The organism is Kribbella sp. C-35 (assembly GCF_046549195.1).
Taxonomy (GTDB): Bacteria; Actinomycetota; Actinomycetes; order Propionibacteriales; family Kribbellaceae; genus Kribbella.
The window spans coordinates 1,371,853-1,428,000 of record NZ_JAJPWG010000002.1; the positions used below are offsets into that span (position 1 = coordinate 1,371,853).

Sequence of the window (56,148 nt, forward strand, 5' to 3'; positions counted from 1 at the left end):
AGTCACCCGCCGGTCCGACACGCTCTTCCTGGTCACGACGACGTACGGCGCTCTGCTGCGGCTGACCGAGCAGTTCGCGGTCGCGCCCTTCCTAGGGGCGTTGACTGCGCAGCTCGGCGTACCTGTCGCTGTGGGCGCCGGCACCGGCCAGACCGCTCGTGCTGCGGAGGCAAACGCCCTCCTGGCCGTTGAGGACTCGGTAGCGGCCGACGGCAAGGTAGCTGTGTACCTGGACGGCAGCAGCGACCGGGTGGACCTCGAGCCCGGCCCTGCGACGACTGACTCCGCACCTGTCGACGGCACTTCGCCGATCGACCAGCGGGCACTGGAGATCGTCACGTCGATCGCCTCTGCCATGAGCCCGGCTCCGGGCCGGCAGGTGGTCGTGGACGTCGAGAGCGTCGCCGCGATCATGCAGGTCACCCAGCGGACTGGACGCCGAATGCTGAAGGAGCTGGTCGAGGCAGGTCTCGCCTGGCCGCTGCCGCCGGCTCGCTCGACCGCTGGCGGCCGGCCGCGCCAGCAGTTCCGCCTGCTCACCGAGAAGCTCGACTGACCCCTCGACTGCCCCCTCGACTGACCTGGAGAAGCCTGTGCAGACTCGCCGTCACGACCACGCAGACCGCCTGTACGCGCGCGCCCGACAGGTGATCGCTGGCGGTGTCTCCAGCGACGCCCGCCGCGCCGACCGGCCGCTGTTCGTGGACCACGCCCGCGGCGCCGAGCTGTGGGACGTGGACGGCAACAGGTACCTGGACTACGTGCTCGGCCAGGGCCCGAACCTGCTCGGCCACGCCGCACCGCTCGTCGCCGACGCAGTCTCCGACCAGGTACGCCGTGGCGTCGCGTACGCCGCCCAGCACGAGCTGGAGGCACAGGTCGCCGAACGCCTGTGCAGCATGGTGCCCGCGGCGGAACTGGTCCGCTTCAACACGGTCGGCTCGGAGGCGGTGCACGGCGCGATCCGCCTGGCCCGCGGCCATACCGGGCGCCCGAAGATCGTGAAGTTCGAGGGCAACTACCACGGCTGGCTCGACCCGGTCCTCTACAGCGTGCACCCGGACCTCGCGCTGGCCGGCGACGCCCGGCACCCCACCGCGGTCGGCGGTACGGCGGGCCAGCCGCGGCATGACGCGGACGACCTGATCGTCCTGCCCTACAACGATCTGCCGGCCGTCACCTCGTTGATGGAGCGGTGTGGCGACGAGATCGCCGCGGTCATCCTCGAGCCGCTGCTCTGCAACACCGGCTGCATCACACCGGCACCTGGTTACCTCGAAGGGCTCCGGGAGCTGATTCGGCAGCACGGGTCGTTGCTGATCTTCGACGAGATCATCACCGGGTTCCGGGTCGCTCCGGGCGGGGCGGGTGAGCTACTCGGCGTCGTACCCGATCTGGCCGCGTTCGGGAAGGCGATGGCCGGCGGTATGCAGGTGTCGGCGCTGGTCGGCTCGGCCGAGGTGATGGGGACGATCGCGGACGGCAAGGTCGCGCACGCGGGGACGTTCAACTCCCATCCGGTGGGGATGGCGGCCGCCGACGCGGTACTGCGTCATCTCGACGAGCACCGCGACGACGTGTACCCACCGCTGACCGCGACAGGCCAGCGACTGATGGCCGGACTGCGCGCGGCAGCTGCGAAGCACGGGATACCGCTGCTCGTGGACGGGCCCGGTCCGGTGTTCCAGACGTACATCACGGACCAGGCCGCGGTCACCGACTACCGCACGTTCGCCGCCTGCGACCGAGCCGCGATGGCTCGCTTCCACGCGGAGCTGTTCGCGGCCGGGATCAGCATCGTCCCGCGAGGGCTGTGGTTCCTGTCCACCGAGCACACCACGGACCAGGTCGACGAAACTATCGCGGTAGCGGAGTCAGTGCTTTCTTCCCTGTAGGCAATGGACCGAAGGGCTTCCGATCCTGCGGACAGGTCGAGCCGTCGGCCGGAGCCTTCAACTGGGTCAGGTACTTGGTGATCATCGCGTCGGCGCAGGTGCCCTTGCCGATCGTGGTATGCCCGTAGCCCTCGACGGTGACATCCGAGCGTCCGGGTACAGGTCGGCGTACGGACACGTCGCCTGGTACGGGACGTCGTCGGTGTCGCGGATCCCCAGGAACTCACAGTGGATCCCGACCCAAGCGCGGAACCGGCCGAAGTGCGGGGCGCGCCGGTCGGCGGCATCGGCGTGCTCCGCTGAGCCATCTTTGAGAAGCCACCGACCATTCTCGCGGCCCGATCGTGGTCGGTGAGTTCCCAAAGATGGAATCCGCGGGTCGCGCGCCTGGTGCCCGGCTGCTCCCGTCGCGTCCGCCACGAGAAGGAGGCCGGGAACCCGTCTGGTGACGGACCCGGCCTCCTGCTGAAGCGTGCGGTGCTTACGAGTGAAGGGCTTTACGTGTGAAGGGCTCAGGCGCTCTTCTCGCGGCGGTCGCGCTTGGTGCGCTCGATCTGGTCGCGCGGGATCAGCGTGGGGTTCACGTTCTCCAGGACGACCTCGCCGGTGACGACCACCTTCGCGACGTCCTCGCGGCTCGGCACCTCGTACATCACGTTGAGGAGGACCTCTTCCATGATCGCCCGCAGACCACGGGCGCCGGTGCCGCGGAGCAGCGCCTGGTCGGCGATCGCCTCGACCGCGTCCTCGTTGAACTCGAGCTCGACGTTGTCGATCTCGAAGAGCCGCCGGTACTGCTTGACCAGCGCGTTCTTCGGCTCGGACAGGATCTTGATCAGCGCGTCGCGGTCCAGCGGCGAGACGGTCGTGATGACCGGGAGCCGGCCGATGAACTCGGGGATCAGACCGAACTTGAGCAGGTCCTCCGGCATCACGTCGGCGTACCCGCCGAGCTCCTTCGGCTTCTCCGGCTCGCGCACGGTGTTGAAGCCGAGGGACTTCTTGCCGACCCGCTGCTCGACCATGTGGTCCAGGCCGGCGAACGCGCCGCCGACGATGAACAGCACATTCGTCGTGTCGATCTGGATGAATTCCTGGTGCGGGTGCTTGCGGCCGCCCTGCGGCGGGACACTCGCGGTGGTGCCTTCCAGGATCTTCAGCAGCGCCTGCTGGACGCCCTCACCAGAGACGTCGCGGGTGATCGACGGGTTCTCGCTCTTGCGGGCGATCTTGTCGACCTCGTCGATGTAGATGATCCCGGTCTCGGCCTTCTTGACGTCGTAGTCCGCGGCCTGGATCAGCTTCAGCAGGATGTTCTCGACGTCCTCACCGACGTACCCGGCCTCGGTCAGCGCCGTCGCGTCCGCGATCGCGAACGGGACGTTCAGCATCCGGGCGAGCGTCTGCGCGAGGTAGGTCTTGCCGCAGCCCGTCGGGCCGATCAGCAGGATGTTCGACTTGGCCAGCTCGACGGCCTCGTCCTTCGCGTGCCGGCCGGCGCTGGAGGCGCCCTGACCGTCGCGGACCCGCTTGTAGTGGTTGTAGACCGCTACCGCGAGCGCCTTCTTCGCCACGTCCTGTCCGACGACGTACGCGTTGAGGAAGTCGTAGATCTCGCGCGGCTTCGGCAGCTCGGTGAGACCGACCTCGGAGCCCTCGTTCAGCTCCTCCTCGATGATCTCGTTGCAGAGATCGATGCATTCGTCGCAGATGTAGACGCCGGGACCGGCGATGAGCTTCTTGACCTGCTTCTGACTCTTTCCGCAGAACGAGCACTTCAGCAGGTCACCGCCGTCACCAATGCGTGCCACCGGGACAGATCCCTTCTATGCGCAGTCGGACCGATTCCGACGGTACCCCGTCGCGGGCTGAAAAACCGCGCTCGCCACCGGGTTGTGACTACGCCGGTGGCGAACGCGTCTTGCTCTTGACAACCGGTCAGACCGGCCTGACCTGAACTGAACTCGTTCAGACGCCGGCCGGGACCGGGGCCTTGAGGGACTCGAACACCTGGTCGATCAGGCCGTACTCGACGGCCTGCTCGGCGGTCAGGAACTTGTCCCGCTCGATGTCGCGGGACACCTCCTCGATGTCCTTGCCGCTCGCGTCGGCGATCATCTTCTCCAGCAGCGCGCGCAACCGGAGGATCTCGTTGGCCTGGATCTCGATGTCGCTCGACTGGCCGTAGGTGCCCTCGGTGGCCGGCTGGTGGATGATGATCCGGCTGTTCGGCAGTGCGAACCGCTTGCCCGGCGTACCGGCGGCGAGCAGCACCGCGGCCGCCGAGGCGGCCTGGCCGAGGCAGACGGTCGAGACGTCCGGCTTGATGTAGCGGATCGTGTCGTAGATCGCGGTCAGCGCGGTGAACGAGCCGCCCGGGGAGTTGATGTAGATGCTGATGTCGCGGTCGGAGTCCATCGACTGCAGGCAGAGCAGCTGCGCCATCACGGCGTTCGCGATCTCGTCGGAGATCGGCGTACCGAGGAAGATGATCCGGTCCTCGAAGAGCTTCGTGTACGGGTCGATCCGGCGCATGCCGTACGACGTGCGCTCCTCCCACTGCGGGATGAAGTAGTTCATTGGTGCGTCCTTAACTGACGGAGTGGGAGATCAGGAGTTCGGGCTGCCCGAGCTGAGCTGGGCGGCGCTGGTGACCACGTGGTCGATGAAGCCGTACTCCTTCGCCTGGTCGGCGGTGAACCAGCGGTCCCGGTCGGCGTCGTTCTCGACCTGGTCGAGCGCCTGTCCGGTGTGCTCGGAGATCAGCCGGAACAGCAGCGCCTTCAGGTGCAGCGACTGCTCGGCCTGGATCTTGATGTCCGACGCCGTACCGCCCATACCGCCGGACGGCTGGTGCATCATGATCCGCGCGTGCGGCAGCGCGTACCGCTTGTTCTTCGCGCCGGCGCAGAGCAGGAACTGGCCCATCGAGGCGGCCAGGCCCATCCCGACCGTGGCGACGTCGTTGGAGATCCACTGCATGGTGTCGTAGATCGCCATGCCGGAGTCCACCGAGCCACCCGGCGAGTTGATGTACAGCCAGATGTCCGCGTTCGGGTCCTGGGCGTTCAGCAGCAGCATCTGCGCGCAGATCGCATTCGCATTGTCGTCGCGAACCTCGGACCCCAGGAAGATGATCCGGTTCTTCCGCAGCTCGCGGTAGATGTCGTTGTCGTCCCCGCCGGATCCGTTGCCGCCCGCGGCGGTGGGGCTGGCTGCAAATGTCTCGTTCACGAACCCGACACTACTGGTCCGCAGCGACAGACCTAAGGCTGGGCCGGAGGTGTTCGCTCACGGCGCACCGCTCGTCTGCTCTGAGCGAATTCGGGTGCATTCACCAGCCGCACAGGACAACGGATCCGGGCTCGTCGACCGCTGCCTCGTCAGGTACTTCGCGGCGGTCCGGGAGCTCCGGCTCCCGCCGTACCTCAGGCTCCTGCAGCAGCGCGGTCACACCCGCCCCCTCCGCGTTCGACCCACAACACTTCGGAAATCGTTTCACCGGCCACGCTAGGCGAGGTTTCTTACGGTCGCGTCGCAATCGTCCGGCGAAAACGACCACGGCCCGGATCCCCACCTGGGGGTCCGGGCCGTAGTGCGTGCGGGTCAGGCCTTCGCGGGCTCCGGCTCCTCGGCGGCGACCTCGTCGGCAGTCTCGGCCTCCGGGTCGGCGTACGAGCCGTCCGGCTGCAGGGTCTTCAGCTCGACCGTGTTGCCGGAGGCATCGGTGACCTTGGCGTTCTCCACCAGGTACGCGAGCGCCTTGCCGCGGACGACCTCGGACACCAGGCTCGGGACCAGGTTGTTCTCCACCGCGTGCTGCGCGAACTGGTCCGGGCTGACGCCGGAACGCTGCGCGTGCCGGACGATGTGCTCGGTCAGCTCCTGGTCGTTGACGCTCAGCTCCTGCTGCTCGGCCACCAGGTCGAGCACGAACTGCGCCTTGATCGCGTCCTCGGACCGCTTCTTCAGGTCCTCGTCGAACTCGTCCTGGGTCTGCTCCTCGCCCTCGAGGAACTGCTCCATGGTCATCCCGGAGTACCCGAGCTGCTGCTCCAGGTTCTCCTTGCGGGCGGCCAGCTCGTCGGTCAGCAGGCCCTCGGGGACCGGCACGTCGACCAGCGTCAGGATCTTCTCCAGTACGGCGTCGCGCGCCTCACCGGCCTGCTCGAGGCGCTTGCCGCGCTCCAGCCGGGTCTGTACGTCGGCCTTCAGCTCGTCGGCGGTGTCGAACTCGGACGCGGTCTGCGCGAACTCGTCGTCGAACTCCGGGAGCTCCTGCTCCTTGACCGCGGTCACGGTCACCTCGACGTCGACGTCCTCGCCCTTCAGCGCGCCGCCCACGAGCTGGGTGACGAAGGTCTTCTTCTCGCCGGCGCTCAGGCCGATGACCGCCTCGTCCAGGCCGTCGAGCAGCTGACCGCTGCCGACCTGGTACGACAGGCCGGTGGCCTGCGCCTCCTCGACCTTCTCGCCGTCCTTGCTGGCGGACAGGTCGAGAGTGATGAAGTCGTTGTCGCCGACCGCGCGCTCGACCGGGTTCAGCGAACCGAACCGCTGGCGCAGCGACTCGATCTGCTCGTTCACCTCGTCGTCGGAGATCGCGAGGTCCTCGACCTCGGCCTCCAGGCCCTCCAGGTCCGGCAGGGTGATCTCCGGGCGGACCTCGACCTCGGCGGAGAACTGCAGGCTCTCCTTGTCGTTGAACTCGGTCACGTCGACCTCGGGCCGGCCGATCGCCTTGACCTGGTTGTCGCTGACCGCCTGCGAGTAGAGCTTCGGGAGCGCGTCGTTGATCGCCTCCTCGAGCACCGGGCCGCGGCCGACGCGCTGGTCGATGACCTGCGGCGGGATCTTGCCCTTGCGGAAGCCCGGCACCACGATCTGCTGGCCGATGCTCTTGTACGCCGCGTCGAGGCTCGGCTTGAGTTCCTCGAACGGCACCTCGACGATGAGCTTGACCTTGGTCGGGCTCAAGGACTCGACGGTGCTCTTCACGGTGGCGGTTCTCCTTGATTCGGTGACATTCACAGCACGCGCGACAGCCCGCGCTGCAGCGGTGCTACACGGGTTTGTCGGGGCGACAGGACTCGAACCTGCGGTCTCCTGCTCCCAAAGCAGGCGCGCTAGCCACTACGCTACGCCCCGCAGTGACCGGTCGAGTGTAGTCGACCGGAACCAGTGCTCGCGCCACCGGGGCCCACGACATATCGTTTTGAGTCCAACCGGCCCGATGTGGAATCATGTGCGAGCACCCCGCGGGTGTAGCTCAATGGTAGAGCCTCAGTCTTCCAAACTGATTACGCGAGTTCGATTCTCGTCACCCGCTCCAGGCCAAGGGCGAGCCGTGTCCGCACACCGCGGATCGGCTCGCTCTCGTCATTTCCCGGCGCAAGTCGGGTCAGTAGCATCCGGGGCGTGGGCATTGAGTGGAGTGCTGAGGATCGTCGGTGGATGGCGCGGCTGCAGGCGCGGCTGGATGTGCTGATCGAGGAGCGCCTGGCGGAGTATCGGCGTACCAACGTCTACGTCTTCGACATGTTCATCGCCGAAGACGACGATTCGACGGACGGTCCGCCCAACCGGTGGGTTGCGCAGGACCACTACACCGGTGAGGTGATCCAGCGGCTGACAGCTGATGAGCTGGACGCCTTCTACGCCGAGCACGAGGACTGGATCGAGTACACCGGCCTGGTCGACGAACTGAACGACCAGGCAAAAGACGAGTTGTAGGACGTCCTCCCATCGAGTCGTGTCGATTGGCTCCTCTCCCGAAACTCGAGTCGTGGATCGAGGCTGCTTCGACCGCGGTTTCCACCACCAAATCTCACGACTCGGCGGCTGTTAGCGGAGGGTGCCGTTCAGGGCGCCCGCGTCGGTCTGGGCGGCGGCGTGCGGCGGGAGTGGTTCAGGGGAAGGCGGGTGGGCCGCCGCGGAGGGCTCGGCAGGTGGCTTCGGGGTCGTTGACGAAGTTGGGGACCTGGTTGTCGGCGTCGTAGTAGCGGTGGAAGACCGGGGTCTGGGAGCCGGACATCGGCGGGACGATCCAGCTCCAGTCGGCGGGGCAGCCGCGGCCGGCGCGCTCCTCCTTCTCCAGGTGGATGAGGAACCGGCGGGACTCGGTGTGATGGTCGGTGACTGTCACTCCGCTCGTGTTGAACGAGTGCAGGACCGCCCGGTTGATCTCGACCAGGGCCTGGTCCCGCCACAGGGTCGCCTCGTGCGAGGTGTCGAGCCCCATCCGCTCCGCGACCTCCGGGACCAGGTCGTAGCGGTCGCTGTCGCCCAGGTTGCGGGCGCCGATCTCGGTGCCCATGTACCAGCCGTTGAAGGGTGCGGCCGGGTAGGAGACACCGCCGATCACCAGCCGGTTGTTGCTGATCACCGGGACCGCGTGCCACCGCAACTCCAGGTCGGCGAACCATTTCAGGTCAGGGTGCTCGAGCGGAACCTCGTGCACCGCCTGCCCGGGCAGCTGGAACATCCGCGGCCCCTCCTCAACGGTCTCCACGACGAGCGGGAGTACGTCGAAGGCACCTTTCCGCTCAGGCGGTCGCCACCCGCGCTGGATCAGTTTGCTCGTGAAAGCGCGGTACCGGGGATCCCCCAGCGAGCGACCGTCCGGCTGCTCGTACCCGGCGTACCGAATCAATTGCTCGTTCCAGATCCTGGGAGCAGGCCGAGACGGCGTCTCGGGAGCGAAGATGCTGATCATCGGCCGGATCTTGCCGCCGTTGTGCGCCGTACTCAGATGCTCGAAGCAGTGCCTGGCGACGCTACTGGCATCGGACACCGTTCTCAGGTCGCGCACCTGCAGGCTGCGCCAATACAGCCGGCCGATGCATCGTTTGTTGTTGCGCCAGGCGACGCGGGCGCCGAAGACCAGCTCCTCGGCGGTGTGCCAGTAGGTGCCGGTCGTGTCGATCTCACGCAGCACCTCGGTCAGCCGGGGCTCCAGCGGCCCGGCGTGCGGGTCCTCGCCGTAGAAGAGCTCGAGGAACTCCTTCGCCGCGGCCCGCAGCGTCTCGACGTCGAGATCCGGCTCGGACCGGCTCACCGGCGGGTGTCCGGGCACTGGCGGCGGCGCGACTCTCACAGGTTGTCGAGACGCCGTACGGCGGGCGCGTCGGGCCGTGCCCCATCGCGCGCCGGCGACCTGGAGCAGCTGTCCCCCGGCGCTGACCGAGACGACGTGGCGGACGCAGATTCCGACGGCGAGTAGGAGACCGGCCAGGCTGAGCGCGATCGCTACCTCGGTCGGGACGCCGATGGGCGCCCTCCGGCCGAGTTCGAGCGCGCCGAGGGCGGCGCCTGCAACGGCCAGTCCGAGGACTGCGAGTGGCAGAGCCAGGGGCCGGCGGCTTCGTGCTGTCCGCCGGCTTGTCGGGGCTTCCGCGCGGTGATCCTCCGTCCGGGCGGGGTTCGGAAGAGTTCGCACGGGTCAGTCCGAGCCTGGAGACCTCGGACCGCTACCGTTCGCTCCCCCGTGCCCGTTCCCGTTCGCGTGCCCGTTCTGCAGGCGGACCTGCCAGTCGCTCAGGTCGTCGAACCAGGCATCCTTCTGGCGGGGCGCCTGCTCGCCGGCCTGCCCGCTGCTCCCGAGCCGCTCGACCTCGGTCGAGAACGAGTCCACGATCGACTGCATCCGTACCTGGGCGTTCTGGGCGTACGAACGGACCTGCTGCCCGGCCGAGTCCATGGCCTCCTCGACGATCCGGCGCTCGTGGGCGCGCGCCTGGCCGATGCGCTCGCGCGCGTCCCGGCTGACGTCCTGGACCATCTCCTCGGCCACCAGCTGCGCCTGGCTGAACAGCTGGACGATCTGTTCGTTCACGCGCTCGCCGACCTGCTCGTACTCGTCCAGCTCACCCTGCACCCGCTGCACTTCCGCCCGGGCTCGCCGCAGCTCCCCCTGGAGCCGCTCGTTCTCGGCGCGGCACTCACTGACCTCTCTCGCGGTCGCGTGCACCTGGTCGGCGAGCAGGTCGATGTACCCGTACACCTGGTCCGAATCGAGGCCCCGGAGTCTGCGCCGGAACGTTTCGCCCCGGATCGCATCGGGGGTCTGGTAGTGCGGAGAGCCGTGGCGGTGCTTTCCGTTAGTCACTGGTTGTCTCCTGACCTGGTGAGCGCTGGGTCCGCCCGGTGCTCGTCCACGGGCGTGTAGTAGAAGTGCTCGTACTTGATGTGCTCGGGGTCCATGCCGGCGCCGGCCAGTCGCTCCAGCGTGTGCGCGACCATCTGCGGGCCGCCGCACACCATCGCCGTCCGCCCGTACAGGTCCTGCCGGGCGGCGACCATGCCAACCTTTCCGCGCGTTCCGGGGTAGGACGCGTCATCCGACACAACTTCGGTGTAGTCGAACCAGGGCCGCTTCTGGGCCATTTCACGCAGCTGGGGCCGGTCGTAGAGGTGCCAGGGCATCCGGACTCCATGAAGCAGATGGACCCGTGGGGCGGTGCGTGACCGTGCCCACTCGTTGTCGATCTGTTCGAGGACCGCGAGCAGCGGGGCGAGACCGGTTCCGCCGGCGACCATCAGCACGTCCCGTACGTCGTCTGTGCGCCGGGTCAGCCGTTCGCCGACCGGGGCGCCCAGCTTCACCACGTCGCCGACCTTCAGCGACCGCACCACGGCCGGGCTCACCTGGCCGCCGTCGATCTGCTGCACGTGCAGGTCGATCGAGCCGTCCCGGCGCGGGGCGTTGGCCGGACTGAAGTACCGCCACAGCCGGGGCCGTTGCGGGATCTCCACGGAGACCGACTGGCCCGGGAGGAACGGGAACTCGCGCCGCGGCCGGATGGTCAGCAGCGTGAGGTCCATGGTCCGCCGCTCGACCGCGGTCACGTCGGCGTCCCACCAGTCAGGGGTGGACTCCGAGGAGGTCTCCGCCGCCTCGACCATCATCCGGGCGATCACCTGGTAGGCCGCGGTCCAGTGCCCGGCGAGCTCCTCGTCCCACTCCGGTCCGAGGAAGTGCTTCAGGGTCGCGCACAACGAGGCGCCGACCGCGTTGTAGTGGTCCGCGACGACGGCGTACTTGCGATGATCGCGGCCGAGGTGCTGCAGGAAGGCAGCATCGTTCTCGATCTGATCGGCATGGCTGACGATCCGGCCGAGGGCGCCGACGAACTTGTCCCGTTGGTTCGACATGGAGAGCGGAAACATCGGCCGCACCTCGGGATAGGACACGAACAAATGCGAGTAGAAGTACAGCGGTACCTGTTCTCCGTGCTCTGTCACCCGGTCCCAGCTGCGCTGGAGGGCGTTGGCATCCATCGGGATTCGCTATCCGGCTCGAGAAGGCAGCTCCTCGAGTGAAACGTACGGCCCGGAAGCGGGCATGAGGTACTGCCGGTCGTCGGCCGGAACGGCCGACGGACACTGCGTTGACAAGGGTTCCCTCCCAGTCCAGTCCCCGAGTCCTTTGGTCCTTCGTGGTGTCTCCCGCCCGCAACCTACCCGTGCCCAACGGCTTGAAACCGCGAATCGGACTGAGACGTCCCGAAATTCCTACGGAGCTCTGAGAAAGGCGATGGCGTCGACGCTGGCCGGGGCCGTGGAGGTGGAGACGATCTTGAGAGGCCCTGTGCGGAAAGGGGTTGTGGGGAGGTAGGTGACGACGCGGCTGGTGGTGGCTGCGGCCAGAGAGACCGTGCCGATCTTGATGTTCGCGTGGTAGATGTCCACGCGGCCTTGGCCCGGGCCGTGAATCGCTACCAGGGCAATGCGCAGGCCGGCCTCGGTGGCCTTGGTCAGGTAGGCGCCGTTCGCTTTGAGGATGGTCGTGGTGCCTTGGAAGGCCAGCGTGCTGGTCGAACGGGTGACGGTACCTGCAGACGTCAGAGCACGGTCGTCCTCGGGCGCTACCGAGCAGATCGGTGCGGTCCAGGCGGACAGGTTCCCCAGGTAGTCGCGGGCACGCACCATGAAGCACTCGTCCCAGCCAAGTCGCGGCGACCAGGTGATCCCCGTGATGCGCGTGTTCTGCCAGACAGCCGGGTAGATCCACTTGCCGAGCGCTGCACCCGGTGCAGCCACCTTGTAGACCACGTCGTACGACGCGATGTCGGTGTCGTCCTTGTAGGCCCAGCGCACTGTCGCGGATCCGCTCAGCTGCACGCGGTCGCCGATGCGCCACGTGACCAGCGAAGGCGCCGTACCGTCCACTTCACTGCAGTACGACGTACTCCAGGCACTCACGTTGCCGGCGTAGTCGCGCGCACGCACCTGCCAGCACGTGTCGGTGCCGATCGGTGCGGTCAGACTCGCCCCAGTCGTCTTGAGTCCCTGCCACGCGGGCACCTGGTTCCAGGCGCCGTACGGCGACGTGCGGTTGGGGCGTTGCTGGATTCGCAGGTCGTAGCTGTCCACACCGGTCGCGGGTGAGTTCGGGTCCTGCGGGTCGTCGTACGCCCACTCGAAGGACAGGCTGGTGTTGTCGCGGATGCGATCGCCCGCGGATGCGTTCGTGAGCACGGGCGCGACGGTGTCCGGGTGCTGCTGCGGGTCGGCGGTCAGCCAGGACAGGGTGATCACGCGGGGCTTGCTGGTCGCGTCGGCGTACACGATCTTGGCCAGACCCGAGCCGTCCGCGCGGAAGCTCGGGGTGGTGGTGCGGATCGGCCCGTAGCGGCGCTGCCCCAGTGCCGGGTCGTTGAGGTCGGTGACGAGCAGGTCGGAGCCGGACGTCTGCGCGGTGAATCCGTTGCCCAGCTGGGCGTCCGCGGCGACAGTCAGGTTCCGCGGCGGCTGCGGTCCGTTGACGTCTACGACCTGGTTGCAGCCGCTCAGCACCGCCCAGCGGCCGTTGACGTCGTCCGGGCCGACAGTGCACGCGCTGGCGACCAGCACGGTCTTCACGACACCAGTGGCCAGGTTCTTACCGTCCAGGTGCCCCGGCTCGGTGACCTTCCACAACGTGTCCCCGGACATGGCGAACGGCTGGGCGACGTCGGCGAGTTTGGCCTTGGTGGCGACGTCGTACACCTCAGCGGTCGCAGCAGCCGGTGCACGATGCGAGACGAGCTTGCCGCCCTTCCCGAGCACCACCTCGTCTGCAGCGGGGAACGTGAGGCCACCGACCTTCGCAGTACTCCCGTCGAACGTCAGTAGCGCAGTTCCCTCCACCTGGAGCGGCTTACCGTCGTTCGAACCACCAGAGGCTGTCCACGTGGTGCCGTTGTTGCTCGTCTCGTAGACAGGGTTCGAAACCACCACGCGGGCGCCCGACATACCGACGTCCACCGCCGTACGCCCAGGAACGAGCACGCCCTCCCCCAGGTGCTGCGGAGGATCGGCCGCCATCACCTGTGACGCCGTCAACGGCAGCAGCACGGCGGTACACATCACGGCCGCCTTGACACGAAAGCCCAGCACGAGCGAAGCGTAGTGGAGAAAACGGGGTGACACGCCGTGACCTCGAGAGGATCCTGAAAGGCTGGCCCCAGCGAATGCCAGCAACGAAAGGGACGGATGCAAGCGGGAATCACGGTATCGGCAGCCGAACTGCCCGAAGTGCTGCTGCATGTGGCAGTCGTGCGCCCGGTCTTCCTCTGGGGAGCACCGGGGATCGGGAAGAGCAGCTTGGTACGGGCGTTCGCGGAATCGCTCGGTCTGGAATGCGTCACGCTCCTTGGCACGCAGCTGGCGCCGGAGGATCTCATCGGCGTACCGCAGATCGTCGACGGCCGCAGCCGGTTCGCACCACCCGTGGCGATCGCCCGCGACGAGCCGTACTGCCTGTTCCTCGACGAACTGAACGCCTCCTCGGCCGAGGTGCAAAAAGCGTTCTACTCGCTGATCCTGGATCGCCGCATCGGTGAGTACGAGCTGCCCGCGGGGTCCGTGGTGATCGGCGCCGGCAACCGGGCCACCGACAACGCCCTGGCCCGGCCGATGGCGAGCGCCCTGGTGAACCGGCTCGTGCACATCCACCTGCGCGCGTCCGCGACCGACTGGCTGCAGTGGGCCGGTACGGCGGGCATCCACCCGTGGGTCCTCGACTACCTGCGCAACCGCCCCGACCACCTGTGGACCGCCCCGCCGAAGACCGAGGAGCCGTTCTCGACGCCGCGCAGCTGGCACATGCTGTCGGACGCCCTGCACTCGTACGGCGACGACGTGTCCGACGAGACGCTCCGGGTCCTTGCCTTCGGCACCTTGTCCGCGGCGCACGCGTCGGCGTTCCGCGCGTACGTGAAGACGGTCCGGCACGCGTTCGGGCTGGACGCCGTACTGAAGGGCGAGACCGGCTGGCCGTCCGCCCCGGAGGACCGGGACCTGCTGTACTTCCTGGCCGAGACGTTCCGTGCCCGCCTGATCAAGGAGCTGGCCGCGGACAAGGCGTCGGCGAGCCCTGCGGCTCGTCAGCTCGCGCACCGCGGCAAGGCGCTCCTGGTCGAGCTGGCGGAGATCTCGCTGGAGGTGGCGCAGGTGGTGATCGCGGCCGACGACGACGGCCGCCCGGTGCTGCCGACGTGGTTCCTGGTCGAAGTCAGCCGCGACCTGCCGCGGCTGGTGGCGGCCCGTGCCTAAGCGGAAGAAGTCACAGCGAGACCCGGCGTGGGAGGCGATCCAGTCCGGCTGGGGCATCGTCGCGCGGCACCCGCTGTTCGCGCCGATGGCGGACTGGGCGCAAAGCCCGCTCCGCGACGACAGCTGCCTAGCAGACGGCTGGGCGACGATCGACTCGAACGGTCAGATCCGCACGCACCGGACGCGCCGCGCCACACCAGAGGAGTGGGCGTGGGTCTTCGCACACCTGCTGATCCACCTTGGCCTCGGCCACGCCGAACGTGACCTGCCAGAACCTGACCAGGCCGCCGGCGCTGCGAACGACGTGGCGGTCAACCGCTTCCTCCAGTCGCTCAAACTCGGTACGCCGGTCGTTGAGCTGCCGCCAGACTTCCCCGCAATGGAGGAGGACGCGCTGGCGCGACTGTGGCGGCGCACCGACGTACCGGCCGAGTACGAGCGTCTGGGCGTGGCAGGTCATGCACCTGACGTCCAGACCGCCCGCTGGAACGGCTGGGGCAAGCCGCCGAACTGGGGCGAGCTGTTCGCCGCAGGTCTGTCGGCCGCGGCTGCGGCGGCTGTCGAGGTCGCTGGTGGCGCACGCTCGTCGCTGACCGCAAGCAGCGGCGGCCGGGACAAGTGGGACCTGGCTCTCGGCTGGTTCGTCTCGTCGTACCCGCTGCTCGGGGCGATCGCTGCGAGCATGAAGGTCGTCGCCGAGGCCGAGCTCGCCCGCGGTTGGGACATCCGGGTCGCGGCAGTCAACGCGCCCGCCGGCGAGATCTACGTGAACCCGCTGGCCAGCCTCACGCTGAGCGAGTGGCGGTTCGTCATGGCGCACGAGATGCTGCACGCCGCTCTGCGGCACGGCGAGCGCGTCGGCGGCCGTGACCCGTACCTGTGGAACGTCGCCGCCGACCTGGTGATCAACGGCTGGCTCCTGGAGATGGGAGTCGGCGCCCTGCCCGACGGTGCCCTCTACGACCCGGCGCTGAAGGGCATGTCCGCGGAGGAGGTCTACGACCGCATCACCACGGACCTGCGCCGCTACCGCAAGCTGGCGACGCTCCGCGGCGTCGGCCTGGGTGACGTCCTCGGCCACCCGCTCCCGCACTCCGGTGAGGCTGCTCGGGCTGCCGGTCTGGACGACATCTACCGACGCGCCCTGAGCACCGGTCTGGCGTACCACGATCCAGCGCGCGGCACGCTGCCCGCCGGACTGGTCGAGGAGATCCGCGCGCTGGACCACCCGCCTCTCGCCTGGGATGCACAGCTGGCCCGCTGGTTCGAGGAGCACGTCCCCGCGGTCGAGAAGACCCGCACGTACGCACGCGCCTCCCGACGCCAATCCGGTACGCCGGACATCCCGCGCCCTGGCTGGATCCGCCCAGTCGAGCTGGAACGACTCCCGACGTACGGCGTCGTCCTGGACACCTCGGGCTCGATGGACCGCGAGCTGCTGGGCAAGGCACTCGGCGCGATCGCGTCGTACTCACGTGCTCGCGACGTACCGGCCGCGCGGGTGGTGTACTGCGACGCCGCGGCGTACGACGCCGGCTACGTGCCGGTGGACGACATCGCCGGCCGCGTGAAGGTCCACGGCCGCGGCGGGACCGTTCTGCAGCCCGGTGTGGACCTGCTGGAGCGGGCGGACGACTTCCCCGTCCACGGTCCGATCCTGCTCATCACGGACGGCCAGTGCGACGTCGTCCGGTTACGGCGGGAGCACGCGTGGCTGATCCCCCGCGGCGCATCCCTCCCGTTCACCGCAAGAGGCCCTGTGTTTCGCGTGGAGTGAACAGCGTCTGCTCCGGGCGAACAGGCGTAGTCGAGTGGCTCTGCTGAGTGACAGGTTGACAGACATGGCATGGGTCGTGAGGGGCGAGTTCCGGAAGCTATGGATCGGGCAGCTTGTGTCCGCGTCGGGCAGTGCGGTCACCACTGTCGCGCTGCCGCTGGTGGCTGTGGTGACCCTGCAGGCGTCCGCCGTGGAGATGGGTGCGCTGTCTGCGTTGACGATCGCCCCGCATCTGGTGTTCGGGCTGCTGGCCGGCGTCTGGGTCGACAGGTGGCCGCTGCGTCGCGTCCTGATCTGGACCGACCTCGGGCGGCTCCTCCTGCTCGGCTCGGTGCCTGCCGTCGCGGCACTGGGATGGCTGTACATCGAGCAGCTGTACGCCGTCGCCGTGCTGACCGGAGTGCTGACTCTGCTGTCCGACACCGCGTCGCAGACGATGATCCCGGCGCTGGTGCCACGTGCGGATCTGATGCGGGCGAACAGCGCGGCACTGCTCAATCTCAACCTCGCCTCCACACTCGGACCGTCCGTAGCGGGCTTCCTCGTCCAGGTGTTCACGGCACCGTTCGCGATCCTCGTCGACGCCGCGTCGTACGTCGTCTCCACAGTGGTCTCGTTCCTCCTCCGCGAGCCGGCCCGGGCACCCGTGCGACCACGCTCCGAGGTGCGCCTGTCGGCAGGCCTGCGGGTGCTCTTCGGCGACCGAATGCTCAGGCCGCTGGTGCTCTCCGCGGGCATTGCGGCGATGGCCGGATCGATGCAGGCGCCGCTGACCGTGCTCTTCCTGATCCGCGAGCTGCACAAGTCACCGGCTTTCGTCGGTCTGTCCATGACCGCGTTCGGGGCTGCTGCGGTGGCCGGTACCCTCATCGCCCCGGCCTGGTGCCGGCGGGTCGGTCTTGGCCGCTCCTACCTGTCCGGTGTGGTCCTCGCGTCATTCAACGGCATCGCCCTCTTCACCGGTGTGACGCCACTGATCCTCCTCGGACAGGCACTCGCCGGTCTCGGTATGTCCCTGTTCGGCGTCCCGCAACGCACCCTGCGCCAGGCGCTCGCGCCGCCTCACCTGGTGGGTCAGGTAACCGCGTCCTGGCGCACCCTGGTCATCGGCGGCCAGACGGTCGGCGCTGCGGTCTCCGGTGTCCTCGCCAGCGCGATCCATGTCCGTCCCACCTTCCTGATCGCCACCGCCGGCATGCTCGCCGGCCTGCTGGTCGCCGCCTTCTCGCCGCTCCGCGGGCTGCAGGATCTGCCCGAAGAGGAAGTGGTCGGACGATCGATGGCGTAGCACTGATTGCGGATCGTGATAGGTGGAGAGGAGGTTCCCGCGTAGGCCCTGGATGGGCTATTGCGTTTCATCGGCAGGGAATGGAATTGGCGCGACAAGCGCTTACCTACTGAGCGATACTGGAAAGTGCGCCGTTTTCAGGTCGCAAAACCCTTTGATTCGAAGTAGATGGGAAGTGCGCCCGTCCAGATGCCCTCAGAGCACACTGTCCAAGCGCCGTCGATCGCAGCCCCTACCACCCGTGCCCCAGAACGCAGCCGCAACCTGTGGCGGCTCCGTCCTTACCTGAAGCCACACCGTTGGCGCCTCGCGGTGATGTTCTCCACCGCCATGCTGGGCGTCGGCGTCAGCCTCGCCGTTCCGCTGGTCACCCGAGCCATCATCGACGGTCCGGTCACCCGCCGCGAGCTGAGCATGCTGGTCCCGCTCGCACTGCTGGCCCTCGGGCTCAGCATCTCCGAGGTCATCCTGGTCTGGATGCGCCGCTGGGCGCAGTCCCGGACCGTCAGCGACCTCGAGGCCACGCTCCGGCACGACCTGTACGTCCGTCTGCAGTCCCTGCCGATGGAGTTCCACACTCGCTGGCAGAGCGGTCAGCTGCTCTCCCGCGTCACCACCGACCTGTCCACGATCCGCCGGTTCATGGGCTTCGGTCTGCTGTTCCTGGTGATGAACATCCTGCAGCTGGCCGTGGTCACGGTCCTGCTGCTCCAGCTGTACTGGCCGCTCGGCCTCGTGGTCCTGGTGGCCGCCGTGCCGATCGTCATGGTGTCGCTGAAGTTCGAGAAGAAGTACCTGCGGATCTCCCGCAAGGTCCAGGACCAGCAGGGTGACCTGGCCACCCGCATCGAGGAGTCGGCGCTCGGCTTCCGAGTGATCAAGGCGTTCGGCCGGCGGCCGCACGTCCAGGGTCAGTTCGACGAAGAGGCGACCACGCTGTACGACACCGAGGTCGAGAAGGTCCGGCTCGCATCCCGGTTCTGGAGCTTCCTCGGCGTCATCCCGAACCTGACCCTGGTGATCGTCCTGCTGCTCGGCGCGCTCGCCGTCGGCCGGGAGGCGATCACGCTCGGCACCCTGGTCGCGTTCATCACGCTGATGCTGTCACTGGTCTGGCCGGTCACCTCGCTCGGAGCGATCCTGGCGATGGCGCAGGAGTCGATGACCGCGGCGGACCGGATCAGCGAGATCCTGGACACCTACTCGGTGATCAAGTCCGGTTCGGAGGAGCTCCCGAACCCGCGGGGTCACCTGCGCTTCGAGCACGTCGGGTTCCGGTTCTCGGACGACTCCACCGAGGTGCTGCACGACATCAACCTGGACCTGACCCCTGGTACGACCCTCGCACTGGTCGGCGCCACCGGGTCCGGCAAGACCACTCTGACCGCACTGGTCCCCCGGCTGTACGACGTGACCGCCGGACGGATCACCATCGACGGGCACGACATCCGGGACCTGTCCCTGGTGTCGTTGCGGACGGCTGTCGCGTCCGCGTTCGACGACCCGACCCTGTTCTCCATGAGCGTCCGGGAGAACCTGACCCTCGGCCGTCCGGACGCCACCGAGGCAGACGTCCAGCAGGCGCTGGAGGTCGCTCAGGCGCAGTTCGCCAACGACCTCCCGTGGGGCCTGGAGACACGCGTCGGTGAGCAGGGCATGTCGCTGTCGGGTGGTCAGCGGCAGCGGCTCGCGCTGGCGCGTGCAGTGCTCGCCAAGCCCGCCGTACTGGTGCTGGACGACACCCTGTCCGCTCTCGACGTACACACCGAGGCGCTGGTCGAGGAAGCGCTGCAGAACGTGCTCTCCGAGACCACCGGCATCGTGGTCGCGCACCGCGCGTCGACGGTGATGCTGGCAGACCAGGTCGCTCTGCTGCAGAACGGCACGGTCACCCACGTAGGAACCCATCAGGAGCTGCTGGCAACGGTCCCGGCGTACCGGCACCTGCTCGCAGCGGAGGAAGAGGAGGTGCACGCATGACGACGACCCAGCAAACACCTCCTCAGGCCTCGGAACCGGAGAAGCCCCAGGACGAGCAGCAACCGGAGGAACAGAAGTGGCGGGGTCTGTTCGAGGAGGACCCCGACCGGGAGATCTCCCGCGCGACCAGCATCCGGCTGAAGGAGGACTCCCGGAAGCTGCTGGGTGAGCTGCTCCGGCCGTACAAGAAGCTGATCTGGCTGCTGGTCGCGATCGTGATCGTCGAGAACGCCGCCCGGCTCGCCGTCCCGTACCTGGTCCACCTGGGTATCGACAACGGCATCCCGCCGATCCTGGCGGGCAAGGGCTCCCAGGAGCTGGTCACGATCGTCATCACCGTCCTGGCGGCGGCGTTGATCCAGGCCTTTGCGCGGCAGCTGTTCCTGATGCGCTCGGGCCGGCTCGGTCAGACCATCCTGCTCGGGCTGCGCAGACGGGTGTTCGACCACTTCCAGCGGCTCAGCCCGGCGTTCCACGACAAGTTCACGTCGGGCCGGGTGATCTCCCGGCTGACGTCCGACGTCGGCGTCATCGACGAGATGCTGGCGAGCGGGTTCGACAGCCTGGTCACCGCGGTGCTGACGCTGGTCGGTACGTCGATCATCCTGCTCACGCTCGACGTGAAGCTCGGTCTGCTCGCCCTGCTGTCGTTCCCGGCGCTGCTGATCCTGACGGCCTGGTTCCGGAAGCGGTCCGCGGCGGTCTACCGGCAGACGCGAGAGGCCGTCGTCCTGGTCATCGTGCACTTCGTCGAGTCGATGACCGGGATCCGCGCGGTGCAGGCGTTCCGCCGGGAGCCGCGGAACGAGGAGATCTTCCACGGCGTCAACGACCGGTACCGGAAGGCGAACCTCGAGGCGTTCCGGCTGAACGCGGTCTTCATGCCGGCGATCAAGGGCGTCGGCAACATCACCATCGTCGCGATCCTGGCGTACGGCGGTTACCAGGCCTACCACGGGCACGTGACGGTCGGCGTCCTGACGGCGTTCCTGCTCTACCTGCGGCAGTTCTTCGAGCCGCTGCAGGACATCACGCAGTTCTACAACACGTTCCTCTCCGCGTCGGCGGCGCTGGAGAAGCTGTCCGGTGTGCTGGCCGAGACGCCGGACGTTCCGGAGCCGATCAAGCCGGCGAAGCCAGGCCCGGCGCGCGGTCACCTGGAGCTGCGGAACGTGCGCTTCGAGTACGTCGACGGCGTACCGGTGCTGCCCGGTCTGCAACTGGACGTGCCGGCCGGTCAGACCCTGGCCCTGGTCGGTACGACGGGCGCCGGCAAGACCACGATCGCCAAACTGGTGGCGCGGTTCTACGACCCGACGAGCGGGCACCTGCTGCTCGACGGCGTCGACCTCCGGGACCTGACCGAGGACGACCTGCGGGAGCGGGTCGTGATGGTGACGCAGGAGAACTTCCTGTTCACCGGCTCGGTCGCCGACAACATCCGGTTCGGCAAGCCGGACGCGACGATGGAGGAGGTCGTCGAGGCCGCGAAGGTGATCGGCGCGCACGACTTCATCACCGCGTTGCCGAACGGGTACGACACCGCGGTCGAGAAGCGCGGTTCCCGGCTCTCGGCGGGTCAGCGTCAGCTGGTCGCGTTCGCGCGCGCCTTCCTCGCGAACCCCGCCGTACTGATCCTGGACGAGGCGACGTCCAGCCTGGACATCCCCAGCGAACGCCTCATCCAGCGGGCGCTGAAGACGATCCTGGCCGACCGTACGGCAATCGTCATCGCGCACCGGTTGTCGACCGTCGAGACCGCCGACCGCGTCCTGGTCCTGGAGTACGGCCGGATCATCGAGGACGGCGCTCCCGACCAGCTCATCACCATGGACGACGGCCACTACGCCGGACTCCACCAGGCCTGGGAAGACTCACTGGCCTGACGGCTCTGGGCGCGTGGGGCCCTCCCCACGCGCCCGCCGTCGCCGTGAACTGTCGCAGGGCCTCCGTACCGTGAAGGGCATGTTGACGACGCTGGCGGTGGAGAACTACCGGTCGCTGCGGCGGGTCGTCATGCCGTTACGCGGTCTGAACGTCGTGACCGGGGCCAACGGATCGGGGAAGTCGAGCCTCTACCGGGCGCTTCGGTTGCTGGCTGATGCTTCGCGCAACGGTGCGGTGGCGGCGCTGGCGCGGGAAGGCGGACTGCAGTCGACGCTGTGGGCTGGGCCGGAGCACGTCCGGAAGGATCGGCCCACGCAAGGCACCCGACGGACCGGGCCGGTGACGTTGCGGATGGGGTTCGCGGGGGACGACTACGGCTATCTGATGGATCTCGGGTTGCCGATCCCGAACGGTTCGGAGTTCGATCTGGATCCGGAGATCAAGCGGGAAGCACTGTGGGCGGGGCCGTTCCTGCGGCCGGCGGCGTTGCTCGTCGAGCGCAACAACCACGAGGTGCGGATCCGTACGGCGAGTGGTGAATGGCAGCGCGGCGGGCATCAGCTCCAGACGTTCGACAGCATGTTGAGCGAGTTCGCGGACCCGGAGCGCGCGCCCGAACTGCTGCTGGTGCGGGAACGTCTGCGCGGCTGGCGGTTCTACGACCACTTCCGCACCGACGCGACAGCGCCCGCCCGCCGAGTCCAGGTCGGCACGCGCACCGCCGTACTCTCCGCGGACGGCGCGGACGTGGCTGCTGCTCTGCAGACGATTCGGGAGCTAGGTCCTCGAGGAGCATTGGACGAGGCGATCGAGCTCGCGTTCCCCGGCAGCCGCGTCGAGATCACCAACACCGCGGGCCGGTTCGAGATCGCCTTTCACCAGCACGGGCTGCTGCGTCCACTCTCCGGCGCCGAGCTGTCCGACGGCACGCTCAGATACCTGCTGTGGGTCGCCGCGCTGCTCACTCCGAGACCGCCCGAACTCCTCGTCCTCAACGAGCCCGAGACGAGCCTTCACCCCGATCTCCTGCCGGCGCTGGCCAACCTGGTGGTCACCGCGGCGAAGGAGACCCAGGTCATCGTCGTCACGCACTCCCGCCCGTTCATCGCGTCGATGGAGGCCCTCTCCCCCGACCTCCAGACGATCGAACTCGTCAAGGAGAAAGGCGCGACCACCATCACCGGCCAAGGCCCACTGGACGAGCCGCCGTGGAAGTGGCCGACCCGTTAGGGCTTGACGCTCTCGAAGCGGACGAGGATCACGGATCCGGCGGCGGACAGGAGGAAGCCGGCGATCGCGGCCGGCCACCATCCGGCGCGTACGGCGTCGTCGAGGACGAACACGCCCGCCGCGGCCGGGGTGATGGTCTGCAACGCGATCATCGGCGTGGTGGCCAGCGTGACCGAACCTCGCTGCAGGGCCAACGAATAGAGGATGAACGCGAGCGCCCCGCTGATCGGCAGCGTGTAGAGCGTGGGGCTCCGGACGAGTTCGCTCATCGACCCGTCCTGCAACAAGCGCGCCGAGATCGCAACTCCGGCGTACCCGAGACCGGCGAGCAAGCCGAGCAGCGCCGTCGAGACGCCGTGCTGCGAACGGCTGGCAAGAGCACCCAGTACGGCGATGACGACGAGCCCCACGATGATGCCGATCGTGAGCCCGTGATGCTGTGCACTCTCGCCGGCATCGCCCGCCGCCACTGCGAGGAGGCCGAGCCCCACGCAGACGCCGATCACCGCGGACCACTCGAGCGCACTCAACTTGTCCGACATCAGCCGGGTCGCGAGCAACGCGGTCACGACCAGACTGACCGCGATCCCCGCCTGCGCCAGGTACAAGGGAAGCAGCCGCAGCGCGACGAAGTGCAGTCCGAAGCCCGCGAGGTTCAGCGCCAGCGCACCGAGGAACGCGGGCTGCTTGAGCAGCGCGACCACGAACCCGCCGAGCCGCCGCGGATCCAGCTCCGACTCGGTCGGTACCTTCCGCGAACCGACGGCCTGCAGGATCGCCCCGACGCCGAACAGCACCGCGGCGCCGAGCGCCGCGCTGAGACCGAGAACCACTAGGAAACGGCCCTACGGCGCCAGGTGAGGTAGAGGCTGAGGCCGCCGTAGTAGACCAGGTAGGCCAGCGAGATCGCGACCACGATCGCGTTCGGGTTCGGCATCTGCGCGAGCAGTACGGCGTACGACGCGAGCCAGATCGCGGTCGTCAACAGGTTCAGCGAGCGGAACGCCTTCGTGCGCGACGGGTACACGTACTTCACCGGGATGAAGACGAGCACCGAGCAGACCACCAGGATGATGCCGGTGCTGACCGGGCTGAGGCCGAGCACGACGACGTAGAACGCGACCACGTTCCAGTAGCTCGGGAAGCCGAGGAAGAAGTGGTCCTCGGTCTTCGCGTCGACCCGGCAGAACTGGTAGCTGGAGGCAAGCAGCGGCAGTGCGCCGAGGACCGCGCCCCAGGTCCCGGACGGGAGGTAGCCGCCGGTCCACAGCAGCACGATCGGCGCGAACGCGTACGTCAGGTAGTCGACGATGTTGTCCAGCATCGCGCCGTCGAACCACGGGATGGTTTCCTTCACCCGCAGCCGGCGTGCGAGCATCCCGTCGGTGCCGTCGATCACCAGGGCCGCGAGCCCGAGCCAGAGCGCCCGGACAGCGTCGCCGTCGATGGCGGCGATCACGATCAGCAACGCGAGCACCGTTCCGCTCGCGGTATAGGCATGCAGTGCAAGTCCGGCCAGACGCAGCCGCGTCGACCCGACGAACGGTTCCTGCACCGCGTCGTGTGTGGTCAGGACAACTCCCAGAACTCAGGCGACGCAGCGCGTCGGGCCGGGTCGAGGTAGACCCAGCCGTCGCCAGCGTCTCACAAGCCTGGTCCCGTCCCAGTGACCGACCGTCATCTCCGCCAGATCTTTGCAAGGACTTAGTCAGTCACCGGGCACGGGGAACTACGCGATCGGGTCGAGCAGGAAGAGCGGGATCTTCCGGGTGGTCTTCGTCTGGTACTCGGCGTACGGCGGGTAGGCGGCGACGGCCCGCGGCCACCACTCGTCGTACTCCGCGCCCTCGATCTCGCGGGCCACGTACTCCTTGGTGGTCTCGCCGTCCTGCAGGGTGAGCTTCGGGTCGGCCTTCAAGTTGTAGTACCAGACGGGGTTCTTGGGCGCCCCGCCGAGCGAGGCGACCGCGGCGTACACACCGTCGTGCTCGACCCGCATCAGCGGGACCTTCCGGATCTTGCCGGACTTGGCGCCGCGCATGGTCAGCAGCACCACCTTCATACCCTTGATGTCGACCGCTTCGGTGGTCCCGGCCGCGGTGACCTTCTCGACCTGGTCCCGCACCCAGCCGGTGGGGCTCGGAGCGTAGTCGTCCGTGTTCGATGTCATGTCACCAATGATAATGGTGACACATCAACATCGATAGTCCCGGCGCGTCAGAGCGTCGGGGCGAGGTCGGTCAGGGTGCTGAGGGCGTTGTCCCAGGCCTGGGCGGACTGGTCCGCGTCCTGTTCGTCGTCCAGGCGGTCGAAGCCTGATTCGACGACCAGCAGGCGGGTGCCTTCGCCTTCCGGGGTGAGGGTGAACTCGACCAGGTTCGCATTGCCCGGCGCCGGCTCCACTCCGGGATCGACGGCGTACCGGTAGGCGAACCGCCGGCCCGGCTCGACCTTCTCCACGAACCCGAAGAACACCCCGTGCTCGTCCCACCGCATGACCAGCCGCCCACCCGGCCGCAGGTCGATCTCCGCGCCGCCGAACGCGTACCACCGGGCGAACACCTCGGGCTGCGTCACCGCGGCCCACACCGTCTCCGGCCGAGCCTCGACGTACACCTCACGCTCAACGCTGTCCATGCCGACCATCCTGCCTCTCAAACGGCGCAGGACCGCAGTTGCGTCGCGGTCGCGATCGTCGCCTCGATCCACCGGCGGCGCAGGAAGTGCGCCTTCAGCAGCCGGTGTACGCCGTCCAGCACGACCAGCCGGCCGCGGTACGCGACCAGGTTGATCGGGAAGTCGAGATCCGCGTCCATCACCCGCTGGTAGTGCGCGCGGAAGTTCATCGGCGTCTCCGCGACCTGATGCGGCGTGACCTTGAACCGCTCGCCCTCGAGCTGCCACAGCGGCAGGTCGAACATCCAGACCAGGTCCGCGATCTCGACCGGCTCGACCTTCAGCTCGAGCTCCCACAGCTTCGCGAGTTGCCAGCGGTACGGCGGGAACACCTCCCGCAACGTCTCCGGCATCATCGCGACCAGTTGCTCGAACGAGACCTCCGGCGCCGCCCGATCCGCGCGAGCGCCGAACGTGTCGCCAAGCCCATCGATCGTCACGACGGAGCAGGCTACGCCATCGGCAGGGCGACGACGACCACGTTGCTGAGGTAGACCTCGCCGTTCCAGTCCTCACACGTCACAAGCACGAGCCGCCCGCGAACACTCTGGTCGAACAACTGCGCAGCACGCTTCGCCAGCGTCGCCTTCCGGTACGTCGCCACAGTGGCAACCCGGTACGGCACCTGGCCACGAGCCGTCGACACCCGCACAACGGATCCGGGCACCAACTTGCCGAGGTTGTCGAACGCGCCGCCGCCGTTGTGCACCGTGTGGCCGGTGATGACGGCCGAACCGCGCTTGCTACCGGGCTGCGCTCCCCCGGACCACCATCCGACCTTCGACGCGTCGGACGGCGGAGTCAACGCGGCATGTACGGCGTCGATCGCGACAACCGGTGCGGTGACGCCCAACTGCGGGATGCTGATGCCCGTAGGCCTTCCGGCGCGCACTGTCGCCGTACGGCTGGCCGACGAGCTGGGATCTACGGCAGGTTTGCCCGAGCTTGCTGCCGGCGCCGGTGCCTGCTTCGGCACCTGCTTCGGTGCCGCCGAGGTGGCCGACGGCGACGCGCCGGCTTGTTCGTCACCGCCGAACTGCAGGTGCGCGCCGGCTCCGAGTACGCCGACACCCACGAGCGCGACCACCCCACTCCACCGAAGTGGAGCAGGGCGGCCGCGTCGACGGGCAGAACTCATGTCAGTCCGCTGCTAGGCGCTGTGCGTCCCGCGTCGGCGGAGCGCGACGATTCCGGCACCGGCGAGCATCGCACCGCCGGCCGCGAGCAGCAGACCGCCCGCGAGACCGAACGGGCTGTTGCTGTCGGCAACCGAGTTGGCGTTCGGTCCGCCGAAGCCGGCGTCGACCTCGGTCGGTACGCCGGCCGTCGGGGTGTCACTCGGTACGTCGGAGGCCGGCGTCGACTCGGTGGCCGTCGGAGGCGTGTCCGACGGGCTGGTCGACGTACCCGGCGAGCTCGGCGTCGAGGACGGCGACTCCGACGGGCTCACCGGCGGAGTGTCCGTCGTCGTGGGCGGAGTCGTCGGCGCGGTCGTCGGCGGAGTGTCCGTCGTGGTCGGCGGACTCGTCGGCGGCGTATGCGTGGTCGTCGGAGGCGTGGTCGGCGGCGTCGTGGGCGGAGTGTCCGTCGACGTCGGCTGCGTGGTCGGCGGACTCGTCGGCGGAGTGGTGGGAGGCGTTGTCTTGCAGCCCTCCACCCAGAACACCTTGTGCTTCTTGTCGGCGCCGATCGAGCCGGGCGCGTTCACGGTCAGCTTCACGTGATAGCCCTGCTGCGGGTGCGGTTCACCGGTGAACTTCAGGGTGTAGACCTCGCGCGCATCCAGGTCCGTGCCACCGCCGGCCGGGTCCTCGCCGATGAACGGGTTGAGGTTGCCGGACACAACTTGCAGTCCGGCGTCGGCCGTCGGTGCCTGGTCCTCGAAGGTCACCGTGGCCTTGTACGAGTCGTCCTTGTCGTAGTTGTAGAACTCGACGGTGAACGTGCAGCCCTGGTGCGGGTTGTTGTCCGGCGGGCCGCTCTGGATGTCGGCACCCTCGATTTTCACGGTGCCGTTGTTGCCCGGTGGGTTGTGACCGCCGGTCTGGTCTGCGTTGGCGGAGGGCGCGACGAGCAGTGCCGTTGCGCCGAGAAGCAGGGAAAGTGCTCCGGCGCCGGCGAAGATGCCGGCAGCCCGGGAGCGAACGCCCGTGTGGGTCATGTCCATCCTCGAACGAGTGCAGGGGTAAGCCTAGAGAAGTATTTCGGTTTCGTTACAGCAGTCAAGGTTGTTCGGTAACGATTGACCGCGTGTCTTGCGCAGTTGTCCACAGGCCTTCGCGACGAGGCCTGTGGACAACACGCACGTGGATCGTGGTGCCCGCCGGTGGGTGATCCGGGCTACCTGGCGTGGCGGCCGTGGCGGCGGAGGGAAGCGATCGCACCACCCGCGAGGAGCATGCCTCCGAGCGTCATCAGAACTCCGCCGGTTTGGCTGGTCCCGCTGTCGGTGGTTGCCGCGACCGCGCGGGTCGGCGGACCGGGCAGACCAGCATCCACAGCAGTCGGTACGCCGGAACTCGTCGACGTGGTGTGGCGCGTCGGCACCGGCGTCGTCGAACTCGTCGACGGCGTACCCGGCCGCCGCGTCGTAGGCGGCACGCTAGGCCCTGTGCTCGACGGGGTCCCGGGAGGCACCGTCACCGTCGTCGCAGGCGTACCCGGAGGCGTCGTAGGTGGCGTGGTCGGCGGCGTCGTCGGAGGCGTCGTAGGTGGCGTGGTCGGCGGCGTCGTCGGAGGCGTCGTCGGAGGCGTGGTCGGCGGCGTCGTCGGAGGCGTCGTCGGAGGCGTGGTCGGCGGCGTCGTCGGAGGTGTCGTGGGCGGTGTCGTCGGCGGGGTGGTGGGTGGCGGGGCGTCGCAGCCCTTGACCCAGAAGACCTTGTGTTTGGTGTCGTTGCCCTGGGAGCCGGGAGCGTGGACGGTGACCTTGACGTGGTAGCCCTGGACGGGATGCGGCTGGCCGGTGAACTTCAGCGTGTAGACCTGCCGGGCGTCCAGATCGTTGCCGCCACCCGCCGGATCACCGCCGATGAACGGCGTGAGGTCGCCGGACACGACCTGCAGCCCGCCGTCGGCCGTCGGCGCCTGGTCCTGGAAGATCACCTGCGCGTTGTACGGCCCCTGGTCGTAGTTGTAGAACTCGACGGTGAACGAACACCCCTGGTGCGGGTTGTTCTCCGGCGGCCGGTCGCCGACCTCCACGCCGTCGATCTTGATGGTCCCGTTGTTCCCCGGCGCCGCCATCGCCGCACCGGCCATACCCGCACCGGCAGGCACCGCGCCCTCTGACCCGGCATCCGCGCCCGGCCGGACGACCATCGCGGCAGCCCCGATCAGAACCGTGAGCGCTCCAGCGGCCGCCACCATCGCGGCAGCCTGAGCGCGAACCCGCTTGACAACCATCCCCAGTCCCCCTGTCTCACCTGCAAGCCATAGCCCGGGCGGACATCTCAAAAGCAGTATGACCGTTTCGTTGCCCAAGTCAACAAAGCGGGGGGATGACAACGAGAGACTTGGTTGCCTCAGGCATGGGCCTTGCGGTGGATGATGACGATCGCCGAGTCGTCACCCGTTCCGCCGGCGGACGCGACCAGCGCGTCGGCGGCTCCCAGGAACGCCTGCCCCACCAGGCGCTCCGCGAAGCCCGCCAGCCGGTCCGTACCGCGGCCGATGTCCTGCCGGGGCGTCTCGACCATGCCGTCGCTGTACAGGAACAACGCGTCGCCGAGCTTCAGCACCCCGTGATTCACCTCGAACTCCGGCGCCTCCATCAGCCCGAGCAGCGGCCCGTCCGCGTCCCGCGTCTGCCACCGCCCCGACCACGCGTCGAACTGGATCGCCGGCGGATGCCCGGCCGTCCGTACGTCGAAGTCGCCGGTCCGCAGGTCCAGCACGACATGCACCACGGTCGCGAAGTCGTCGTCCCAGTCCTGCCGCCGTATATACCGGTTCGCCGACGGGAGAAACTCCTCGACCGGTACGACGCCCAGCAACCCGCCGAACGCCCCGGACAGCAGCAGTGCCCGCGTCCCCGCGTCGATGCCCTTGCCGGAGACATCGACCAGCGCCACCTCGAGCAGATCGCCGTGCATCGTCGACACCACGAAGTCGCCGGAGAACGTCGACCCCCCGGCGGACTGGATCGCGACCTCGACCCGCCAGCCGGCCGGCAACGTCGGCATCAGCCCCTGCGCGGTGAGCGTGTCCCGCAACTCCATCAGCATCGACTCGCTCCGGGTGCCGGCCACGCCCAGCCGGCTGCGCACCTTGGCGCTGGTGATCATGATCCAGCCGACGACCAGGAGCACCAGGACGAAGCCGATCCGGGGCAGCGTCATGCCGCGCGACAGGACGACGAACGCACCGAATGCGGTCGTGATCCCGGTCAGCGCCACCAGCTCGCCGAACTGCAGCAGAACGCCGCCGACCACCAGCGGAACGATGAGGAAGGACGCCGGCACGAGGGTCATCCAGATGTCGCTCGCGACGGAGATCACCAGCTGCACCAGCACCAGCGCGACGAACGCCACCCGGTGCGAACGACGGGCACGACGACCCAGCGCCTCGACCCGGCGGCCGATGCGTCGTACCAGCGCAAGACCGCCGCTCTTCCTCATGGTGTGAAGAACATAACGGTACCGATCGGTCCGCGCATCAATTCGCAACACAACTGACGGCTTTCAGCTCTTGCGAGTGAGTCCGGTTCGTTGGCATTTGGGACACCAGAACAAGTTACGACCCGCGAGGATCTTCGTCCGGACCACCGACTGACAGACGTAGCACCGTTGCCCTTGGCGCCGGTAGACGTACACCTCACCACCATGGTCGTCCCGGCGCGGGTCACGACCCATCGCCTCCGGAGTGTGGTCGTCGGCAACGGTGTCGATCCGGCCGGTCTCCACGCCGTACTTCATGAGCGCGAGCAGGTCGTTCCACATGCCCTGCCACTCGCGCTTCTTCACCACGTTGCCGGGCGTCATCGGGTTCAGCTTGGCCCGGAACAAGACCTCGGCGCGGTACACGTTGCCGACGCCGCTCAGCACGTCCTGGTTCATCAGCAGCTGACCGATCGGCAGCTTGCTACGGTGGATGCGGTTCCATGCCAGGTCCGGATCCGCGTCATCGCGCAGCGGGTCCGGACCGAGCCGGCCGAGCAGCTTGTCGCGCTCCTCGTCGGTGATCACTTCGCACACGGTCGCGCCGCGCAGATCGGCGTACGACGTGGCGTTCTGCAGCCTGAGCCGGACCTGGCCGACGGGCTCTGGTACTGGAGCTGCACGTAGGTCCATCGTGCCGATCAGTCCGAGGTGGATGTGCAGCCAGCCGGCGCCCTCGAACTCGGCGAGGAAGTGCTTGCCGTGGGCCTCGGTCTGACGCAGCAGGTGCCCGTCGAGCAGCGCAGCGCCCTCGGCGAACCGCCCCTGCGGACTCGACGCCCGGACCGGACGGCCGCCGAACGCGTCCCAGACGTCGTTCGCCAGGCGGTGCAGCGTGTGACCTTCAGGCATGATTCCTCTTATGGGGACGACAGGTGGTTCCAAGGCACCCACTCCGGCCGTTGTCGGCACTGGCCGGAGTATGCGGGCCCGTGACGTGTCCCGCCCCCGTCAGCCCGTCGTACGGCGGCCAGTGCTACCCAAGACCGACGCTGACGAGCAGGACGATCAGGGCAGCGGCGGGAGCTCGCCGGTCGACTCGTAGCCGGACAGCATCTCGATCCGGCGGGTGTGGCGCTCCTCGCCGGAGTAGTCGGTCGCCAGGAACGTCTCGACGAACCCGGTGGCCTCCTCCTCGGAGTGCATCCGGGCGCCGACGCTGATCACGTTGGCGTTGTTGTGCTCGCGGCCGAGACGTGCGGTGTCGGTGCTCCAGGCCAGCACCGCCCGGACGCCCTTCACCTTGTTCGCGGCGATCTGCTCGCCGTTGCCCGAGCCGCCGATCACGATGCCCAGACTGCCCGGCTCCTCGACCACCGCCTGTCCGGTGCGCAGGCAGTACGGCGGGTAGTCGTCGACGGCGTCGTACACCGCAGGACCGTGGTCCACGACGTCGTGCCCGGCAGCGGTCAGGTGCTGCACCAGGTGGTTCTTCAGTTCGAAGCCGGCATGGTCGGAGCCGATGTGCACTCGCATGGCCCGCAATCTACTGGCCAGCCGTCTGAACGCGTACGCCGCCCGGCACAGTCAGGGCCGCAGTCAGCTGCGTCACAGCGGCATAGGCCTGCTCGTACGGCGTACCGCTCGGGTGCAGCGTGAACACCGCCACTATGCTCCGATCGTCCGCCCCGACGGTGCCCGTCGTGTGCAGCGCGTCGTTGACCAGGTCCACCACGGACTGCGGCTTGGCCTTGTCGGACCGGTACCCGCTGGACCCGTGGAACCCGGACCAGCCCTGTTTGATGCTGTAGCCCGTCTCGAAGACCGATGCGATCCCGAAGTACTGGTCGAAGCCGTCAGTGCCGTGGCGCGTCGCTTGGTGCAGCTGTCCCATCACGTACTCGCGCACGGGCAGCGGAGCGTCCTCCAGCAAGTAGCGGTAGATCCGCACGGTGTCGGCGGCAGTGATCGCGACGTACCCCCAGAAACCCGGGTGGCTGGCCGGCGGCCCGGCTGTGTGCGTCAGACCGAGCCGCTCGACCATGCGGTCGACAATGACCGCCCCGCCGAGCTGCTCCCAGTAGTAGCTCGCCGCGTCGTCGTCACTGCTCCGCAGCATCACGTCGAGCCGCTCCCGGTCGGCAGGCGGTACGTCGTACTCCGGACCGCGGTCCCAGAAGAAGTCCAGCGCGATCAGCAGCTTCACCACGGACGCCGACCGGAACTGCTGGTCGGCGTCCTGCTGGTGGACGAACTGCCCTGCCTCGCGGTCGAACACGGCGATGCCGGCGGTCAGGGTCAAGGGCAAGGTCATGCAAAACCTACTCACAAACTGGACGGATTCCTGAGTGAGTAACTTTCACCGTCCGGGCGGCTCCAGTTCAACCCCTGAACCGTCAGTCGAAGATCGGGCCGCGGTCCCGGGTGCGCTTGATCTCGAAGAAGCCCTCGGTGCCGGCCACCAGGCGGACGCCGTCCCAGAGCTTGCCGGCCGCCTCGCCCTTGGGCGCGGGCGTCACCACCGGGCCGAAGAACGCGGTGCCTTCCACCGAGATCACCGGCGTACCGACCTCCATGCCGACCTGGTCCATGCCGGCGTGGTGCGACTTCCGCAGCGCGTCGTCGTACCGGTCGGTGTCCGCGGCCTCGATCAGCGAGGCCGGCAGACCGACCTCTCCGAGCGCCTCGGCCAGTACGGCGTCGTCCTTGCCGCCGCGGCCTTCGTTATGGATCCGGCGGCCCAGGGCGGTGTACAGCGGCAGCAGGACCTCGTTGCCGTGCGCCTGCTCGGCGGCGATCAGCACCCGGACCCGGCCGATCAGGCGCAGCCAGTTCTCGTCGTGCTCCATCCGCTCTTCGTTCAGGACAGCGAGGCTCATCACGTGCCAGGTCGTCTTCACATCCCGGACCTGCTCGACCTCGAGCATCCAGCGGGACGTCATCCAGGCCCAGGGGCAGGCCGGGTCGAACCAGAAATCTGCAGAGGCAGTCATATTCACCATCATACAAAGTTGAAGGAACGGTTATACCGACTCGGTATCCAATACCCAATGTCGGGGGAAACCCGCATCCAAGCCGTCAGCCAGGTGCATAGGATGCCGACATGCCTGGAACCAACCTGACGCGCGACGAGGCGCGTTCCCGTGCGGGCGTGGTCAGTGACGTGAGCTACGCCATCGAGCTCGATCTGGCCAACGCCCCGAGTGGCGCCCCGACGTACCCGTCGGTGACCACCATCACGTTCGCGGCCACCGCCGGCGCGAGCACGTTCGCCGACCTGATCGCGGACACGGTCCGCGAGGTGACGCTGAACGGCGTCACCCTCGACCCGGACGTGGTGTACGACGGCGCCCGCATCCAGCTCGACGGGCTGGCCGAGCGCAACGAGCTCACCGTGTCGGCGGACTGCCTGTACTCGCGGACCGGTGAAGGGCTGCACCGCTCGGTCGACCCGGCCGACAAGGAGACCTACCTCTACACCCAGTTCGAGGTGCCGGACGCCCGCCGGGTGTTCGCCACCTTCGAGCAGCCCGACCTCAAGGCCCCGTTCACCTTCACCGTTTCCGCACCAGCCCGCTGGGTCGTCATATCGAACGCCCCGACGCCCGAGCCCACGCCGTACCAGGGCGAGAACGGCGAGGAGCTGGCTCGCTGGGAGTTCCCGCCGACCGAGCGGATCTCGACGTACATCACCGCGGTCGTCGCCGGTCCGTACCACGTGGTGACGGACGTCTATGAGGGTCCGCACGGGACGTACCCGTTGTCGCTGCTGTGCCGTCCGTCGCTCAAGGAGGCGCTGGACGTCGAGGACCTGTTCGAGGTCACCAAGCAGGGCTTCGCGCTGTTCGAGGAGGCGTTCGGTACGCCGTACCCGTTCCACAAGTACGACCAGGCCTTCGTGCCGGAGTACAACATGGGCGCGATGGAGAACGCGGGCTGCGTGACGCTGCGGGACGAGTACCTGTTCCGCAGCCGTACGACGCACGCGGAGCTGGAGGCCCGCGCCAACACCGTGCTGCACGAGCTGGCGCACATGTGGTTCGGCGACCTGGTGACGATGACCTGGTGGGACGACCTGTGGCTGAACGAGTCGTTCGCCGAGTGGGCCAGCCACTGGGCGCAGGTGGTCGCGACGACGAAGTACTCCGACGCCTGGACGACGTTCTGCAACGCCCGCAAGAACTGGGCGTACCGGCAGGACCAACTGCCGTCGACGCACCCGATCGCGGCCGACATGATCGACTTCCACGCGGTCGAGGTGAACTTCGACGGCATCACCTACGCCAAGGGCGCGTCGACGCTGCGGCAGCTGGTCGCGTTCGTCGGTGAGGACACCTTCGTCACCGCGCTGAAGGAGTACTTCCACGACCATGCGTTCGGCAACACCGAGCTGACCGACCTGCTGAAGCCGCTGGAGAAGGCGTCCGGCCGCGACCTGGACGACTGGACCGAGCGGTGGCTGCGGACCGCCGGCGTGAACACGCTGCGCGCCGACTTCGCCGTCGACGACGCCGGTGCCTTCACGTCGTTCGCGATCGAGCAGACCGCGACCGAGAAGTTCCCGGTCCTGCGGCCGCACCGGCTCGCGGTCGGCCTGTACCGGCGTACCGACGAGGGCCTGGTCCGGACCGAGCGGTTCGAGGTGGACATCGACGGGCCGCGGACCGAGCTCACCGAGCTCACCGGCGCGACCCAGCCGGACCTGGTGCTGCTGAACGACGACGACCTCACCTACGCCAAGATCCGGCTGGACGAGCGGTCGCGGGCCACGCTGGTGGAGTCGATCGATCAGCTCACCGAGTCGTTGCCGCGGGCGCTCGCCTGGGGCTCGACGTGGGACATGACCCGCGACGCGGAGATGCCGGCCAGCCAGTACGTCGGCATCGTGCTGCGCGGCATCCGGGCCGAGACCGACCTGACCGGCGTCCGCTCGCTGCTCAACCAGGCGAGCAGCGCCATCAACCAGTACGCCGCCCCGCAGAACCGGCCCGCCCTGCGCGCGCAGTTCGAGGCGGAGCTGGCCGGTCTGGTGGCCGGCTCCGAGCCGGGCAGCGACCACCAGCTCGCGTTCGTCCGGGCCTACAGCTCGGCGGTGTTCTCGGACGCCGGCGCCGACCGGCTCGCCGGGTGGCTGGAGGGTCGCGATCTGCCGGAGGGCCTCGTCGTCGACACCGACCTGCGCTGGACGCTGATCGTGGCGCTGTCCCGGCTCGGCCGCATCGATGCGGACGAGATCGACGACGAGCTCACCCGCGACACCACGATCACCGGTCAGGAGCGGGCGGCGCAGGCCCGTGCCGCCCGGCCGACCGTGGAGGCGAAGGAAGAGGCCTGGCGGATCGCGGTCGAGTCCGAGGACACTCCGAACGAGACCCAGTTCCGGACCATCCTCGGCTTCCAGCAGCCGGGCCAGGAGGACCTGCTGCGGCCGTACGTCGACAAGTACCTGAACGCGGCCAAGGACGTGTACACCCGACTGGGCTCGTCGATGGGCGAGAACGTGCTGGTGTACCTGTCGCCGCGGCACCTGGCCGACCAGTCGGCGCTGGACGCGCTGACCGGCTGGCTGGCCGTGGAGTCGTCGTCCGTGGACGCTCCGACGCTCCGGTACGTCACCGAGGCCCAGGCGGACCTGACCCGCGCGATCGCCGCGCAGGCGCAGGACGACGTCGCCTGATCGACGTTCTGACAGAGTTGGTTTCATGGGCCGGTCTCACGCGAGACCGGCCCTGTCGCGTTGAACCTCGCAGTGCGGTAAGACTGGACCGGTGCCCGCCTCTGACCCCGCCCTGGCCGGTGCGGCAGCTGTTGCGCTGACCGGACTCGCAGACGCGTACCGACCCCGCCCCATCACCCCACTGATGCCTTGGCGCTACGCCAACCGCCTCGTGAAGCCGTACGTCGTCACAGCGCGCGGACGGCAGTGGGACGACCAGATGGTCGACATCGCCCGCAGTACCGCAACGCGGCAGCTCGAGTTCGACGACGCGATGGGGTCCGTCGGACTCGGCGTCGTCGTACTGCACCTCGGCGACGACGGCATCTACCTGGTGGTGCAGAGCTGGGCGAAGGACTTCCAGTCCCGCCTCAGCATCTTCAGCGGCATGGACGTCGACGACCTCCGGCCGGCGCCGATCGGCGCCGCTCCGTGCGTGTGGGAGCTGGAGGTCCTCAGCCACGAACGTACGGCATACGTGAACCACATCCTCTCCGCCGATGTCGACGTCGATTCCTGGCTCGACGACGCCCTGGACACCCGCCCGAAGCCGCACCCGAACGGCATTCCCTCCGGCACCTAGGAACATCGCGATTTCGTACCCGCCCGACTGCGTTCGGTGAGGGTCAAACGATTGCTCGTCGGCGGATCGTGAGGGGGCATGCGCGGTGCGCGATCCCCTTGTGGAGAAAGAGATTCTCGCCACGTGAGAGACGCTCACTTACTCAGTGGTTCGGTTTAAGCTGCACCGGATACCCATCTAGGGGTTGTCTGGGGAGGGGCCCGAGCCGTGACACGCGTCGACCACCGGAAGCCGCCCGCGCGGGCTGCCCGGAGACAACACAGGTCCGCGGACAGGCAGAGTGCGCCCAGCGCGCGCCCGCGGAAGGCACAGCGTTCGCACAGTGCCATCGGAGCGGCGATCGTGGCCAGCCTGGCGATGGTCGCGGTGTTCGCGTTCATCCTCACCCGGGGTACGGCGTCGGACTCGCCGGCCGACGGGCTCCGGATGGGTTCGGGCACCGACAACGGCGCCGCCGCACCGGCCGAGCCGACTGCCAGCGCCACCGGGAGCGCCACGAAGGCGGACCGGAAGCCGCCGGTGTCTGCTGCCGCGCCTAACGCCTCGGCGAAGGCTCAGACGACCACACCGCCGGCCGTGAACACCGGTCCGACCTCACCGAAGTTCAAGCAAGGCCAGTGGATCGCGATGATGGACAAGTACCCTGCCGACGCGGGTCAGATGGCGAAGGACACCGCAACCAAGATCACTCGGGCCGGTATCCCAGCGAAGGCCATGCTGGTCAACGGCCAGTACCCGGGCATCACCAACAGTTCGCTGGCACCGGTCACCGGCACCTGGGTGGTGTACCTCGGCCCGGGCACGTCCTCGGAGCAGATCCTCAACCTGTGCCTGGACCCGCGCACGCAGGCGGCGTACCAGAGCGCTTGCGCGACCTACGAACCAGCGGGCTGAGGTACGGCGTCAGTCGCGAGCCGGGCGTGCAGGTGCGAGTCATGCCGCTGCCCCGTCGGCTCGACGTAGTAGTCACGCATCACGCCTTCCAGGTGGAACCCGGCGCGCAGCGCGACGTGACATGACCCCTCGTTGACCAGTGAGTGGTCGAGCGAGATGCGGTGCAGCCGCAGGCCGTCGGTCGTGAAGCCCCACCGCGCGGCCGCATCAAGTGCGCGAGCGCCGAGCCGTCGGCCGCGAGCCAGTGGGCTGACCCAGTACGCCGCGACGGCCTGGTCGGGCACTCGGTGGACGTCCCGGAGCGTGACGCTGCCGATCACCTGGTCGGTCTCGCTCTCCGCGACCGCGAAGACGGCGTTACCGCGCGCCCAGCCGTCGATGCGCGGCTCCAGCCAGCGGCGGGCCCGCTTGTCGGCGGGTGAGCTGATCACCGCCGTACCCGCGGTCCAGCGCAGGATCCCGGGGTCCTGCAGGGCCAGCGCCACCGCGGGCTCGTCGGACGCGACGAACGGGCGGAGTACTACGTCGCCCAGGTCGATGCGCTGTGGCTGCAGTGCGGCCACGTCAGAGCTTGTGCGCCTCGTCGTTGGCGTGCAGCATCGGCGGCTGGTGCGCGTGCGTACCCAGCTGCTGTACGCCGGTGACCAGGCCACCGGTCAGGTCGCCGGTGGCGAACGACGTCTGCATCGTCAGCGCGGCCAGCCCGGCGGACGAGTCCGACAACTGCCGCTTGGCCTGCTCACCGGTGACGATCTCGAGACGCCGGCCGGCCGGGTCGACGTACACCAGGACCGTACGGTCCGGGTCGTCCAGCTCGTTCAGCAGCTCGATGGCGAACGGACGGGTCTCCGAGTCCGCGCCGCCGACGTACACCGAGAAGTGCAGGCCGGAGGTCTCCTCGGCGTACCGGACGGCCTTCTCGATGTCGTAGAGCTGGTCCGGGGTGAATGCGTCACCAGCTGGCACTTGCGCCTCCGAGCGTGCGGGCGACGCCGGTGGCGGCAGTCGCGGTGGCACCCGGCGCGCTGTTGAGCTCAGGCAGCTCGGGCAGGTTGGCCGGGTCCGGCTTGGTCGCCGTCGGTCCGTTGATCCAGACCGGCGGGGCCCACCAGGACAGGCCCGGGCGGTACCGCGGCCCGTTCGCGATCGACGACGCGAACACCAGCAGCGCCAGCACGGCGATGACCAGCACAGGAATCCCGACGAACACCAGCAACGAGTGCCCGGACAATTCGACAATCACGGCCTGAAGCCTAGTACCTCCTGTACGGGAGAGGCGTACGCCCCTCCCGTACAGGTTCCTGAGCGGCTAGCAACCGCCGCAGTTGTAGTACGTGATGTCCCAGTGGTTGCCCTCGTCGGCGTAGATGTTGCCGGCGCCGGAGCGCCACTGGGCGGCGCCGTCGCCGCGGTCGGCGATCCGGGTGAACGTGTTGTGGATGTAGTTGCCGACACACGTGTACTTCGAGATGTCGACCTTGTACCCGTTCCGGTGGCTGTACGTGCCGCTGGCATGACCGACCTCGGTGCCACCGGTGATGTTCACCGCACACCCACTCGCCTGCTTCAGCGTGCGTACGCCGTACACGGTCGAGTCGTTGATGTTGGTGAACGACGTACAGGTCGAGTTGTTCCAGTCGGAGCAGTTGCCGCTGGACGACCAGGTGATGCCGGCGGCGCTGAAGATCGCGGTCGCCTGCGAATGCGTCAGCTTGGTCAGCGCGGACGCCTGCTCGACCGCCACCACACCGGGCAGCAGGCCGACGACCACGGCGACGAGGGGAACGACGACACGACGGAGCAATGACTTCATGGGGACACTCCTTGAAATATGGGGCGGTTATTTCAAGGAGTGCACTGCCCAAGAAAGTTATTGGCGAAACCTCAGGTTGAATCAGAAATTAACATCCGAACACTGGTAGAAGGCGTTCGCGGTGTCGGCGATCGTCCAGACCGCGAGGATCATGTGCCGCCCGGACCGGCCGGTCGGGATCGTGCCGGGATGCGACACGTCGCTCGGCGGCCGGGCGCCGTTCATCGCGACGGTGAGGAACGGATTCAGGTCGAGTGCGGACCGGGTCAGCGGCTGCGTCGGATCCCAGCCCTGCTTGGTCATGTAGTACTTGAAGTCGGTGGTCGAGTGCGCCGCGGTCAGGTGCCACGAGAACGTGAACCCCTGGCCGCCCTGGAGCTGGGTGGCCGGCCAGGTCCCGCCGCGCTGGTCGTCGAGCTCGGCGAACTGACCGAGCCCTGCCGAGCAGAGTTTCCCGTCCGCGGGACCGCTCTGCGGGAAGCCCTTGGGGCCTTCGACGCTCTGCGGCTCCCACTGGATCTGCCCGCAGTTCGTGACGACCCCGTTCTGACAGTTCTTGGCCCGGCTGACCGGCCCGGTGGTGTACCCGTGGCCATAGGCGAGCGGAACCGATGTACACACCGTCAAAGCGAATGCTCCGACGGCAATTCCGGCCATGCTGAGTTTCCGTTGTCGCAGCATGCGAACTCCTGCACTGTTGGGGCGGTGGACAGTGAAGGAAGGGCGCCTCTCCTGCTCAATAGAAAACAACCGTTCAAATCTATTGTCAACGGTTCGTGAGCAGGTGAATACAGAAAGCTAGATATTCAGCGAGCCGATCAAGCGGCGGAGACGCTGGTTGTTCGGCAGGTCCTCGACCAGCACGGGCTCGCCTTCCGGCCCGCCGAGCGGCACCCGCCAGTTCGGGTACTCGTCCGTGGTGCCGGGCTGGTTCTGCGTACGGCGTTCCCCGACGGCATCCGTCAGCGCGACACCGACGAGCTTGGCCGGCGTGTGCGCGACGTACCGATGCATGGCTTCGACGATCCGCGCTACCTCGCCGTCCGTGTTGCTGAGCAGATGGCGCTCGCGCAGCGCGTTGAGCCAGGCGTCACGGTCCGCCTCGTCGACAGCGAGCTCCTCGTCGACTGGGCGAGTCAACAGCCCAAGGCGGTTGCGCAGCTCCACGTGGTCGCCGGCGAGGTACCCGGCCGTCGGCGGCAGGTCGTGGGTGGTGACAGTGGCCAGGCACAGCTCCCGCCACCGCTCCGGTGCCAGCGGCTTCCCGTCGGCATCCCGCTCGAACCACAGCACCGACGTACCGAGAATGCCGCGTTCTGTCAGGTAGTCGCGCACCCAGGGCTCTACGGTCCCCAGGTCCTCGCCGATCACCGTCACCCCGGAACGCTGCGCCTCCAGCACCAGGATGCCCACCAGAGCCTCATGGTCGTAGCGCACGTAGGTGCCCTCGGTAGGCCGCTCCGATGATGTCACCCACCACAGCCGGAACATCCCGAGGATGTGGTCGATCCGCAGCCCGCCTCCGTGCCGCATCACCGCACGCACCAGGTCCCGCCAAGCGGCGTACCCGGTCTCAGCCAGCGCGTTGGGCCGCCACGGCGGCTGCGACCAGTCCTGCCCCTGCTGGTTGAACGCGTCCGGCGGAGCACCCACGTGGATGTTCTGCGCCAGCACGTTCTGCAGCGCCCACGCGTCCGCACCGTCCGGATGCACACCGACGGCCAGGTCGTGTATGACGCCCAGCGACATGCCGGCCGCCTTCGCGCGGGCCTGGGTCCGCCCCAGCTGCTCGTCGAGCTGCCACTGGAGCCAGCAGTGGAACTCCACTGCATCCGGGTTCTCGTTGCGGAAGGCAACAACCTCCGGTGCCGTCGGCTCCTGCAGCTCCTCGGGCCACTTGCTCCACTCCGGCCCGTGCACGTCGGCGATCGCGGCCCAGGTGGCGAAGTCGATCAGCCCCTGGCTCTCCCGGTCGCAGTACGCGCCGTACTCCGCGATCCGCCCCACCGACGGCTGCACCCGGAACAACACCTGCAGTGCCTCACGCTTCGCCGCCCACACCGTGTCCCGGTCGAGCGCTGTCGAGTCCTCGCTGAGCGCCCGCGCCTGCAGCGCCAGCGTCCGGACCCGGTCGCGTTCCGCCGGGGCCAGATCGCCGTACTCTTCGATGTCCTCGATCCGCAGGTAGATCGGGTTCGCGAACCGCCGCGACGCCGGCAGGTACGGCGAGGGCTCCATGCGGCCCGCCAGCTCCGCAGCGTGCAGCGGGTTCACCAGTACGAAGCCGGCGCCCAGGTCATGCGCCGACCACGCGGCCAGGTCACCCAGATCATGCAGGTCACCGATCCCCCAGGAGCGCCGGGAGCGAACGGAGTACAGCTGCAGCACCCAACCCCAGGTCCGGTGCAGGTTCTCCGGCTCCAGCTTGCGCGGCGTCACGATCAGCGTGCTGACCGAGATCTCCGGGTTGGTACCGATCCGCGCGCACAGCCGGTGGTACCCGAGCGGCAGGTCCCCCGGCAGCTGGAACGTCGCCTCACCGACCTGTACCCCGTCGATCCACTCCGGCTCGACCAGGTGGTCCTGCTGCGGGATGTCGCGCCGCTGACCGCCGTCCTCGAGGTCGACCCACACCTCCGCCGACGACCCGTGCGGCAGGTGTACGGCGAACCAGGGGGTCCAGCCCTCCCGCATCACCACGGTGGCGGGCAGCGTACGACGCCAGCGCGCCTGCTGGTGCTCGGCCAGCGCCAGGTCCGCCTTCTCCGGCGTCGACGCGTCCACACCGAGTGCCGCGAGTACGTCGGCCACGACCTCACTGGAGACGATCACATGCTCGCCCTGCCAGTTCCAGTACTCCGTCGCCACGCCATGGGCCACCGCTAGCTCGACAAGGGCCGGAGTAGGAGCTGTCACCCCAGCGAGTCTGCCGTATCAACCGCATCAACGGCCAAACGGCGCGCGTTGCGTTACTCGTTCGAGCGGCGGCGGCTGAGCATCAGCACCGCGAGCAGGAGGACTGCACTGGCTACAACGAGTCCGATGGCTACGCCGGCCAGGTTGTCGGTCAGCTGGTACAGGGCGGTCGGCCAGATGACCAGGAGGATCGCGCAGCCCACCACGGCGTACGCCGAACGCCGTGTCCGCCCGTACGCGACCAGCAACGCCGCAGGTCCCGCCGTACCGACTGCCAGCGCCATGATCTCGCCGCGTTCCTGCACCAGCCAGCAGATCGAGGAGCTGAACATCGCGGCTCCGGCCAGTGACCACGACGTCACCTGATCGCGGACCAGGCCGAGCATCGCGAACACGAACGCCACCAGGATGAAACCGGTGCCGGCGATCCCGGCGCTGTTGGCGGCCGGCCCGGTGTCCGGAGTGAGGACATCTGCCGTGATCACCAACACACCCACGGCCAGGATCCCGAACGTTGCCACGAGCAACGAAGGCTCCTTGAGCCACCACAACCCGCCGGCGGCCAGCGCCAGCGCGACCACCACCCCGACGACCCGTCCGGCCTCCCCTTCGACCGCCACGAACGTCGCGAACCCGGCCACACAACACCCCAGGGCCGCGAGCGCCGAACTCAACTGCTCCCGGCGCCGCAGCAGCGCCAGCACCACGGCCGAACCGAGCAAGACGACCGCGGCGGCCGTACCGGTGGTGATCCGCGCGGCACGGCCCATTTCACCCCAGTTCGCCAAGGTCAGGAGCGCGACCGCACCGAGCAGCAACGCGCCGCCGATGTAGCCGAGCACCTCGACCAGCGCGCTGGTGTGGGCCGGGGCGGGCGGTTCCTTCTCCTTGGCCGACTCCGACCCTTCCGGCTCCTGCTGCGGGCGCGGCCGGCCCGGGTCGGCGAGCGCCGCGCCGATCTCCGCGTCGGCGGCGTCCCGGATCGAGTCGGCCTGGTACTGGCGCAGCACACCAGCGCTCACGAGCCTGGAAAGCTCGTCGTCCAGCCGGCTCGACATGCGATGCGTCTCCTTGTCAGCCCTACTAACATCAGGCGGCGAGATGCCTATTCTGACCAGCTACCTTGTGTCCTTAGTCAGTCACCCCCAGTTTTCGCCGTTGCTGAGCCTGCCGGACGCCTTCCCGACGTTCTTCCGGACCGGCAACGACGGCAAGCTGGAGGTGACCGACCAGGTCGTGGTCGTGCCTGCCCGGATCGCCGGCCTGATCATCGGTTTCTTCGTCCTCCGCTGGGTGCTGCACAAGGTGATCCGGAAGCTCGCCCGCCGGACCGGGAACGGCGCTGTCGCCGGGGTGCTGTCGAAGTCCAAGATCGGTCAGGACTTCGTCGAGAACACACTCGCGAGTGAGCGCCGCGCCCAGCGCGCCCAGACGATCGGCTCGCTGCTCAGCAGCATCGTGACGATTGTGCTCACCGCGGTCCTGGTGGTGATGGTGCTCGCCGAACTCGGCTTCAACATCCTGCCGGTGATCGCGTCCGCGAGCATCATCGGCGTGGCGCTGGGATTCGGCGCCCAGACGCTGGTGAAGGACTTCCTGGCCGGCGTGTTCATGATCTTCGAGGACCAGTACGGCGTCGGCGACCTGATCGACATGGAGAAGGCGACCGGCGTCGTCATCGCGGTCGGCCTGCGAATCACCACCCTGCGCGGCGAGGACGGCACCACCTGGTACGTCCGCAACGGCGAGGTGCTCCGGGTCGGCAACCTGACCACCCGCGACCCACACAGCACCGCCTCCTCCGGCGTCGGCTCCGGCACCGAGAAGGAAGAGGAAGTCAGTGGCTCGGATGGGACGTAGCCACTACAACCGACGAAAGTGTGGCGAGCGGTACGCAGGACGAAAGCCGAGGCTGAGGTACAGGCGCTCGGCGTCCGAACCCTCGACCACCTGCAAGGTGAGCCGTCTACCGGCCGCGTCCCGGCGCGCCTGCGCGAGCAGCCGTGTCGCCAGACCACGGCCGCGGTACTGCGGTTTGGTAGCGACCGCGTAGACGCCGGCGACTGGCCCGGTCCGCAGTACCAACGTGATCGACGCCGGGTCGCCGTCCACGCGGAGCAGGTAGAGCGACTGGTCGGGCTGCCCGTAGTTCTGCAGGGCCCGCTCGACGAACATCTGCTGCCACCAGTCGTAGTCCGGCTCCCCCACCTCGAGAAACGCCGCACTCTGCACCTCCGCGAACCCCACGGCATCCGCATCCGAGTCGATCGCTCCCACGGGTTCTCCTGGCGCTGACCCGGCCGGCGCCTCCATGTGCACCAGCACCTCGGCCGCCTTGAACCCCGCCGCAGCCAACCGCTCCTCCCACCCGGCACCGCTCCATGGCACCAACCGAACGGTCGACACACCGGGCGGCAACGAAGCGTCCGGTGTGAGCGGTATCCACGCGGAGAACTCCTCCGACTCCCCCACCACCTCGATCGCGTCGGCGGACCGTCGTACCGAGCCTCGGTGGGCGGCGAGGAAAGCGAGGTGGTTGTCCAGGAGGTCAGCAAGCATGCGAGCAGTCTGCTGCGCCGCACCGACAGAAACGGCACCGACAGAAATCGGCGGTTGACGCGTTGCGGCCGGGGGATCATGATCGAGCGAGATCATTAGGAAACCTTCCTATTGATTCGAAGACTCTGACCGCCCCCCGATCCAAGGAGAGTCATGAAGATCCTCGTGAGCGCGCTGACCGCCGCGTGCCTGGCGACCGGTTTCGCCGCCGTCGCGCAGGCGAGCACGCAGCAAGTGCAGGCCGCCGACCCCGCCGCGATGCCGGCGGCGCCGTACCTCTATCTCGGCTGGGGCAACCCGCAGAAGCCGACCGACGTGATGAAGGCCGCCGGAAACAAGTGGTTCACGCTCGCGTTCGTGCTGTCCGACGGCGGCTGCAACCCGAAGTGGGACGGCGACCGGGCGCTGACCGGCGGGTCCGACCAGTCGGCGATCAACAGCATCCGCGCGGCCGGCGGCGACGTGATCCCGTCGTTCGGCGGCTGGTCCGGCAACAAGCTCGGCGAGAAGTGCAGCTCGGCCTCGGCGCTGGCCGGCGCGTACCAGAAGGTGATCGACGCCTACAAGCTGAAGGCGATCGACATCGACATCGAGGACACCGAGTTCCACAACAACACCGTGCAGCAGCGGGTCGTCGACGCGCTGAAGATCGTCAAGTCCAAGAACGCCGGCCTGAAGACCTACATCACGATGGGCACCGACCAGAGCGGCCCGGACTCGTGGGGCACCGGCCTGATCAACAAGGCGGCCGCCGCCGGGCTCGCGAACGACGGCTGGGTGCTGATGCCGTTCGACTTCGGCGGCGGGTCGACGAACATGGCGACGTTGTCGATCAAGGCGTCCGAAGGGCTGAAGAAGAAGCTCAAGAGCGCGTACGGGTACTCCGACGACGCGGCGTACCGGCGGATGGGGATCTCGTCGATGAACGGCAAGACCGATGTCGCCGGCGAGACGGTCCGGCTGCAGGACTTCAAGACGCTGCTGTCGTACGCGCAGCAGCACCACCTGGCCCGGTTCACGTTCTGGTCGATCAACCGCGACCGGCCGTGCTCGGGCGGCGGCGACGGCGACTCGTGCAGCGGGATCTCCCAGAAGGCGTACGACTTCACGAAGGTGATCGCCCAATATCACCTCTGAACCACCTCTGAAACGACCAGTGCCCCGGCGAGCCAGGCTCACCGGGGCACTGAGGTGCTGTCAGGCGGTGAAGGTGACGTCCAGCGTGATGGTCGTCCCGGTCAGCGCCTGCGAGACCGGGCAGTTCTTCTTCGCGCCCTCGGCGAACTCGGCGAACTCGTCGGCGGTCAGGCCGGGGACGTTGCCGTTCACGGACAGCTTGATGCCGGTGATGCCCTCACCGGGCTGGAAGGTCACGTCGGCCTGGGTGTCCAGCGACGCCGGCGGGTTGCCCGCCTGCGCGAGCGCGTGCGACAGCGCCATCGAGAAGCACGCCGAGTGCGCGGCGCCGAGCAGCTCCTCGGGGCTGGTCCGGCCGCTGGCCTCCGGCTCGGTACGCGCGGCCCAGGTCACGTCGAAGGAGCCCAGACCGGACGACTCCAGGTTGACCTGACCGCCGCCCTCCAGCAGCGAGCCTTCCCAGTGGGCCTTGGCGGTACGGGTAGCAGCCATGCTCGTGTTTCTCCTTAGAAGGTTCAGCGGCCGGACACGTCGATCGCGCCCGGGTACTGCGGTTCGTCGGTGTTCACCATGCTGTGCGCGGCCATCACCATGTAGCGCCAGATCTCCTCATCCCGCTCCGGGGTGAGGGCGATCTCGTCGAGCGCGGCGCGCATGTGGCCGAGCCACCGGTCCCGTGCGCTCGGGGTGACGGCGAACGGGGCGTGCCGCATCCGCAGCCGGGGGTGCCCGCGCTGTTCGGAGTAGGTCTTGGGGCCGCCCCAGTACTGCTCGAGGAACATCCGGAAACGCACCTCGGCCGGACCGAGGTCTTCCTCCGGGTACATCGCCCGCAGCTCCGGGTCGGCGGCAACACCGCGGTAGAACGCTGCCACCAATCGATGGAAGGTGTCCGCCCCACCGACGGCGTCGTAGAAGCTCTGCTGCTCAGTCATCTCAGCCCTAGTCTCTCAAGGCGTCACAACATGCTTGAGCAGGGCTGCCCGTTCGGTGTCGCCGAGGGCTCGTTTCGCGTGGGTCGTACCGTCCACTGTGACGATCACCGACTCCGCCTTGGCGTACACGTCCTCCGACTCACCACTGCGGTCGACGATGCGCGAGCCGAGCGTGTACGACGACGTACCGACGGATGCGATCCACACGTCCACGTCGTACGGCGGGTGCCGCAGCAGGATCGGCCGCAGGTAGTCCACGGTCTGGCTGACCAGCACGCACGGGTACTGCGCGAAGAAGTCGCCTGTGGTCTCCATGACCTGCCCGAGGAACGCGATCCGGGCCTCCTGCAGGTAGTCGAAGTACCGCACGTTGTTCACGTGGTCGTACGAGTCGATGTCCGACCACCGGACCAGCACCGGGTGGGTGTACATCAGGCGCCCACCAACTTCTCGAGGGCCGTGCGTTCGACCGGGGTGATCCGGCGCAACCGGTTGGCGTTGAAGTCGAACGGGACGAGTCGCGTGCGAGCCTCGACATAGGTACGGCGTTCCGGCTCGGCGTCGAGGATCTCGTAGTCGACCATGAACGACGCGGCCCGGATCTCGCTGATCCAGAGCTCGATCCGCACCGGTTCGGGCCGGAAGTGCAGCGGCGCGCGGTACTGCACCTCGTGCCGGGCCACCAGCAGACCGGTCTCGAGGGCGTCGGCGCCCAGCTCCTTCGCGGTCCGGAACAGGAAATCGACGCGGGCGTCCTGGAGATAGTCGACGTACCGGCCGTTGTTCACGTGTCCGAGCGCGTCCATGTCACCCCAGCGCAACGGGCAGTGGTAGACGTGGCGGTTGTGATGATCCACACGACGATCATGTCATCCGGGGCACTACCCCGGTGACTGACCGTGGGTAATGTCATCCCCGGCAGACCAGTGCATCGAATGGAGTGGTGGCGTGAGCGAGCAGCGGGTGGCGATCGTGACCGGGGCGGCCCGGGGAATCGGCGCGGCCGTCGCGCAGCGGCTCGCGGCGGACGGTAACGCCGTCGCGGTCATCGACCTCGACGAGAGCGCCTGCGACGCGACCGTGAAGGCGATCACCGAGGCCGGCGGCAAGGCGATCGGCGTCGGCGCCGACGTCAGCAAGTCCGACCAGGTCACCGCCGCGGTCGGGCGGGTCGTCGCGGAGCTGGGCGCGCCGACGATCCTGGTCAACAACGCCGGCGTACTGCGGGACAACCTGCTGTTCAAGATGTCCGAGGACGACTGGGACACGGTCATGTCGGTGCACCTCAAGGGCAGCTTCCTGATGTCGAAGGCCTGCCAGGCACACATGGTCGAGGCCAAGTACGGACGTCTCGTGTTCCTCTCGTCGACCTCGGCGCTCGGCAACCGCGGCCAGGCGAACTACGCCTCCGCGAAGGCCGGTCTGCAGGGTCTGGCGAAGACGCTCGCGATCGAGCTGGGCAAGTTCGGCGTCACCGCGAACGCGATCGCGCCGGGCTTCATCGAGACCGACATGACCGCGGCCACGGCGGCCCGGGTCGGCGTCGACTTCGAGGAGTTCAAGAAGGCCACCGCCGCCACCATCCCGGTGAACCGGACCGGCACGCCGGAGGACATCGCCGCCGCGGCATCGTTCTTCTGCAGCGAGGAGGCCGGCTTCGTGTCCGGCCAGGTCCTGTACGTCGCCGGCGGACCACGGAACTGAGGGGAAGCCGCTATGCCGCAGACGTTCGACGGCGTCGACGAGGTGGTGCACGCGGTCGGCACGCCGCTCGGCGAGACCGCGTGGCTGGAGATCACCCAGGAGCAGGTGAACCAGTTCGCCGAGGCGACCGGTGACCACCAGTGGATCCATGTCGACGTCGAGCGGGCCGCCAAGGGTCCGTACGGCGGAACGATCGCGCACGGCTACCTGACACTGAGCCTGATCGCCCGGTTCGGCGAGGAGCTGTTCAAGATCGAGGGCGTGACCGCGAAGCTCAACTACGGCGTCAACAAGGTCCGCTTCCCCGCCCCGGTCCCGGTCGGCAGCCGGGTCCGCGCCGGCGCCTCGATCGCGAACGCGGTGCAGACCCCGGCCGGTATCCAGGTCTCGCTCAACTGGGTGATCGAACTGGAGAACTCCACCAAGCCGGCCTGCGTCGCGGAAACCGTCGTCCTGCTGGTGCCTTAGTTCGCTTCTCAGAGCGGGCAGATCAGCACCGCGTGGGTGGCGATGCGGTGGTAGCCGAGCCAATCGTTGACGGCGAGCATCGGCGCGTTGCCGTCGTAGTTGGCGGTGTAGGCGGCCTGTACGCCGGCCTCGGCGGCGCGATGCAGCGCGGCGGCCTTCACCAGCTTGGCGAGGCCGCGACCGCGGTACTCCGGCAGCGTGGACGTCATCCTCGACCAGATCTTGGCGTCGTCACCGTGGTTACGGGTGAACGCGATGACCTGGCCTTGGTGCGTGGCGGCCACGCTCACCGCGCGCATCAGGTCCGGTGAGTTCCAGATGTCGGCGAGCCATCCGTCGTACGGCTGGGAGGAGATCTTCGCGTCGCCCGGCTTGGTGCGCTGGGCAACCTCGTCGGCGGTGTGCAGCAACCGCGGATCGACCTCGGTGAACGGGATCAACTCCACCTCGCTCGGGACCTCTGGAAGGTCCGGCGCCTTGCGCGGGTCGATGCCCGCGTAGTGCACCTGCCGGGTCTGCCGGTAACCGAACCGCGCCGCCCATTCCACCGTGCCCGGGTCGGCGAACACCCGCGCCGACCTGGCTCCCGCCGCCCGCAGGCCGGCGTGAATCTCCTCGAGCAGCCGCGCGCCGATCCCCTGGCCGCGGTACTCCGGCCGGACCATCAACCGCAGCTCGCCGTCCAGCGGGTCCGATCCGCCGATCAGTCCGCTCGACGCCCAGCCCACCAGGCCGCCGTCGTCCACGGCCACGAACGATCCCCGCCCGGCACCGGCCGGCGTCGCCAGCCGACGGGTCAACGCACTGCGCGTGATCACCAGATACGGGACGAGTGCATCATGCATCGCCACCGCTGCGTCGACATCCCCCGGACCCGCTGCCCTGATCTCCATCCGAACTCCTTGGGAACTCCAACGACGAAGTCCCCCGGAAGGTAACGTTTTTTCAGGTGCATACCGGAAGGAAACTGATCACAGCTCTGTTTCAGAGGGTTCTGAGCAGGCCCATCTCGGTCTGCACCCGCCGATACCCGAGCCAGTTGTTGATGGCAAGCATCGGGCCGTTCTCGTCGTCGTTGGACGTGTACGCCGAAGTGATCCCGGCGGCCGCCGCACGCCGGAGAGCGACCGACTTCACCAGCTTCGCCAGCCCTCTCCCGCGGTACCCGGGAATCGTGCCGGTCATGCCCGACCACATCCGGTCACCGTGCGTCTCGACAGCGGTGAACGCCGCCATCTCGTCGCCGGCCATCGCCGCGACACTGAGCGACTTGTCCAGCGCCGGGCCGTTCCAGATCTCTTCCAGCCACCGGCCGTAGTCGACCGAGTCCAGCGGCGAGTCACTCGGCTCGTCGAGCGAGGCGATCGCGTCGGCGGTGTACGCGGCGTGCGGGTCCACGGCGTCGAAGGCGACGAGTTCGATCCCCTCGGGCGTCTCCGGTTGCTCGGGCAACGACGACAACTCGACGCCGGAGAAGTGCATCTGCCGCGTCCCGTCGTACCCGAGGTTGCGGGCGAACTCGAGACCGTCGGGGTGGACGAACGTCCGCACCCGGATCGCGCCGACCTCGGTGAGGTGCTGGTGCAGTCGCTCGGCGAGTTCGCTACCGATGCCTTGCTTGCGGTAGTCCGGATGCACGTAGATGCTCAGGTGGGCCTGGCCCGGCTCGCTCGTCCAGACGTTCAGGCCGGCCGACGCCCAGCCCACGACCTCGCCGTTGCTCTCGGCCACCAGAGGCAGGAAGCGCTCCCCCGGCGACTGCACAGTGATCATGTGCCGCGTCGCCGCTGGCGACATCACCTTGTACGGCGCCACCACCTGTCGTACCGCTGCGACCGCCTCGGCGTCGTCTGCCACGGCCTGCCGTACCACCGCCCGAGTCGTCATGCCCCGGACCTTAGCCAGCACGCCGTACCCACGCCACGCATTAACAACCAGCAACGCGATCGCAACAGCAGCGAGCGTCTCGTGATTCGGCTGTGTAGCGGACTCGTACTAAAGTGGCGCGGTGCTGTCGGACTGATCGCCCCGACCGCCGGAAGTGCCATCGTGGTTCCACGCGACGGGGTCACCGGCGGCGGGGCGTCCACATTTACCCTTGACCTCCCGCAGGCGTCAGGAGTAAACAGCGATCATGCAGATGACCGATGGAGCGGCAGCCGCCCGGACCCTCGCCGGCCTGATGGTTGCCGACAACCCGCGCCCGGAGTACGCCGACGCCTTCCGCCCGTTCGCACCGCTGATCGGCAGCTGGGACCTGGACGTCGCCTGGTACGACGACAGCGGCGCGATCACCCGGCAGACGAAGGGTGAGTGGCACTTCGCCTGGGCGCTCGACGGCCGCGCGGTCGCGGACATCTGGATCACCCCGAGCCGGGCGGCGCGAGCGACTGACGGCGACGGAGAGTGGGGCCTGTCGATCCGCATCTACGATCCGGAGCTGCAGGCCTTCCGCTCGACCTGGATGGGTCCGAAGGCGGCGTTCGTGATGCCGTTCATCGCGCACGCGACCGCGGACACCATCACGCTCGAGTCACAGATCGCCAACACCCGCTGGGAATTCACCGGCATCACCGACACCGGCTTCCACTGGCGCAACGAGGACATCGATGCCGACGGCAACGCCATCTTGCGGCAGACGTTCGTCGCGACCCGTCAGCCGTAGGTCGCCACCGCTGCCTCGGCCAGCTCCAGCATCCTTGCCCTGACGGCAGCCGGCTCCAGCACCTCGACGTCACCGGCGAACCCCAGAAGCACCCCGCACGCCGCCTCGCGCACCCGGAAGTGCATCCGCAGATGCGGCCACTCGTCGTCGGTCGGCACGTCCCGCGCGACCTCGCCTTTGGCCAGCATCGGCGTGGCGATCCGCCGTACCATCTCGACCCGCTCCGGCCGTACCCGGACCAGCACGTCTACTCCCACCGGCATCTGTTGCTCGAGTCCGGACCGCAGCCGCTCCCACTCGGCACGCACGTCCAAACCGTCGGGCCGTTCCGCTGCCTCTTCGAGTACGTCGGCCTGCTCGACCCGAGACACCCGGTACATGCGCGCCGCCCCGCGATGCGCCGCCACCAGGTACCACCGCCCCGCTTGCTCGACGAGCCCCCACGGGTCGACGGTTCGTTGCTGAACGCCCTCACTCGCCGACGCGTACCGCAGTCGCACCCGTCGCCGCTTGACGACGGCCTGCCGCAGTACAGGCAAGGCACCGGTGTCCTCCGCCTCCGCGAACCACCGCCGCCGGTCCACCACGATCGCACCGGACAACGCGTCCGCATCCCCCTGCAGTTCCACCGGCAACGTCGCGGACAGCTTCCCCATCGCCGAGTGCAGCGCATCCTGCAGCCCGAGCTCCTCCGACAATGCGGCCCGCCCAGACCACGCGAACAACGCCTGCGCCTCCCGCGGCGTCAGCTCACTCACATCGGCGCGATACCCGGGCAGCAACACACAGCCCCCGTTACGTCCCCGCTCGGAGTACACCGGTACGCCGGCCGCGGACAACGCCTCCATGTCGCGCATGACCGTCCGCGTCGACACCTCCAGCCGCTCAGCCAGATCCCGCGCGCTCAACCGCTCATGCCGCTGCAGCAACAGGATGATCTGCAACAACCGGTCCGCTCGCATACCGCCAACAATATGGGACAGAAGATGTCGTATATAGCCCCCGAAGCTGTCTCCATGACCAACGACCCACGCGCACTGTTCGTCCGCGCCCTCGACCAGACCCAGCAGCTCCTCAACACCACCGGACCTGACAGCCTCGACCTACCGACCCCGTGCGACGAGTACGACGTCCGCACGCTGCTGGGACATCTACTGACCTACAGGTGCCCGCCGACGCGTCGCCGTACGACCAGCTGGCCGGTTGGCAGGGTCGCCAGCCCTAGGCGATCCCGCCGTTCAGCATCAGGCCGCCGTCGATGGTGATGGTCTGGCCGGTGATCCACGACGCCTCGTCGGACAGCAGGAACCACACCAGCGAGGCGACGTCCTCCGGCCGGCCCAGCCGACGCAGCGGGTACGTCGACGCCACCTTGTCCTCGCGCCCTTCGTAGAGGGCTCCGGCGAACTTGGTCTTGACCACCGCCGGAGCCACGGCGTTCACCCGGATCTCCGGAGCCAGCTCGACGGCCAGCTCCTGGGTGACCCGGGAGAGCATCGCCTTGGTCGCGCCGTACCACCCGATACCCGGCGACGGCCCCAGACCGGCCACCGAGGACAGGTTGACCACGGCCCCGCCATGGGCGCGCATCCACGCGTCCCGGCAGGCCTTCACCCAGGCGATCGTGGCCAGCACGTTGGTGTCCACCATCTTGGCCGCGACCGTCTGGTCGACGTCCAGCAGCTTCCCGTAGATCGGGTTGATGCCGGCGTTGTTCACCAGCAGGTCCACCGATCCGTACGTCGCCACCGCCGCGGCCACGACCGTGCCTCGGTGCGTCGGGTCGGCCGCCTTGCCGGCCACGGCCAACGCGTGCTTCCGGCCGCCCAAGGTCTTGACCGCCTCGTCGAGGGTCTCCTGGGTCCGGCCGGTGATGACGACGCGAGCGCCATCGGCCACGAGACGCTGCGCGATCGCCAGCCCGATACCGCGGGAGGCTCCGGTGACGATCGCCGTACGGCCGTCCAGTCCCATCAGCTCAGGCGCTCGAGCACGATCGCCATCCCTTGACCGCCGCCGACGCACATCGTCTCGAGACCGAACTGCTTGTCCTCGAACTGCAGGCCGTTCACCAGCGTGGTCATGATCCGCGCACCGGTCGAGCCGAACGGATGGCCGAGCGCGATCGCCCCGCCGTGCACGTTCAGCTTGTCCTCGTCGATGCCGAGCTCACGCGCCGACCCGATCACCTGCACCGCGAACGCCTCGTTGATCTCGACCAGGTCGATGTCGTCGATGCTCATCCCGGCCCGCGCCAGCGCCTGCTTCGACGCCTCGACCGGACCGAGGCCCATGATCTCCGGCGACAGCCCGCTGACACCGGTCGACACGATGCGCGCGAGCGGAGTCAGGCCGAGCTCACGGGCCTTGGTGTCGCTCATGATCACGACCGCCGCGGCGCCGTCGTTCAGCGGGCAGCAGTTGCCGGCCGTCACGGTGCCGTCGGGGCGGAACACCGGCTGCAGCTGGCTGACCTTCTCCAGCGTCGTACCGGCCCGCGGCCCGTCGTCCTTGCTCACCACGGTCCCGTCCGGCAGCGTCACCGGCGTGATCTCGCGCTCGAAGAACCCGTTGTTGATCGCCTTCTCGGCCAGGTTCTGCGAGCGGACGCCGAACACGTCCTGGTCCGCGCGGCTGATACCCCGCAGCGTCGCCACGTTCTCGGCGGTCTGCCCCATCGAGATGTAGATGTCCGGGATCTGCCCGTCCGCGCGCGGGTCGTGCCAGGTGTCGTTGGTCTCGGCGTACTTCTCGGTCCGCGCAACCGCGTCGGTGAAGACCTCGTTGAACGAACTCGGGTCGCCGACGCCGGCCGAGCCGAAGTTCTTGTACCGCGAGACGCACTCGACGCCGGCGCTGACGAAGATGTCGCCCTCACCGGACTTGATCGCGTGGTACGCCATCCGCGCGGTCTGCGTCGACGACGCGCAGAACCGGTTGACCGTGGTCGCCGGCGTGTTGTCCCAGCCCAGCTGGACCGCGACCCGGCGGGCCATGTTGCCGCCGTGCTCGTCGTGCGGCTCCGCGCAGCCGAGCGCGAGATCCTCGATCTGGTCCCCGGTCAGCCCGACCTTGTCGACCGCCGCCTTGATCATCTGTACGGCGAGGTCGTCCGGCCGGATCGTCGTCAGCGACCCCTTGTACGCACGGCCGATCGGCGAGCGGGCCGTGGACACGATGACTGCTTCAGGCATCTCTCTATCCCTTTCAGAGGCCTTCTCACAGGCCCAGGTCGCGGCCGATGAGTTCCTTCATGATCTCGTTCGAGCCGGCCCAGATCTTGGTCACGCGGGCGTCGCGCCAGGCGCGGGCGACCCGGTACTCGTTCATGTAGCCGTACCCGCCGTGCAGCTGGACGCACGCGTCCAGTACTTCGTTCTGCACGTGGGCGCTCCACCACTTCGTCTTCGCGGCATCCACCGCGGACAGCCGGTCCTCGTCGTGCGCGACCACGCCGTTGTCGACGTACGCCTGCGTGACCTCGACCTTGGTGACGAGCTCGGCGATCAGGAACTTGTTGTACTGGAACGAGCCGACGGACTGCCCGAACGCCTTGCGCTGCTTCACGTACTCGATCGTCTCGTCGAGGATCTGAGTCGCGTGCGCGATGTTCGACACCGCCGCGCCGATCCGCTCTTGGGCCAGCCGCTCCATCATGTGGATGAAGCCGCGATCGATCTCGCCGAGCACGTTGTCGTCGCCGACGAACAGGTCCTCGAAGAACAGTTCCGACGTACCGGACTCGGTCTGGCCGACCTTGTCGAGCTTGCGGCCGCGGGCGAAGCCCTCCATGCCCTCCTCGACCACGAACAGCGTGATGCCCTTCGCGCCCTTCGACGGGTCGGTCCGCGCGGCGACGATGACGAGATCGGCCATGTCGCCGTTCGTGATGAAGGTCTTCGAGCCGTTGAGCACCCAGCCGCCGTCGGCCTTCTTCGCGGTCGTCTTCAACGCGGCGAGATCGGAGCCGCCCGACGGCTCGGTCATCCCGATCGCGGCGACGTACTCACCGGAGCAGAACTTGGGCAGCCAGCGCTGCTTCTGCTCCTCGGTGCCGAGGTCGACGAAGTACGGCGCGGCGCAGTCGTAGTGGATGCCGAAGCAGCTCGACAACGATGCGGAGACCTTCGAGACCTCCTCGGCGAAGACCTGGTTGAACCGGTAGTCGCCGACGCTCGAACCGCCGTACTCCTCCGGCACGTCCAGCCCGAGGAAGCCCTGCTTGCCGGCCTCCAGCCAGGCGGCGCGGTCAATCGTCTTCTCTTCGAGGAACTGCTCCATCCGCGGCACCAGCGAACGGTCGCAGTACTCCTTCGCACTGGCCCGGAACGCATGGTGGTCCTCGTTGAAGATGACGCGATCCATCTAGGCCTCCCCAAGGTGTGAGATCTGTGGCTAAGCGCTTGCTTAGCTTCACGCGTTTGGTGCAAGGTGTCAACGTGTCCGCAGTCACCGATCCCCTGGTGTGGGAGCACGTTCAGCCGGCCGCAGCCCGCCGGCTGCTGACCGGCGCCGTCGACGCGTTCGCGGAACGCGGTTACCAGGCCACGACGACCCGCGACATCGCATCCCGCGCCGGGATGAGTCCGGCCGCCCTGTACGTGCACTACCCGTCCAAGGAACGCCTGCTCTTCGAGATCAGCCTGTACGGCCACAACGCCGCCCTGGACGTACTGCGTTCCGCCGACACCGGCCCGACCCCCGCCGACCGGCTGCGCTCCCTGGTCACCGCCTTCACTGCCTGGCACGCGCAACACCACACGATCGCCCGCGTCGTTCAGTACGAGCTGGCCGCCCTGTCGCCGGAGCACCTCGCGGAGGTGGCCACGATCCGCCGAGCCATCTCCACTCAGATCGAGTCCGTCCTGGCCGACGGGGTCGCGGACGGCTCCT

General features: G+C 68.2%; 58 protein-coding genes and 2 tRNA genes (2 of these 60 cut by a window edge). 19 read left to right on the forward strand and 41 right to left on the reverse strand.

The features are described from left to right. Positions 1-556, forward strand: the 3' end of a protein-coding gene (locus ACLJOO_RS19065; protein ID WP_410788510.1) for a hypothetical protein. The gene continues 797 nt to the left of window position 1, outside the view; only the last 556 of its 1,353 coding nucleotides appear in the window; its start codon lies beyond the left edge, outside the window; it ends in the stop codon at positions 554-556. Between the two features lie 37 nt (positions 557-593). Then, entirely contained in the window at positions 594-1,895 is a 1,302-nt protein-coding gene (locus ACLJOO_RS19070) for an aspartate aminotransferase family protein (protein WP_410788511.1), read from the forward strand. Here ACLJOO_RS19070 and ACLJOO_RS19075 read toward each other — a convergent pair. The 6 genes from ACLJOO_RS19075 to ACLJOO_RS19100 form a co-directional block, all read right to left on the reverse strand. Continuing rightward, the gene (locus ACLJOO_RS19075) at positions 1,858-2,073 is read right to left on the reverse strand and encodes an alpha/beta hydrolase (protein ID WP_410788512.1); all 216 of its coding nucleotides are present in this window, start codon (positions 2,071-2,073) and stop codon (positions 1,858-1,860) included. The two genes, ACLJOO_RS19070 and ACLJOO_RS19075, sit on opposite strands and share 38 nt — an antisense overlap. Positions 2,074-2,407: 334 nt before the next feature. Beyond that, positions 2,408-3,706, reverse strand: coding sequence for an ATP-dependent Clp protease ATP-binding subunit ClpX (gene clpX / locus ACLJOO_RS19080; protein ID WP_410788513.1), 1,299 nt, complete (start codon positions 3,704-3,706; stop codon positions 2,408-2,410). A gap of 157 nt (positions 3,707-3,863) precedes the next feature. Then, positions 3,864-4,475 (reverse strand): ATP-dependent Clp protease proteolytic subunit, encoded by a 612-nt coding sequence (locus tag ACLJOO_RS19085; protein ID WP_410788514.1) that lies wholly within the window; start codon positions 4,473-4,475, stop codon positions 3,864-3,866. A gap of 30 nt (positions 4,476-4,505) precedes the next feature. Then, positions 4,506-5,129: a ClpP family protease gene (locus ACLJOO_RS19090; protein WP_410788515.1), complete on the reverse strand. Its 624-nt coding sequence runs from the start codon at positions 5,127-5,129 to the stop codon at positions 4,506-4,508. Between the two features lie 372 nt (positions 5,130-5,501). Further along, positions 5,502-6,893 (reverse strand): trigger factor, encoded by a 1,392-nt coding sequence (gene tig / locus ACLJOO_RS19095; RefSeq protein ID WP_410788516.1) that lies wholly within the window; start codon positions 6,891-6,893, stop codon positions 5,502-5,504. A gap of 77 nt (positions 6,894-6,970) precedes the next feature. Further along, positions 6,971-7,043: transfer RNA gene (locus ACLJOO_RS19100), tRNA-Pro, on the reverse strand. A 110-nt stretch (positions 7,044-7,153) separates the two neighbouring features. Between ACLJOO_RS19100 and ACLJOO_RS19105 the strand changes: the two genes are divergently transcribed. Continuing rightward, positions 7,154-7,227 (forward strand) — tRNA-Gly (locus ACLJOO_RS19105). Positions 7,228-7,313: 86 nt separating this feature from the next. Then, complete coding sequence (locus tag ACLJOO_RS19110; RefSeq protein ID WP_410788517.1) at positions 7,314-7,628, forward strand: hypothetical protein; 315 nt, start codon at positions 7,314-7,316, stop codon at positions 7,626-7,628. A 175-nt stretch (positions 7,629-7,803) separates the two neighbouring features. Here ACLJOO_RS19110 and ACLJOO_RS19115 read toward each other — a convergent pair whose 3' ends face one another. The 4 genes from ACLJOO_RS19115 to ACLJOO_RS19130 all read right to left on the reverse strand — a co-directional run bounded on the left by ACLJOO_RS19115 (position 7,804) and on the right by ACLJOO_RS19130 (position 13,274). After that, positions 7,804-9,333, reverse strand: coding sequence for a nitric oxide synthase oxygenase (locus ACLJOO_RS19115; RefSeq protein ID WP_410788518.1), 1,530 nt, complete (start codon positions 9,331-9,333; stop codon positions 7,804-7,806). A gap of 3 nt (positions 9,334-9,336) precedes the next feature. Beyond that, positions 9,337-10,002, reverse strand: coding sequence for a DivIVA domain-containing protein (locus ACLJOO_RS19120; RefSeq protein ID WP_410788519.1), 666 nt, complete (start codon positions 10,000-10,002; stop codon positions 9,337-9,339). Beyond that, positions 9,999-11,174, reverse strand: a complete 1,176-nt coding sequence (locus ACLJOO_RS19125) for a globin domain-containing protein (protein ID WP_410788520.1) — start codon at positions 11,172-11,174, stop codon at positions 9,999-10,001. Before ACLJOO_RS19125 ends, ACLJOO_RS19120 begins: the two co-directional genes overlap by 4 nt. Positions 11,175-11,408: 234 nt before the next feature. Next, a complete protein-coding gene (locus ACLJOO_RS19130; protein WP_410788521.1) occupies positions 11,409-13,274 on the reverse strand; it encodes a hypothetical protein in 1,866 nt (621 codons plus the stop codon). Between the two features lie 96 nt (positions 13,275-13,370). Here ACLJOO_RS19130 and ACLJOO_RS19135 point away from each other — a divergent pair, with 96 nt between their 5' ends. The 6 genes from ACLJOO_RS19135 to ACLJOO_RS19160 all read left to right on the forward strand — a co-directional run bounded on the left by ACLJOO_RS19135 (position 13,371) and on the right by ACLJOO_RS19160 (position 22,594). Further along, a complete protein-coding gene (locus ACLJOO_RS19135; RefSeq protein ID WP_134128180.1) occupies positions 13,371-14,432 on the forward strand; it encodes an AAA family ATPase in 1,062 nt (353 codons plus the stop codon). Continuing rightward, on the forward strand, positions 14,425-16,209 hold the full coding sequence (locus tag ACLJOO_RS19140) for a DUF2201 family putative metallopeptidase (protein WP_410788522.1): 1,785 nt from the start codon (positions 14,425-14,427) through the stop codon (positions 16,207-16,209). The genes ACLJOO_RS19135 and ACLJOO_RS19140 overlap by 8 nt, the downstream gene beginning before the upstream one ends. Positions 16,210-16,273: 64 nt before the next feature. Further along, positions 16,274-17,497 (forward strand): MFS transporter, encoded by a 1,224-nt coding sequence (locus ACLJOO_RS19145; protein ID WP_410788523.1) that lies wholly within the window; start codon positions 16,274-16,276, stop codon positions 17,495-17,497. Positions 17,498-17,812: 315 nt separating this feature from the next. Beyond that, on the forward strand, positions 17,813-19,477 hold the full coding sequence (locus ACLJOO_RS19150; RefSeq protein WP_410788524.1) for an ABC transporter ATP-binding protein: 1,665 nt from the start codon (positions 17,813-17,815) through the stop codon (positions 19,475-19,477). Then, positions 19,474-21,363, forward strand: a complete 1,890-nt coding sequence (locus ACLJOO_RS19155) for an ABC transporter ATP-binding protein (RefSeq protein WP_410788525.1) — start codon at positions 19,474-19,476, stop codon at positions 21,361-21,363. Before ACLJOO_RS19150 ends, ACLJOO_RS19155 begins: the two co-directional genes overlap by 4 nt. Positions 21,364-21,442: 79 nt before the next feature. Then, on the forward strand, positions 21,443-22,594 hold the full coding sequence (locus tag ACLJOO_RS19160) for an AAA family ATPase (RefSeq protein ID WP_410788526.1): 1,152 nt from the start codon (positions 21,443-21,445) through the stop codon (positions 22,592-22,594). On the opposite strand, the gene ACLJOO_RS19165 is transcribed toward ACLJOO_RS19160, so the two are convergent. The 13 genes from ACLJOO_RS19165 to ACLJOO_RS19225 all read right to left on the reverse strand — a co-directional run bounded on the left by ACLJOO_RS19165 (position 22,591) and on the right by ACLJOO_RS19225 (position 32,858). Next, on the reverse strand, positions 22,591-23,427 hold the full coding sequence (locus ACLJOO_RS19165; protein ID WP_410788527.1) for a hypothetical protein: 837 nt from the start codon (positions 23,425-23,427) through the stop codon (positions 22,591-22,593). The two genes, ACLJOO_RS19160 and ACLJOO_RS19165, sit on opposite strands and share 4 nt — an antisense overlap. Continuing rightward, positions 23,427-24,149: a CDP-alcohol phosphatidyltransferase family protein gene (locus ACLJOO_RS19170; protein ID WP_410788528.1), complete on the reverse strand. Its 723-nt coding sequence runs from the start codon at positions 24,147-24,149 to the stop codon at positions 23,427-23,429. The genes ACLJOO_RS19165 and ACLJOO_RS19170 overlap by 1 nt, the downstream gene beginning before the upstream one ends. Positions 24,150-24,323: 174 nt before the next feature. Next, positions 24,324-24,764 carry a nitroreductase family deazaflavin-dependent oxidoreductase gene (locus ACLJOO_RS19175; RefSeq protein ID WP_410788529.1) on the reverse strand — a complete coding sequence of 147 codons (441 nt, stop codon included), beginning with the start codon at positions 24,762-24,764 and terminating at the stop codon, positions 24,324-24,326. Between the two features lie 47 nt (positions 24,765-24,811). Next, complete coding sequence (locus ACLJOO_RS19180) at positions 24,812-25,231, reverse strand: SRPBCC domain-containing protein (RefSeq protein WP_410788530.1); 420 nt, start codon at positions 25,229-25,231, stop codon at positions 24,812-24,814. A 17-nt stretch (positions 25,232-25,248) separates the two neighbouring features. After that, positions 25,249-25,710 (reverse strand): hypothetical protein, encoded by a 462-nt coding sequence (locus ACLJOO_RS19185; RefSeq protein WP_410788531.1) that lies wholly within the window; start codon positions 25,708-25,710, stop codon positions 25,249-25,251. Positions 25,711-25,721: 11 nt separating this feature from the next. Then, complete coding sequence (locus ACLJOO_RS19190; RefSeq protein ID WP_410788532.1) at positions 25,722-26,357, reverse strand: sortase domain-bontaining protein; 636 nt, start codon at positions 26,355-26,357, stop codon at positions 25,722-25,724. Between the two features lie 63 nt (positions 26,358-26,420). Then, a complete protein-coding gene (locus tag ACLJOO_RS19195; protein ID WP_410788533.1) occupies positions 26,421-27,431 on the reverse strand; it encodes a hypothetical protein in 1,011 nt (336 codons plus the stop codon). A gap of 179 nt (positions 27,432-27,610) precedes the next feature. Beyond that, positions 27,611-28,672, reverse strand: a complete 1,062-nt coding sequence (locus ACLJOO_RS19200; RefSeq protein ID WP_410788534.1) for a hypothetical protein — start codon at positions 28,670-28,672, stop codon at positions 27,611-27,613. Positions 28,673-28,791: 119 nt separating this feature from the next. Continuing rightward, positions 28,792-29,886, reverse strand: coding sequence for a PP2C family protein-serine/threonine phosphatase (locus tag ACLJOO_RS19205; RefSeq protein ID WP_410788535.1), 1,095 nt, complete (start codon positions 29,884-29,886; stop codon positions 28,792-28,794). Positions 29,887-29,949: 63 nt separating this feature from the next. After that, positions 29,950-30,777 carry an Fpg/Nei family DNA glycosylase gene (locus tag ACLJOO_RS19210; protein WP_410788536.1) on the reverse strand — a complete coding sequence of 276 codons (828 nt, stop codon included), beginning with the start codon at positions 30,775-30,777 and terminating at the stop codon, positions 29,950-29,952. A 156-nt stretch (positions 30,778-30,933) separates the two neighbouring features. Then, positions 30,934-31,401 (reverse strand): ribose-5-phosphate isomerase, encoded by a 468-nt coding sequence (locus ACLJOO_RS19215; protein ID WP_410788537.1) that lies wholly within the window; start codon positions 31,399-31,401, stop codon positions 30,934-30,936. 10 nt (positions 31,402-31,411) lie between these two features. Beyond that, entirely contained in the window at positions 31,412-32,179 is a 768-nt protein-coding gene (locus tag ACLJOO_RS19220; RefSeq protein ID WP_410788538.1) for a hypothetical protein, read from the reverse strand. Positions 32,180-32,261: 82 nt separating this feature from the next. Then, a complete protein-coding gene (locus ACLJOO_RS19225; protein ID WP_410788539.1) occupies positions 32,262-32,858 on the reverse strand; it encodes a DsbA family protein in 597 nt (198 codons plus the stop codon). 110 nt (positions 32,859-32,968) lie between these two features. Between ACLJOO_RS19225 and pepN the strand changes: the two genes are divergently transcribed. The 3 genes from pepN (at position 32,969) to ACLJOO_RS19240 (ending at position 37,058) form a co-directional block, all read left to right on the forward strand. After that, positions 32,969-35,542: an aminopeptidase N gene (gene pepN / locus ACLJOO_RS19230; protein ID WP_410788540.1), complete on the forward strand. Its 2,574-nt coding sequence runs from the start codon at positions 32,969-32,971 to the stop codon at positions 35,540-35,542. Between the two features lie 91 nt (positions 35,543-35,633). Next, complete coding sequence (locus ACLJOO_RS19235) at positions 35,634-36,164, forward strand: hypothetical protein (protein WP_410788541.1); 531 nt, start codon at positions 35,634-35,636, stop codon at positions 36,162-36,164. A gap of 342 nt (positions 36,165-36,506) precedes the next feature. Next, complete coding sequence (locus ACLJOO_RS19240) at positions 36,507-37,058, forward strand: hypothetical protein (protein ID WP_410788542.1); 552 nt, start codon at positions 36,507-36,509, stop codon at positions 37,056-37,058. Here ACLJOO_RS19240 and ACLJOO_RS19245 read toward each other — a convergent pair. From ACLJOO_RS19245 to ACLJOO_RS19275, 7 genes are all read right to left on the reverse strand, one after another. Further along, a complete protein-coding gene (locus ACLJOO_RS19245) occupies positions 37,040-37,621 on the reverse strand; it encodes a GNAT family N-acetyltransferase (protein ID WP_410788543.1) in 582 nt (193 codons plus the stop codon). The two genes, ACLJOO_RS19240 and ACLJOO_RS19245, sit on opposite strands and share 19 nt — an antisense overlap. A 1-nt stretch (position 37,622) precedes the next feature. Further along, positions 37,623-38,024, reverse strand: a complete 402-nt coding sequence (locus ACLJOO_RS19250) for a DUF5130 family protein (protein WP_410788544.1) — start codon at positions 38,022-38,024, stop codon at positions 37,623-37,625. Continuing rightward, the gene (locus tag ACLJOO_RS19255) at positions 38,011-38,301 is read right to left on the reverse strand and encodes a hypothetical protein (RefSeq protein ID WP_410788545.1); all 291 of its coding nucleotides are present in this window, start codon (positions 38,299-38,301) and stop codon (positions 38,011-38,013) included. Before ACLJOO_RS19255 ends, ACLJOO_RS19250 begins: the two co-directional genes overlap by 14 nt. A gap of 66 nt (positions 38,302-38,367) precedes the next feature. Then, positions 38,368-38,871: a hypothetical protein gene (locus tag ACLJOO_RS19260; protein WP_131343388.1), complete on the reverse strand. Its 504-nt coding sequence runs from the start codon at positions 38,869-38,871 to the stop codon at positions 38,368-38,370. Positions 38,872-38,952: 81 nt separating this feature from the next. Continuing rightward, a complete protein-coding gene (locus ACLJOO_RS19265) occupies positions 38,953-39,552 on the reverse strand; it encodes a lytic polysaccharide monooxygenase (protein ID WP_410788546.1) in 600 nt (199 codons plus the stop codon). Positions 39,553-39,669: 117 nt separating this feature from the next. Next, complete coding sequence (gene malQ / locus ACLJOO_RS19270) at positions 39,670-41,787, reverse strand: 4-alpha-glucanotransferase (RefSeq protein WP_410788547.1); 2,118 nt, start codon at positions 41,785-41,787, stop codon at positions 39,670-39,672. A 53-nt stretch (positions 41,788-41,840) separates the two neighbouring features. Further along, positions 41,841-42,845: a hypothetical protein gene (locus tag ACLJOO_RS19275; protein ID WP_410788548.1), complete on the reverse strand. Its 1,005-nt coding sequence runs from the start codon at positions 42,843-42,845 to the stop codon at positions 41,841-41,843. A 100-nt stretch (positions 42,846-42,945) separates the two neighbouring features. On the opposite strand from ACLJOO_RS19275, the gene ACLJOO_RS19280 reads away from it, so the two are divergent. Then, positions 42,946-43,647 (forward strand): mechanosensitive ion channel family protein, encoded by a 702-nt coding sequence (locus ACLJOO_RS19280; RefSeq protein WP_410788549.1) that lies wholly within the window; start codon positions 42,946-42,948, stop codon positions 43,645-43,647. A 3-nt stretch (positions 43,648-43,650) separates the two neighbouring features. Here ACLJOO_RS19280 and ACLJOO_RS19285 read toward each other — a convergent pair whose 3' ends face one another. Then, positions 43,651-44,346 (reverse strand): GNAT family N-acetyltransferase, encoded by a 696-nt coding sequence (locus ACLJOO_RS19285; protein ID WP_410788550.1) that lies wholly within the window; start codon positions 44,344-44,346, stop codon positions 43,651-43,653. A gap of 153 nt (positions 44,347-44,499) precedes the next feature. Between ACLJOO_RS19285 and ACLJOO_RS19290 the strand changes: the two genes are divergently transcribed. Beyond that, positions 44,500-45,483 (forward strand): chitinase, encoded by a 984-nt coding sequence (locus ACLJOO_RS19290; protein ID WP_410788551.1) that lies wholly within the window; start codon positions 44,500-44,502, stop codon positions 45,481-45,483. Between the two features lie 60 nt (positions 45,484-45,543). Here ACLJOO_RS19290 and ACLJOO_RS19295 read toward each other — a convergent pair whose 3' ends face one another. The 4 genes from ACLJOO_RS19295 to ACLJOO_RS19310 are packed head-to-tail and all read right to left on the reverse strand — an operon-like array spanning position 45,544 to position 47,275. Beyond that, entirely contained in the window at positions 45,544-45,975 is a 432-nt protein-coding gene (locus ACLJOO_RS19295) for an OsmC family peroxiredoxin (protein ID WP_130381255.1), read from the reverse strand. A 23-nt stretch (positions 45,976-45,998) separates the two neighbouring features. Next, entirely contained in the window at positions 45,999-46,418 is a 420-nt protein-coding gene (locus ACLJOO_RS19300) for a globin (protein ID WP_410788552.1), read from the reverse strand. 15 nt (positions 46,419-46,433) lie between these two features. Continuing rightward, positions 46,434-46,850, reverse strand: coding sequence for an acyl-CoA thioesterase (locus ACLJOO_RS19305; protein WP_410788553.1), 417 nt, complete (start codon positions 46,848-46,850; stop codon positions 46,434-46,436). Continuing rightward, positions 46,850-47,275, reverse strand: a complete 426-nt coding sequence (locus ACLJOO_RS19310) for an acyl-CoA thioesterase (RefSeq protein WP_410788554.1) — start codon at positions 47,273-47,275, stop codon at positions 46,850-46,852. The genes ACLJOO_RS19305 and ACLJOO_RS19310 overlap by 1 nt, the downstream gene beginning before the upstream one ends. A 91-nt stretch (positions 47,276-47,366) precedes the next feature. On the opposite strand from ACLJOO_RS19310, the gene ACLJOO_RS19315 reads away from it, so the two are divergent. Both ACLJOO_RS19315 and ACLJOO_RS19320 read left to right on the forward strand, forming a co-directional pair. Next, entirely contained in the window at positions 47,367-48,122 is a 756-nt protein-coding gene (locus ACLJOO_RS19315; RefSeq protein WP_410788555.1) for an SDR family oxidoreductase, read from the forward strand. Between the two features lie 12 nt (positions 48,123-48,134). Further along, positions 48,135-48,590, forward strand: coding sequence for a MaoC family dehydratase (locus ACLJOO_RS19320; protein ID WP_410788556.1), 456 nt, complete (start codon positions 48,135-48,137; stop codon positions 48,588-48,590). Positions 48,591-48,598: 8 nt separating this feature from the next. On the opposite strand, the gene ACLJOO_RS19325 is transcribed toward ACLJOO_RS19320, so the two are convergent. Then, a complete protein-coding gene (locus tag ACLJOO_RS19325; protein ID WP_410788557.1) occupies positions 48,599-49,483 on the reverse strand; it encodes a GNAT family N-acetyltransferase in 885 nt (294 codons plus the stop codon). A 91-nt stretch (positions 49,484-49,574) separates the two neighbouring features. After that, positions 49,575-50,477 (reverse strand): GNAT family N-acetyltransferase, encoded by a 903-nt coding sequence (locus ACLJOO_RS19330; RefSeq protein WP_410788558.1) that lies wholly within the window; start codon positions 50,475-50,477, stop codon positions 49,575-49,577. A gap of 247 nt (positions 50,478-50,724) precedes the next feature. Between ACLJOO_RS19330 and ACLJOO_RS19335 the strand changes: the two genes are divergently transcribed. Next, positions 50,725-51,255, forward strand: coding sequence for a hypothetical protein (locus ACLJOO_RS19335; RefSeq protein WP_410788559.1), 531 nt, complete (start codon positions 50,725-50,727; stop codon positions 51,253-51,255). On the opposite strand, the gene ACLJOO_RS19340 is transcribed toward ACLJOO_RS19335, so the two are convergent. From ACLJOO_RS19340 to ACLJOO_RS19355, 4 genes are all read right to left on the reverse strand, one after another. After that, entirely contained in the window at positions 51,246-52,217 is a 972-nt protein-coding gene (locus ACLJOO_RS19340) for a helix-turn-helix transcriptional regulator (RefSeq protein WP_410788560.1), read from the reverse strand. The genes ACLJOO_RS19335 and ACLJOO_RS19340 overlap by 10 nt on opposite strands. A gap of 259 nt (positions 52,218-52,476) precedes the next feature. Continuing rightward, positions 52,477-53,229, reverse strand: a complete 753-nt coding sequence (locus ACLJOO_RS19345; RefSeq protein WP_410788561.1) for an SDR family oxidoreductase — start codon at positions 53,227-53,229, stop codon at positions 52,477-52,479. After that, positions 53,229-54,449 (reverse strand): acetyl-CoA C-acetyltransferase, encoded by a 1,221-nt coding sequence (locus ACLJOO_RS19350; protein ID WP_410788562.1) that lies wholly within the window; start codon positions 54,447-54,449, stop codon positions 53,229-53,231. The genes ACLJOO_RS19345 and ACLJOO_RS19350 overlap by 1 nt, the downstream gene beginning before the upstream one ends. A 25-nt stretch (positions 54,450-54,474) precedes the next feature. After that, entirely contained in the window at positions 54,475-55,620 is a 1,146-nt protein-coding gene (locus tag ACLJOO_RS19355) for an acyl-CoA dehydrogenase family protein (RefSeq protein WP_410788563.1), read from the reverse strand. 74 nt (positions 55,621-55,694) lie between these two features. Between ACLJOO_RS19355 and ACLJOO_RS19360 the strand changes: the two genes are divergently transcribed. Further along, positions 55,695-56,148, forward strand: partial view of a TetR/AcrR family transcriptional regulator gene (locus ACLJOO_RS19360; protein WP_410788564.1) — the 5' portion only. It continues 146 nt past the right edge of the window; 454 of the gene's 600 nt are visible here — the first part of the coding sequence; the start codon lies at positions 55,695-55,697; its stop codon lies beyond the right edge, outside the window.

Coding starts and splice junctions, on each gene's coding strand:
- ACLJOO_RS19320 (WP_410788556.1), top strand. CDS start 48,135: ATGCCGCAGACGTTCGACGGCGTCGACGAGGTGGTGCACGCGGTCGGC.
- ACLJOO_RS19285 (WP_410788550.1), bottom strand. CDS start 44,346: ATGCTTGCTGACCTCCTGGACAACCACCTCGCTTTCCTCGCCGCCCAC.
- ACLJOO_RS19195 (WP_410788533.1), bottom strand. CDS start 27,431: ATGACCCACACGGGCGTTCGCTCCCGGGCTGCCGGCATCTTCGCCGGC.
- pepN (WP_410788540.1), top strand. CDS start 32,969: ATGCCTGGAACCAACCTGACGCGCGACGAGGCGCGTTCCCGTGCGGGC.
- ACLJOO_RS19260 (WP_131343388.1), bottom strand. CDS start 38,871: ATGAAGTCATTGCTCCGTCGTGTCGTCGTTCCCCTCGTCGCCGTGGTC.
- ACLJOO_RS19295 (WP_130381255.1), bottom strand. CDS start 45,975: ATGGCTGCTACCCGTACCGCCAAGGCCCACTGGGAAGGCTCGCTGCTG.
- ACLJOO_RS19225 (WP_410788539.1), bottom strand. CDS start 32,858: ATGACTGCCTCTGCAGATTTCTGGTTCGACCCGGCCTGCCCCTGGGCC.
- ACLJOO_RS19160 (WP_410788526.1), top strand. CDS start 21,443: ATGTTGACGACGCTGGCGGTGGAGAACTACCGGTCGCTGCGGCGGGTC.
- ACLJOO_RS19300 (WP_410788552.1), bottom strand. CDS start 46,418: ATGACTGAGCAGCAGAGCTTCTACGACGCCGTCGGTGGGGCGGACACC.
- ACLJOO_RS19125 (WP_410788520.1), bottom strand. CDS start 11,174: ATGGATGCCAACGCCCTCCAGCGCAGCTGGGACCGGGTGACAGAGCAC.
- ACLJOO_RS19330 (WP_410788558.1), bottom strand. CDS start 50,477: ATGACGACTCGGGCGGTGGTACGGCAGGCCGTGGCAGACGACGCCGAG.
- ACLJOO_RS19215 (WP_410788537.1), bottom strand. CDS start 31,401: ATGCGAGTGCACATCGGCTCCGACCATGCCGGCTTCGAACTGAAGAAC.
- ACLJOO_RS19145 (WP_410788523.1), top strand. CDS start 16,274: ATGGCATGGGTCGTGAGGGGCGAGTTCCGGAAGCTATGGATCGGGCAG.
- ACLJOO_RS19175 (WP_410788529.1), bottom strand. CDS start 24,764: ATGACATCGAACACGGACGACTACGCTCCGAGCCCCACCGGCTGGGTG.
- ACLJOO_RS19265 (WP_410788546.1), bottom strand. CDS start 39,552: ATGCTGCGACAACGGAAACTCAGCATGGCCGGAATTGCCGTCGGAGCA.
- ACLJOO_RS19350 (WP_410788562.1), bottom strand. CDS start 54,449: ATGCCTGAAGCAGTCATCGTGTCCACGGCCCGCTCGCCGATCGGCCGT.
- ACLJOO_RS19340 (WP_410788560.1), bottom strand. CDS start 52,217: ATGCGAGCGGACCGGTTGTTGCAGATCATCCTGTTGCTGCAGCGGCAT.
- ACLJOO_RS19275 (WP_410788548.1), bottom strand. CDS start 42,845: ATGTCGAGCCGGCTGGACGACGAGCTTTCCAGGCTCGTGAGCGCTGGT.
- ACLJOO_RS19205 (WP_410788535.1), bottom strand. CDS start 29,886: ATGAGGAAGAGCGGCGGTCTTGCGCTGGTACGACGCATCGGCCGCCGG.
- ACLJOO_RS19220 (WP_410788538.1), bottom strand. CDS start 32,179: ATGACCTTGCCCTTGACCCTGACCGCCGGCATCGCCGTGTTCGACCGC.
- ACLJOO_RS19150 (WP_410788524.1), top strand. CDS start 17,813: ATGTTCTCCACCGCCATGCTGGGCGTCGGCGTCAGCCTCGCCGTTCCG.
- ACLJOO_RS19085 (WP_410788514.1), bottom strand. CDS start 4,475: ATGAACTACTTCATCCCGCAGTGGGAGGAGCGCACGTCGTACGGCATG.
- ACLJOO_RS19155 (WP_410788525.1), top strand. CDS start 19,474: ATGACGACGACCCAGCAAACACCTCCTCAGGCCTCGGAACCGGAGAAG.
- ACLJOO_RS19180 (WP_410788530.1), bottom strand. CDS start 25,231: ATGGACAGCGTTGAGCGTGAGGTGTACGTCGAGGCTCGGCCGGAGACG.
- ACLJOO_RS19200 (WP_410788534.1), bottom strand. CDS start 28,672: ATGGTTGTCAAGCGGGTTCGCGCTCAGGCTGCCGCGATGGTGGCGGCC.
- ACLJOO_RS19355 (WP_410788563.1), bottom strand. CDS start 55,620: ATGGATCGCGTCATCTTCAACGAGGACCACCATGCGTTCCGGGCCAGT.
- ACLJOO_RS19210 (WP_410788536.1), bottom strand. CDS start 30,777: ATGCCTGAAGGTCACACGCTGCACCGCCTGGCGAACGACGTCTGGGAC.
- ACLJOO_RS19305 (WP_410788553.1), bottom strand. CDS start 46,850: ATGTACACCCACCCGGTGCTGGTCCGGTGGTCGGACATCGACTCGTAC.
- ACLJOO_RS19335 (WP_410788559.1), top strand. CDS start 50,725: ATGCAGATGACCGATGGAGCGGCAGCCGCCCGGACCCTCGCCGGCCTG.
- ACLJOO_RS19290 (WP_410788551.1), top strand. CDS start 44,500: ATGAAGATCCTCGTGAGCGCGCTGACCGCCGCGTGCCTGGCGACCGGT.
- ACLJOO_RS19345 (WP_410788561.1), bottom strand. CDS start 53,229: ATGGGACTGGACGGCCGTACGGCGATCGTCACCGGAGCCTCCCGCGGT.
- ACLJOO_RS19135 (WP_134128180.1), top strand. CDS start 13,371: ATGCAAGCGGGAATCACGGTATCGGCAGCCGAACTGCCCGAAGTGCTG.
- ACLJOO_RS19325 (WP_410788557.1), bottom strand. CDS start 49,483: ATGGAGATCAGGGCAGCGGGTCCGGGGGATGTCGACGCAGCGGTGGCG.